At 73.4% G+C, this 57,671-nt stretch carries 40 protein-coding genes and 1 pseudogene; 20 read left to right on the top strand and 21 right to left on the bottom strand.

The window, feature by feature from the left end; genetic code table 11:
- Positions 1 to 160: 160 nt before the first annotated feature.
- On the bottom strand, positions 161 to 1,000 hold the full coding sequence (locus tag ACH4S9_RS33010; RefSeq protein WP_311723256.1) for a helix-turn-helix transcriptional regulator: 840 nt from the start codon (positions 998 to 1,000) through the stop codon (positions 161 to 163).
- 103 nt (positions 1,001 to 1,103) lie between these two features.
- Between ACH4S9_RS33010 and ACH4S9_RS33015 the strand changes: the two genes are divergently transcribed.
- A complete protein-coding gene (locus ACH4S9_RS33015; RefSeq protein WP_385337320.1) occupies positions 1,104 to 1,811 on the top strand; it encodes an SDR family NAD(P)-dependent oxidoreductase in 708 nt (235 codons plus the stop codon).
- A gap of 12 nt (positions 1,812 to 1,823) precedes the next feature.
- Here the strand turns inward: ACH4S9_RS33015 and ACH4S9_RS33020 are convergent, their stop codons facing one another.
- Genes ACH4S9_RS33020 through ACH4S9_RS33040 form a run of 5 tightly spaced genes read right to left on the bottom strand, consistent with a single transcriptional unit; the run spans position 1,824 to position 22,733 of the window.
- Positions 1,824 to 2,585 (bottom strand): alpha/beta hydrolase, encoded by a 762-nt coding sequence (locus tag ACH4S9_RS33020; protein ID WP_311723254.1) that lies wholly within the window; start codon positions 2,583 to 2,585, stop codon positions 1,824 to 1,826.
- Between the two features lie 57 nt (positions 2,586 to 2,642).
- The gene (locus tag ACH4S9_RS33025; protein WP_311723253.1) at positions 2,643 to 3,785 is read right to left on the bottom strand and encodes an alpha/beta fold hydrolase; all 1,143 of its coding nucleotides are present in this window, start codon (positions 3,783 to 3,785) and stop codon (positions 2,643 to 2,645) included.
- Entirely contained in the window at positions 3,782 to 6,106 is a 2,325-nt protein-coding gene (locus ACH4S9_RS33030; protein ID WP_398375238.1) for a thioester reductase domain-containing protein, read from the bottom strand. Before ACH4S9_RS33030 ends, ACH4S9_RS33025 begins: the two co-directional genes overlap by 4 nt.
- A gap of 7 nt (positions 6,107 to 6,113) precedes the next feature.
- Positions 6,114 to 20,999, bottom strand: coding sequence for an SDR family NAD(P)-dependent oxidoreductase (locus tag ACH4S9_RS33035; protein ID WP_398375239.1), 14,886 nt, complete (start codon positions 20,997 to 20,999; stop codon positions 6,114 to 6,116).
- A gap of 3 nt (positions 21,000 to 21,002) precedes the next feature.
- Entirely contained in the window at positions 21,003 to 22,733 is a 1,731-nt protein-coding gene (locus ACH4S9_RS33040) for a fatty acyl-AMP ligase (protein ID WP_398375240.1), read from the bottom strand.
- A 296-nt stretch (positions 22,734 to 23,029) separates the two neighbouring features.
- Here ACH4S9_RS33040 and ACH4S9_RS33045 point away from each other — a divergent pair, with 296 nt between their 5' ends.
- Positions 23,030 to 24,559, top strand: a complete 1,530-nt coding sequence (locus tag ACH4S9_RS33045; RefSeq protein WP_398375241.1) for a glycoside hydrolase family 43 protein — start codon at positions 23,030 to 23,032, stop codon at positions 24,557 to 24,559.
- Between the two features lie 65 nt (positions 24,560 to 24,624).
- On the opposite strand, the gene ACH4S9_RS33050 is transcribed toward ACH4S9_RS33045, so the two are convergent.
- Positions 24,625 to 27,033 (bottom strand): glycoside hydrolase family 44 protein, encoded by a 2,409-nt coding sequence (locus tag ACH4S9_RS33050; protein WP_398375242.1) that lies wholly within the window; start codon positions 27,031 to 27,033, stop codon positions 24,625 to 24,627.
- Between the two features lie 117 nt (positions 27,034 to 27,150).
- Between ACH4S9_RS33050 and ACH4S9_RS33055 the strand changes: the two genes are divergently transcribed.
- Complete coding sequence (locus ACH4S9_RS33055) at positions 27,151 to 28,149, top strand: D-cysteine desulfhydrase family protein (RefSeq protein ID WP_398375244.1); 999 nt, start codon at positions 27,151 to 27,153, stop codon at positions 28,147 to 28,149.
- Between the two features lie 227 nt (positions 28,150 to 28,376).
- Positions 28,377 to 28,982, top strand: coding sequence for a GPP34 family phosphoprotein (locus tag ACH4S9_RS33060; protein WP_385337294.1), 606 nt, complete (start codon positions 28,377 to 28,379; stop codon positions 28,980 to 28,982).
- Between the two features lie 37 nt (positions 28,983 to 29,019).
- On the opposite strand, the gene ACH4S9_RS33065 is transcribed toward ACH4S9_RS33060, so the two are convergent.
- The gene (locus tag ACH4S9_RS33065) at positions 29,020 to 30,039 is read right to left on the bottom strand and encodes an alpha/beta fold hydrolase (RefSeq protein ID WP_398375245.1); all 1,020 of its coding nucleotides are present in this window, start codon (positions 30,037 to 30,039) and stop codon (positions 29,020 to 29,022) included.
- A gap of 113 nt (positions 30,040 to 30,152) precedes the next feature.
- Complete coding sequence (locus ACH4S9_RS33070; RefSeq protein WP_398375247.1) at positions 30,153 to 30,536, bottom strand: tautomerase family protein; 384 nt, start codon at positions 30,534 to 30,536, stop codon at positions 30,153 to 30,155.
- 136 nt (positions 30,537 to 30,672) lie between these two features.
- Here ACH4S9_RS33070 and ACH4S9_RS33075 point away from each other — a divergent pair, with 136 nt between their 5' ends.
- Positions 30,673 to 31,611 carry a fumarylacetoacetate hydrolase family protein gene (locus tag ACH4S9_RS33075; protein WP_398375249.1) on the top strand — a complete coding sequence of 313 codons (939 nt, stop codon included), beginning with the start codon at positions 30,673 to 30,675 and terminating at the stop codon, positions 31,609 to 31,611.
- Here ACH4S9_RS33075 and ACH4S9_RS33080 read toward each other — a convergent pair.
- Positions 31,559 to 32,692, bottom strand: coding sequence for a LacI family DNA-binding transcriptional regulator (locus ACH4S9_RS33080; protein WP_398375251.1), 1,134 nt, complete (start codon positions 32,690 to 32,692; stop codon positions 31,559 to 31,561). The two genes, ACH4S9_RS33075 and ACH4S9_RS33080, sit on opposite strands and share 53 nt — an antisense overlap.
- Positions 32,693 to 32,906: 214 nt before the next feature.
- Here ACH4S9_RS33080 and ACH4S9_RS33085 point away from each other — a divergent pair, with 214 nt between their 5' ends.
- The 5 genes from ACH4S9_RS33085 to ACH4S9_RS33105 all read left to right on the top strand — a co-directional run bounded on the left by ACH4S9_RS33085 (position 32,907) and on the right by ACH4S9_RS33105 (position 37,257).
- Positions 32,907 to 33,689 (top strand): TIM barrel protein, encoded by a 783-nt coding sequence (locus ACH4S9_RS33085; RefSeq protein WP_398375253.1) that lies wholly within the window; start codon positions 32,907 to 32,909, stop codon positions 33,687 to 33,689.
- A 32-nt stretch (positions 33,690 to 33,721) separates the two neighbouring features.
- Positions 33,722 to 34,735, top strand: a complete 1,014-nt coding sequence (locus ACH4S9_RS33090) for a Gfo/Idh/MocA family oxidoreductase (protein ID WP_398375255.1) — start codon at positions 33,722 to 33,724, stop codon at positions 34,733 to 34,735.
- 91 nt (positions 34,736 to 34,826) lie between these two features.
- Positions 34,827 to 35,045: an MbtH family protein gene (locus tag ACH4S9_RS33095; RefSeq protein WP_311723238.1), complete on the top strand. Its 219-nt coding sequence runs from the start codon at positions 34,827 to 34,829 to the stop codon at positions 35,043 to 35,045.
- 122 nt (positions 35,046 to 35,167) lie between these two features.
- Positions 35,168 to 36,178, top strand: coding sequence for an LLM class flavin-dependent oxidoreductase (locus ACH4S9_RS33100; protein ID WP_385337274.1), 1,011 nt, complete (start codon positions 35,168 to 35,170; stop codon positions 36,176 to 36,178).
- A gap of 158 nt (positions 36,179 to 36,336) precedes the next feature.
- Positions 36,337 to 37,257: a helix-turn-helix domain-containing protein gene (locus ACH4S9_RS33105; RefSeq protein WP_361192818.1), complete on the top strand. Its 921-nt coding sequence runs from the start codon at positions 36,337 to 36,339 to the stop codon at positions 37,255 to 37,257.
- Here the strand turns inward: ACH4S9_RS33105 and ACH4S9_RS33110 are convergent.
- Positions 37,193 to 38,128: a DUF2690 domain-containing protein gene (locus ACH4S9_RS33110; RefSeq protein ID WP_311723235.1), complete on the bottom strand. Its 936-nt coding sequence runs from the start codon at positions 38,126 to 38,128 to the stop codon at positions 37,193 to 37,195. The genes ACH4S9_RS33105 and ACH4S9_RS33110 overlap by 65 nt on opposite strands.
- Positions 38,129 to 38,256: 128 nt before the next feature.
- On the opposite strand from ACH4S9_RS33110, the gene ACH4S9_RS33115 reads away from it, so the two are divergent.
- A complete protein-coding gene (locus ACH4S9_RS33115) occupies positions 38,257 to 38,769 on the top strand; it encodes a peptidoglycan-binding domain-containing protein (protein WP_311723234.1) in 513 nt (170 codons plus the stop codon).
- Here the strand turns inward: ACH4S9_RS33115 and ACH4S9_RS33120 are convergent.
- Complete coding sequence (locus ACH4S9_RS33120; RefSeq protein WP_398375259.1) at positions 38,741 to 39,682, bottom strand: DUF2690 domain-containing protein; 942 nt, start codon at positions 39,680 to 39,682, stop codon at positions 38,741 to 38,743. The genes ACH4S9_RS33115 and ACH4S9_RS33120 overlap by 29 nt on opposite strands.
- Positions 39,683 to 39,781: 99 nt before the next feature.
- Here ACH4S9_RS33120 and ACH4S9_RS33125 point away from each other — a divergent pair, with 99 nt between their 5' ends.
- Positions 39,782 to 40,720 carry an oxidoreductase gene (locus ACH4S9_RS33125; RefSeq protein WP_398375261.1) on the top strand — a complete coding sequence of 313 codons (939 nt, stop codon included), beginning with the start codon at positions 39,782 to 39,784 and terminating at the stop codon, positions 40,718 to 40,720.
- A gap of 97 nt (positions 40,721 to 40,817) precedes the next feature.
- On the opposite strand, the gene ACH4S9_RS33130 is transcribed toward ACH4S9_RS33125, so the two are convergent.
- From ACH4S9_RS33130 to ACH4S9_RS33140, 3 genes are all read right to left on the bottom strand, one after another.
- On the bottom strand, positions 40,818 to 42,155 hold the full coding sequence (locus ACH4S9_RS33130; RefSeq protein ID WP_311723232.1) for a gluconate:H+ symporter: 1,338 nt from the start codon (positions 42,153 to 42,155) through the stop codon (positions 40,818 to 40,820).
- A gap of 251 nt (positions 42,156 to 42,406) precedes the next feature.
- Positions 42,407 to 43,351 carry a 5-dehydro-4-deoxyglucarate dehydratase gene (locus tag ACH4S9_RS33135; protein WP_398375263.1) on the bottom strand — a complete coding sequence of 315 codons (945 nt, stop codon included), beginning with the start codon at positions 43,349 to 43,351 and terminating at the stop codon, positions 42,407 to 42,409.
- A 108-nt stretch (positions 43,352 to 43,459) separates the two neighbouring features.
- The gene (locus tag ACH4S9_RS33140; protein ID WP_311723230.1) at positions 43,460 to 44,638 is read right to left on the bottom strand and encodes a mandelate racemase/muconate lactonizing enzyme family protein; all 1,179 of its coding nucleotides are present in this window, start codon (positions 44,636 to 44,638) and stop codon (positions 43,460 to 43,462) included.
- A 161-nt stretch (positions 44,639 to 44,799) separates the two neighbouring features.
- Between ACH4S9_RS33140 and ACH4S9_RS33145 the strand changes: the two genes are divergently transcribed.
- Positions 44,800 to 45,675: a LysR substrate-binding domain-containing protein gene (locus tag ACH4S9_RS33145; RefSeq protein ID WP_361192809.1), complete on the top strand. Its 876-nt coding sequence runs from the start codon at positions 44,800 to 44,802 to the stop codon at positions 45,673 to 45,675.
- Between the two features lie 16 nt (positions 45,676 to 45,691).
- Here the strand turns inward: ACH4S9_RS33145 and ACH4S9_RS33150 are convergent, their stop codons facing one another.
- The gene (locus ACH4S9_RS33150; protein ID WP_352127846.1) at positions 45,692 to 46,546 is read right to left on the bottom strand and encodes a LysR family transcriptional regulator; all 855 of its coding nucleotides are present in this window, start codon (positions 46,544 to 46,546) and stop codon (positions 45,692 to 45,694) included.
- A gap of 86 nt (positions 46,547 to 46,632) precedes the next feature.
- Between ACH4S9_RS33150 and ACH4S9_RS33155 the strand changes: the two genes are divergently transcribed.
- Positions 46,633 to 47,538 carry an EamA family transporter gene (locus ACH4S9_RS33155; protein ID WP_361192806.1) on the top strand — a complete coding sequence of 302 codons (906 nt, stop codon included), beginning with the start codon at positions 46,633 to 46,635 and terminating at the stop codon, positions 47,536 to 47,538.
- A gap of 28 nt (positions 47,539 to 47,566) precedes the next feature.
- Here ACH4S9_RS33155 and ACH4S9_RS33160 read toward each other — a convergent pair whose 3' ends face one another.
- Complete coding sequence (locus ACH4S9_RS33160; protein WP_398375266.1) at positions 47,567 to 48,562, bottom strand: LacI family DNA-binding transcriptional regulator; 996 nt, start codon at positions 48,560 to 48,562, stop codon at positions 47,567 to 47,569.
- 111 nt (positions 48,563 to 48,673) lie between these two features.
- On the opposite strand from ACH4S9_RS33160, the gene ACH4S9_RS33165 reads away from it, so the two are divergent.
- Positions 48,674 to 49,828, top strand: coding sequence for a Gfo/Idh/MocA family oxidoreductase (locus ACH4S9_RS33165; protein WP_311723226.1), 1,155 nt, complete (start codon positions 48,674 to 48,676; stop codon positions 49,826 to 49,828).
- Between the two features lie 15 nt (positions 49,829 to 49,843).
- Here the strand turns inward: ACH4S9_RS33165 and ACH4S9_RS33170 are convergent, their stop codons facing one another.
- Positions 49,844 to 51,139 (bottom strand): alpha/beta fold hydrolase, encoded by a 1,296-nt coding sequence (locus ACH4S9_RS33170; RefSeq protein WP_311723225.1) that lies wholly within the window; start codon positions 51,137 to 51,139, stop codon positions 49,844 to 49,846.
- A gap of 36 nt (positions 51,140 to 51,175) precedes the next feature.
- On the opposite strand from ACH4S9_RS33170, the gene ACH4S9_RS33175 reads away from it, so the two are divergent.
- The gene (locus tag ACH4S9_RS33175) at positions 51,176 to 51,757 is read left to right on the top strand and encodes a helix-turn-helix domain-containing protein (protein WP_398375268.1); all 582 of its coding nucleotides are present in this window, start codon (positions 51,176 to 51,178) and stop codon (positions 51,755 to 51,757) included.
- Between the two features lie 33 nt (positions 51,758 to 51,790).
- On the opposite strand, the gene ACH4S9_RS33180 is transcribed toward ACH4S9_RS33175, so the two are convergent.
- On the bottom strand, positions 51,791 to 52,492 hold the full coding sequence (locus tag ACH4S9_RS33180; RefSeq protein WP_311723223.1) for a FadR/GntR family transcriptional regulator: 702 nt from the start codon (positions 52,490 to 52,492) through the stop codon (positions 51,791 to 51,793).
- Positions 52,493 to 52,680: 188 nt separating this feature from the next.
- Here ACH4S9_RS33180 and ACH4S9_RS33185 point away from each other — a divergent pair, with 188 nt between their 5' ends.
- On the top strand, positions 52,681 to 53,967 hold the full coding sequence (locus tag ACH4S9_RS33185) for an SLC13 family permease (RefSeq protein WP_398375270.1): 1,287 nt from the start codon (positions 52,681 to 52,683) through the stop codon (positions 53,965 to 53,967).
- Between the two features lie 26 nt (positions 53,968 to 53,993).
- Positions 53,994 to 54,479, top strand: coding sequence for an HIT family protein (locus ACH4S9_RS33190; protein WP_398375272.1), 486 nt, complete (start codon positions 53,994 to 53,996; stop codon positions 54,477 to 54,479).
- 40 nt (positions 54,480 to 54,519) lie between these two features.
- Here ACH4S9_RS33190 and ACH4S9_RS33195 read toward each other — a convergent pair whose 3' ends face one another.
- Positions 54,520 to 55,320, bottom strand: coding sequence for a carbon-nitrogen hydrolase family protein (locus tag ACH4S9_RS33195; protein WP_311723220.1), 801 nt, complete (start codon positions 55,318 to 55,320; stop codon positions 54,520 to 54,522).
- A gap of 101 nt (positions 55,321 to 55,421) precedes the next feature.
- On the opposite strand from ACH4S9_RS33195, the gene ACH4S9_RS33200 reads away from it, so the two are divergent.
- Positions 55,422 to 55,868: a hypothetical protein gene (locus tag ACH4S9_RS33200; RefSeq protein ID WP_311723219.1), complete on the top strand. Its 447-nt coding sequence runs from the start codon at positions 55,422 to 55,424 to the stop codon at positions 55,866 to 55,868.
- A gap of 151 nt (positions 55,869 to 56,019) precedes the next feature.
- Positions 56,020 to 56,785 (top strand): annotated as a pseudogene (locus ACH4S9_RS33205) (RNA-guided endonuclease InsQ/TnpB family protein); the annotation flags it as partial.
- 42 nt (positions 56,786 to 56,827) lie between these two features.
- Here the strand turns inward: ACH4S9_RS33205 and ACH4S9_RS33210 are convergent.
- Positions 56,828 to 57,583 (bottom strand): NPP1 family protein, encoded by a 756-nt coding sequence (locus ACH4S9_RS33210; RefSeq protein ID WP_311723218.1) that lies wholly within the window; start codon positions 57,581 to 57,583, stop codon positions 56,828 to 56,830.
- Positions 57,584 to 57,671 lie beyond the last annotated feature (88 nt).

A 57,671-nucleotide genomic window follows, 5' to 3' on the forward strand; every position in this document is an offset into this window, starting at 1 on the left:
CCCTCCCGGGTTGTTGTTGGGGGTGGGGGGGGGGGCTTCGTGTTTCTTGGTTGTCCCGGCCCCCCACTCCCTCCAATTTGGGGCCGCGGGGGGTGGGGGGGGGGGGGGGGCCCCGGGGGGGGGGGGCCCCCCCCCGCCGCCGTACCTCCGCCGTGGGCGGCTACCCGACGAGATCCTGGGTGCCGAGCACGGTGAGCAGCGCGAGGCGTTCGGCGTCCTCGGTGCCGGGCTCGGCCGTGTAGACCATGATGCGCAGCTCGCTGCCCGCCACGGTGAGCACGTCGCAGTCCAGCGTCACGGGGCCCACGCGCGGATGATCGATGATCTTGCGTGCGGCCTCGTGGCGGCCGACGGCGCCGGACGCCCACAGCTCGGCGAACCGGTCGCTGTTCGCGCGCAGCTCCGCCACCAGCCGCCCCAGCCGCTGATCGGCCGGGTAGCGGTCCGCAGCCGCGCGCAGGTCGGAGACCAGCGTGGCCTCGAACGCGCGCAGCGACTCCGGAGTGTGCCGGGTCCGGCCGCCCGGGCCGACGAAGTGTCGCCACACGGCGTTGCGCTGGTGGCCGCGCCACCCCGACGGGTCGCCCATCAGCGCCGCGTACGGCGGATTGGCCAGGAGCAGCGTCCCGGACGCGTCGAAGACCGCGACGGGGGTCCCGGTCAGTCGGTCCAGCAGCCGCTGGACGCTCGGCGTGATGAGCGCGGGCATCGTGTCCGGCCCCGGCGGCGCCAGCCCGGCCAGCCGGAACAGATGGGCGCGCTCGGCGCCCGCCAGCCGCAGCGCCCTGGCCAGGGCCTCGACGACCTGCACCGACGGGTTGGACGCGCGGCCCTGCTCGAGGCGGGTGACGTAGTCGACGGAGATCCCGGCCAGCAGCGCCAGCTCCTCGCGGCGCAGCCCCGGCGCCCGCCGATGCCCGCCGGCGGGCAGCCCCGCGGCCTCGGGTGCCACCCGGTCGCGCCAACGGCGCACCGCCTGCCCGAACTCCGCTGTCGCCATGCAGCCCAGTGTGCACCGCCGCGCCGCACATGTGCCTGGTACCGGTAGTCCCAGGAACACGGGACGTCTGGCTGACCGCACCGCCCCGCCGCACCCTGGAGGCATGACGACAACACTCATCACCGGAGCCAACAAGGGGCTCGGTTTCGAAACCGCCCGTCGGCTCGTCGCAGCAGGTCACACCGTCTACATCGGCAGCCGGGACGCCGAGCGCGGGCGCCGGGCCGCCGAGCGGCTGGGCGCGCGGATGGTCCTCCTCGATGTCACCGACGACGCGTCCGTCGCGGCCGCGGCGAAGGCCGTCGAGGCCGACGGCGGACTGGATGTGCTGGTCAACAACGCCGGCGTCGAAGCGCGGGAGCCGGACGGACGGGTGATCGGCGCGGCGGAGGCGACCGCCGACGCGATGCGGTCGGTCTTCGAGACGAACGTGTTCGGCGTGGTGCGCGTGACCCATGCGTTCCTGCCGCTGCTGCGGCGGTCCGCCGCCCCGGTCGTGGTCAACGTCAGCAGCGGCCTTGCCTCGCTGACCCGGGTCACCACCCCGGACACACCGACGTACGCCTACCCGGGCGTCGCCTACCCGACGTCGAAGACCGCGGTCAACATGATCACCGTGCAGTACGCGAAGGCGTTCCCGCAGATGCGGATCAACGCGGTGGAGCCCGGCTACACCGCGACGGACCTGAACCGGCACACCGGCACACAGACCGTCGAGGAGGGCGCCGAGATCATCGTCCGCATGGCACAGGTGGGCCCCGACGGCCCGACCGGAGGCTACTTCGACGCCGAAGGCCCCCTCCCCTGGTAACGGGGCGGGCGGTCACCCCAGGAACGACTCGACGGCCGAGCTGACCGCGGCGGGGCTCTCCAGCGGCAGCTCGTGCCCCGCGTCGAGGATCCGTACCACCGCGTCCGGATAGCCCTTGGCCATCCGCAGCATCTGCGACACCGGCAGCTGGATGTCGTGATAGCCGTGCAACAGCAGGGTGGGCGTCCGGATCTCACCGACCCGGTCGAGCACATCGAAGGCCCGCATCGCGTCGTAGCAGGTCATGACCACCTCGCGCGGCGTGGTCGCGGAGGCGCGGGCGTATCGCCGCACCTCCTCGCGCGGATGGCCGGGGCCGAAGGCCCGCTGGATGTTGGCCGTGACGAAGACACGGAACGGCAGCAGCGTCGAGGCCGCCATCAGCAGACCGCGGCCGCGGCTGTACACCATCCGGCTGATCGAGCTCACCAGCACCATGCGCTCGATCCGCCCCGGGTGGTCCAGCGCCAGCGTCTGGGCGATCATGCCGCCCATGGAGTGGCCGACCGGGACGAAGCGGTCGACCTCCAGCCGGTCGAGCAGGGCGCGCACATCGCCGGCCAGCTCGGCGATGGTGCGCGGTACCCCGTCGCTCTCGCCGTGCCCGCGCAGATCCAGGCGGATCACCCGCCGGTGCGGGGCGAAGTGCGCCATCTGGTGGTCCCAGCGGTGCCGATTCGCCGTCCAGCCGTGGATGAACACCAGCGGCACACCGTCGCGGCGACCCTCGTCGTCGAACGTCAGTCTGGCGCCAACGACTTCGAGCTGCGGCATGGGTCACGACCTCCGGGCTGTGGCGCGTGCGGGTACGGAACGTTCACCACCGGCCGACTACCGGCGCCCGCCCAGGAAGTCGAGGATGTGCCCGAACACATCGAGGGCGGCGCCCCGGCCGATGAACATGTCGAGGTGACCGTAGCCGGGGACCTCGGCGTACGCCACATCCAGCCGCGGCTGCCGGGCGGCGAGCACCTCGTGGCAGAGCTTCTGGGAGTCCAGCCACAGCCCGTTCTCGCTGCCGGAGAGCAGCAGGACGGGGCAGTCGATACGGCCGGCCTGGTCCAGGGCGTTCTCCGGCAGCGCCCGGTAGCGGCCGTCCCCGTGGTGCCAGCGCACCATGCTGCGCGCCAGCTCGATCCGGCGCAGATGCGGCAGGATCCACAGCGGCGCGGGGCCGAGCAGCTCCGCCAGCCGGTTGTGCGTGGTGGCGGACAGATGTTCGTGCACGAACAGCGAGGCGCCCGTGCCCCAGGCCGAGTTGTGCAGAATCTGGCAGGTCGGGTCCGGGCAGCTCGCCTTCCGCGAAGCCAGGGCGAACAGCGGGGTGTACCGCGACCAGAAGCCCACCTTGCGGAAGTCCACGGGAATGTGGTCGACACGTGACTTCAGCAACTCGGCGGCCAGCGTCATCCGCAGGGACGTCCGGCCCGCAAGCTTCGGCGTCAGGAACACCCCGTGCGCCACCACCCCGGCGAGCCCCGGCACCAGGCCCGCCGCCATGCTCATCGACAGCGAGAGCGCGCCGATGCAGTGGGCCACGACGAACAGCGGCCGGTCGCCGATCCGCTGCCGGACCAGCGCCACCGCCTCGGGGATGTCGTACACGGCGACGTCGTCGTAGGTGTAGCGGCGGCCGGTCTCGTTGTAGGGGAGCCGACAGCTGCCCCGCCAGTCCAGCAGCCACGGCTCATAGCCCTCGTCCAGCAGGACCTCGACCAGGTTGCGGGTCTCGGGCAGCAGAAACATGTCGGAGGACGCGGTGTGGCCGTGCAGCAGCAGCACCGCGGGCCGGTGCCCCTGGCCGGGGGATGAGCCGGTGGTCACCCTGGTCAGGCCGAGCAGGGTGCCGTCCTTGACCCGGAAGGGGAACTCCTCGACGGTCGCCCCGTCGAGCCGGGCGTACAGCGGCCGCAGGGTCACCGGGGTTCGCGGGGATCGCGGGGTCTGCGGGGTCCTCGAGGTCAGCGGGGTCATCGGTCGCGCTCCGTCAGTGTCGGGTTCCGGCGAAGGTCGAGCAGGTCCGCCCCCACCCGGGCGAACGGGCCGAGCAGGCCACGGCCCATCTCCCGGCCGAACCAGGCCAGCCAGGTCAGCTTGGCCACCCGCTTCTCCTGGCCGGAGAGGAGCGGATCGACCCGGATGCCGTCGATCTGGTCGCGCACATAGCTGTCGGCGGGCACCACGACCTCGCCCGCCAGGCTCGCGGGCTCGCCCTCGCGGCCGATCTCGACGGTCAGCGCACGCGTCTGCCGCCACACATCGCGCCGCGCGCGGGCGAACTTCCGGCCCTCCAGCCACCACCGCCGGCCGTCCGCGTCACGCAACCGCAGCCGATAGAGCAGCAGTTGATGACGCAGGCCGTGGCGCAGGGGTATCCCCTCCTGCGGGCGGACCCACAGATCGCCCCGCTCCACCACGACCGGATCGGGGTGCAGCAGCGCGCAGGACAGCTCTCCGCGCACATCGACCCGGCGCTCCCGCACCAGCTGGTACATGCTCGCGATCGACAGGGTCAGCGACAGCGTGCACTCGCTGTGCGCGGGCCCGCCGACCGGGCCCAGGGTGCCCTCGATCGTCTCGGGGAACCACAGATACGGCGGGTCCTGACGGTTCGGCAGCCGGCCGAGGCCGTCCCCGGCCAGCCGCTCGAACGTCTTCAGCTGCGCCTGGGTGTCGTACCGGGTCGCGGCCGGCAGACCGTGCGCGGCGACGAACGCGTCGGTGCGCTCGCCGGTGGCCTCGGGCCCCTTCAGCGTCGCCTCGCACAGCTTCAGGGCGGCCGGGCTGCGCAGCACCCTGGTCAGGAAGTCCAGCCCGGGGACCGGCTCCGCCTCCAGCCGGGCCAGGGCGTCGGCCCGCCACTCGTCCCACTCCTGCACCGTCACGTTCATGCCGCCGAACCCCATGTCCCGCACCACGTCGTCCAGGGTGTTCGGGACGCCCGTCAGGTTGTAGTTGTAGCCCCAGGCGGCGGGTTCGCAGATGACGGCCGCCGCCACCCGGCTCACCCAGTCCACCGGGGCGGCGTTGAGGTAGCGGAAGGCGGGCACGGTACGGAACCGGCCGAACGCCGAGATCAGCCCGCTGCTGAGGTCCTGGGCGTTGTACGCGCCCGTCCTGGTGTGTCCGCCGATGCCCCCGGGGCGCATCACGGTGACCACCAGGCCGTGGTCACGGGCGCGCCGCAGCGCGGTCTCGGCCACCCACTTGGACTTGTCGTAGCCCGCGACCAGGCGGTCGATGCGGGCGAGCGGGTCGTCCTCGCCCATGGAGGCGATGCCGACCTGGTTGAACACCGCGATCGACGAGATGTGGTGCAGCGGCTTGGGCCGCCCGGTCGCCGCCAGCTCCGCCAGAGTCAGCGGCCCCGCCACATTGCTCTGCCGCAGCGAGGGGTAGCCGCGCAGAAAGTCCACCGCCGCCGCCACACTGACCACAGAGTCCAACTCCTCGGCCAGCGCGCTCCAGCGGTCCTCCGGCAGGCCGAGGCGCGGTCGGCGGAGGTCGCCCGGCAGGACGGTGACCCGCCTGCGGATCTCCGAGGACCACGGGAGGGAGAAGCCGGCCAGCGCGGTGCCGAGCCGCTGGGTGGCCTCTTCCTCGTCGGCCGCGCGGACCAGGCAGTAGACGTGGGCGTCGCTGTACCGCAGCAGGTCGAGGAGCATATGGCCGCCGAGGAAGCCGGTGGCCCCGGTCAGCAGGATCCGGCGGGGCGCGGCGGGCTCCGGCGGTCCCGTCCACGGCAGGCCGTCGGCGCGGGCCAGGTCGGCCAGGACCAGCTCGAGATCCTCGTCGGCGGCGCCCACGGACGCGGTCCGGGCCGCGGGTACGGCGTTGGCCGCGGGGCCGGGGGCCGTCGGGCTCGGGGCGGAGGCTCCGATGGCCGGCAGATGGCGCTCGGCGAGACGGCGCGGCCGGGCGTCGGCGAACACATCGTCCAGGGCGAGCTCCACGCCCGACTCCCGGGCCAGCGCGGCCACCAGCTCCACCGCGTCGACGGAGGTGCCCCCGGCGTCGAAGAAGTCGGTGTCGGGCCCCATCCGGCCGTCGGGCAGAAAGCGGGCGGCCACGGCGGCGATGGCCTCCGCCAGCCGGTCCACGTCCGCGGCGGTGTTCGTGTCCGCGTTCGCGTTCGCGTCCACGTCGGCGGCCGGCCCGTCGCCGGGCGGCGCGGACGCCGAGACCGGTGCCGATGCGGCCCCGGGCAGGGCCCGGGCCAGCAGGTCGGCCACGCTGAGCCCGCCGCCACCCCGTTCGATCGACTCGCCAACCGGCCGCCGTCCCTCGTCACTCATCTTGCCCTCACTGCTCCCAGGACCGGAACGCCCGCAGGTGCTCCGGCGTCGTCACGACTGCCAGGTATGTGTCGTCCGGCTCACCGCCGCCCAGCGCGGCGAGCAGCCGTCGGACAGGTGCGTTGCGCGGTGTCCGCTCCGCCGTCAGACGTACCGTGGCGCAGCCCAGGGCCTCGGCGCGGTCGGCCAGCCACCCCAGGAGCCGCTCCTCCACCCCGCGGCCCAGCGCACGGCAGCTGAGCATCCAGGCCAGGACGTCGAGCCGGTCGCCGTCCCGGCGGACCGCGAGCAGCCCGATCTGCCCGTAGTCCCCGAACCGGTCGCGGGCCGCGGCCGTCCACACCTCGCCCTGCTGGCGCCACCGCTCCAGATCGCCGCCGTCGGCCGACCGGGCGCGCAGGGTGAACTGGTTGGTGCGGCGTACGAGTTGCTCGGCGCGCTCGGCATCCCGCCCGGACAGCGGCCGGATGTCGACCTCCAGATCCAGCTGGGCGAGAAACTCCTCGAACCCGGCCCGCTCGCGGATCGCGTCACGGGCCCGCTCATGGCGGTAGAACTCGGCGCGCAGCGAGTCCTCCGCCGTGCCCGCGGCCGGGACCAGCGGCCACAGCCGGGCCAGGAAGGGCTCCAGCTCCCCGGCCGCCGGGCAGGTCACGGACAGCACCTCGGGCAGCGCCGACCGCATGGCGGCGATCTCGACCGGGTTGTCGTCGAGGAACAGGAAGCTGTCGAGGCCCAGGTTGAGGGTGCGCGCCGCCGCCTCCAGGCGCTCCGCCTTGCGGCCCCACGTGGCGGAGACCACGCTGAAGTGCTCCGCCCGCAGCAGGCTGTCCGGGCGGTCGAGCACCGCCCGCACCGTGGCCTCGTCGTTGTTGCTGACCAGGACCAACAGCGCCCCGGCGGCCCGCCACTGGAGCAGCCGGCGGGCCAGCAGCGCACGGGGGCCGCCGAGGTCCACGCCGTCCGGGCCGATCTCCCCGGCCACCCCGCTCCACAGCGTCTCGTCGCCGTCCACCGCGATCACCTTCGGCGGCGTGCGGCGCACGGCCCGCACCACCTCGGCCAGGGTGAGGGCCACGGCGGCCTGGAACGGCGGGGTGAACGGCAGGTGCGCCAGCTTGTCGGTGCGGTCGTCGAACCGGTCCTCGACGGCGTGGTGCCGGGTCCAGCCGTCGGGGCGCAGCACCGCGACACCGGGCAGCTCCGCCAGCTCGGCCGCCAGTTCGCGCTCCCACCGCGCCAGGCGCTCGTCGCCGTACGAGGAGGGCAGGAACCCGACGACCAACGGCCTGCGGGTCCGCTCGGACAGGGCCCGCAGCGCGGCCGGGTACTCCGCGCGCAACTCGGCGAGCAGGGCGTCGCCGACCGGCCCGAACCGCTCCAGGTCGACGGCCCTCAGCAGCACCACTCCGAGCGCAGTCGAGGGGTCGGCGAAGACCCCGGAGGGATCCCGCAGGCCCGCCAGGACGTGGTGATACGGCGCCTCCACGACCGTCACACCGCCGCCCGCCTCCGACGGGTCGTCGGCCAGCGCCGTCTCGCACAGCAGCGGCAGGTTGCCGAGGGCGAAGGTGGCCGCGAGGGCGAGGCCCTGTCCGGGCGGTCTTTGAGGATCAGCCCGCGGCGTCAGATGAGGGGGCACCTCCCGGCCGAAGGCTGGGGGAGCATCGCAAGGCGGAGGGTCGCCCTCGTACTGGGCGCTGCGATCGATATGCCGCTGCCGCGGCGTGGCGGGCGACTCCGACAACGCAGCCGGGGGTACCCCCAGCGGTAGCTGGGGGCGCCGTATCCCCCAGCTACCGCTGGGAGGTGCCCCCTGGCGTCGCGGGCCCGAGAAGACCGCCCGGACAGGGCCTGGCGAGGGGCGCGGGGCCGTGGTGCGCGCAGGCGTGGCGGGGGAGTCGGCCGCGGGGCGGGCCTGCGCCGTGGGGTCGTCGGCCACCTCGGCGAGCAGCCGCAGGAAGCCCTCGCCGAGCGCGGCGCAGCTCGCCTCGTCCATGATGTCCAGGTTGTGGTCCAGCCGCAGCCGTCCGGCGTCCGGCGTCATCGTGACCATCAGGTCCAGGTCGGAGTACCCGGTTCCGGCCGGAAGGACCTCCAGGCCTTCCAGGCGCGCCGCCGAGGACCGTACGTAGTTGAAGTACACCTCCACCATCGGCGCGTTCTCCCGGAACAGCCCCTGCGCGGCCAGCGCCGACAGGGCGTCGGAGAACATGGCGCCCTTCGTCAGGACCCGGTCCAGGCGGCCGTCGGTGCGGCGCAGCACCTCGTGGATCGTCTCGCCGGGCGCGGCCTGGGCCGGGACGGGCACCGGCACCCCGAAGAAGCCCACCGCGTCGTACGCGTCGACGTGGACACGGGTGTCCACCGGGACGGCGAGCACGAACCGGTCCCGTTGCCGTTCGCGGGCGAGCAGCACGGTCAGGGTGCCCAGGCAGAAGGCCGCGGGGGTGATCGCGAGCCGGCTCGCCTCCGAGGACACCCGCTCCATGAGCCCGTCGGGGATCGGCAGGGTCACGCTGCCCGCCCGGAAGGAGCGCACCGGCGGGCGCGGCCGCGCGAGCGTCAGATCGAGCCGGGCGCTGCCGGTGAACGCCTCGCGCCAGTCGGCCGCCGCCTCGTCGGCGCGGTCGGTGGGCCGTGCCTCCTGCGCCTGGAGCAGCAGGTCGATGTCGCGGTTGGAGACGGCGTCGCCCAGCGGGGCGCCGGACAGCTCGCGGCCGATCTCGGCCGCCACGAGCAGCAGCGACTGAAGGTCGCTCACCGCGTGGTGCGCGCCGAACACCAGGACCTGGCCCCGGTCGCCGCGGTCGAGCAGCTCGAACCGCCACAGCGGCGCGGCCGCCAGGTCGAACGGCGGCTCCAGCAGCTCCCGCAGCCGCCTGCCCACCGCGGCATCCTCGTCCGCGCCGCCGCCGAGCTCCGACCAGCGCAGCAGGGGCCCCGCGGGCTCCCGCTCGACGCGCAGCCGTGTGCCCTCCCTGGTCCCCGTGAGGATCGCCGTGCGCAGCGCCGCGTGCCGCGCGGCCAGCCGGGCCAGGATGTCGGTCAACCGCCCCCGGGTGGTGGGCGCGGCGAGCCGGACCGCGAGGCCGATGGCCTGTGCGGCACCGGGGGTGTCCCGGCGGGCGCTGCGCAACAGCCGCACCACGTCACGGGTCGCGGGCCGCAGATCGACCTCGGGCACATCGGCCGCGGAATCGGCCACCGGCGGCCCATTCCGGACGGGCCCGGTGGAGGTGTCCCGCTCCGCCAGCGCCGCGCCCAGGTCCCGTGCGAGGCCGCGGATGTCGGCCGCCGAGAACACCGCCGAGGCGGGCAGTTCGACGCCGAGCTCACGGGCGAAGGCGTTGCGCAGCCGGACGATCATCAAGGAGTCGAGCCCCAGCTCCTTCAGGGCCGTCGTGGGGGCGGCGTCCGCGACCCCGCCGCCGGCCACCTCGCCGACCCTGGCCCGTACATAGGCCTCCAGACGGTCCGTCCGCTCCCGCGCCGTCGTGGCCGCGAGCACCCGGGCGACCAGTCCGCCCGCGCCCGGCGCCGCGGCCGGGGCGGGCACCAGGTCGGACAGCAACGGCCGCGACCGTACGGTGTCCGGGTCGAGCGCGAGCGCCTCCCGGTCCAGGGCGAGCGGGGCGAGTTGGCGGCGCGCCGTGGGCAGCAGCCCCTCGAACAGCTCGCCTCCCTCCTGCGGGGAGAGGCCCACCAGGCCCGACCGGCTCACCGACGCGGCCCGGATGTCCGACCCGGCCACCAGGCCGACCTCCGCCCAGGCGCCCCAGTCGAGGCTGAGCGCCGGCCGGCCGGCGCGGGCGAGATGGTGCGCCCAGGCGTCGAGGAAGGCGTTCGCCGCGCAGTACGGGCTCTGTCCGGCCGAGCCGAGCAGGCCCGCAGCCGACGAGAACAGCACCAGACGCTCCGCCTCGGGCACCAGCTCGGTGAGCAGGGCCGTGCCCAGCACCTTGGGGGCGAGGACCCGCAGCACCCGCTCCTCCGTCAGATGGGGCACCGTGGCGTCGTCCAGCACGCCGGCGGTGTGGACGACGCCGGTGAGCGGGCCGAGTTCGCGCCGCAGCCCGTCCAGCGCGGCGGCCAGGCCCGCCCGGTCGGCGACGTCCGCCCGGGCGTGGCGGACCGTCACGCCGCGCCCCCGCAGGTCCTCGATCCAGCGCGCCGCCTCCGCGGTGGGCGCTCCCCGGCTCAACAGCGCCAGCCGGCGCGCACCGCGCCGCACCAGGCGCTCGGCGACGACCCGGCCGAGGCCGCCGAGACCACCGGTGACCAGATACGCGCCGTCGGGGCGGGGCTCGCCGCGCCCGGCGTCGTCCGGACGGGTGCGGACGAGGCGCGGCACCAGGCGGCCCGTGCCGCGCAGCGCGACCAGGCGCTCGCCGTCGGCGTGCCGCAGCTGTGCCCACAGGGCGTCGAGACCGCCGTCCGACGGCAGGTCGATCAGCGTGGTGGCCAGCTCCGGGTACTCCTGGGCCACCGCGAGGCCGAAGCCCCAGCCGAGCGCCTGCTGCGGGTGTGTCACCTCCGCGCTGTCCCCGGCGGCCTGGGCGCCCCGTACGACCAGGAACAGGCGCGGGGCCCGGCCGCGCGGGCGGTCGGCGAGCGCGCGCACCAGGTGCGCGGTGGACAGGCAGCACAGCCGGGCGGCCCGGGCGGCCGCCTCGGCCGACTCGATCAGCGGGGCGTCCAGGGCGGACAGCTGGACCACCCGCTCCGGCGGCCCCTCGGGGAACGCCTCCGCCAGCAGGCGCGCCAGGTGCTGCGGGTTCAGCGGATCGAGCCGGTAGCGCCCGGGCGCCTCCGCCGCGAACGTGTCGCCCCTGCGGGCCACCACGTGCGGCACCGGTCCGAGCAGGCCGCTGAGCGCGGCCCCCACGCCCGACTCGTCCGACAGGATCAGCCAGCCGCCCTGGGCGGGCGCCTCGCGCGCGGCGGGCCTGGGCAGCCACCGCGTCTCGAAGAGCGAGCCGTCGAGCGGAGACAGCGCGGCCAGCCGGAACCCCTCGATGTCCAGGACGAGTTGTTCCTCCGCGTCCCAGACCCGCAGATCCAGGGTGGCGGTGTCCCCGTCCACGGCGCGCAGCGAGCAGGTCGCCCAGGCCGGTGCGGTACGCCGGCCCGTGAACCGCAGCCGCCCGACCCCGGCGGGTACGAACGCCCGGCCCGCGGGGGCGTCGCCCGGCAGGGCGGCCGTCCGGAAGGCGGCGTCGAGGACGGCGGGGTGCAGCAGATGCCCGGCGGCGGGCACCTCGGCCAGCCGGCCGAGCGCCGCGCCGGCCGAGCGATGGCCCTCCTCCAGGCCCCGGAAGGCCGGGCCGTAGTCGATGCCCAGGGCGGCAAGACGGGCGTGGACTTCGGCCATGTCGACTGCCTCGGCGCACAACTCCCGCAGCTCGGCGAGGCCTTCAGGGCCGCCGCCGGGCCCGGGGCACGGCTCGGCCTCGGCGCGGGCAACACGCCCGCGGACGTGCCGCACCCACTCCGGGCGCGGCCCGCGGAGGGCCGTCGAGGCGATGGCGAAGTCCCGGACGCCGTGCTCCTCGGGCCGCAGGACCAGCTGAAGCCGTACGGGCGCCGCCGCCTCCAGCCGCAGCGGCGCCTCGAACTCGACCTCGGACAGCCGCGGCCGTCCGCCCTCGTCGAGCGCCGACGCCGCCGCGAGCGCCATCTCCAGGAACGCGGCGGCGGGCAGCCACACCTCCCCGGCGACCCGGTGGTCGGACAGATAGCCGAACCGGCTGTCCCGCAGGTCGAGGTCGGTCTGGAAAATGTGCCTGTCGGGTTCGTCGCTGGCCTCCACATGCGTGCCGACCAGCGGCGAGGTGCCCGGCCCCGTGGCCGTCGCGGGAGCGGCCGACAGCCAGTGGCGCTCCCGGGCGAAGGCATAGGTGGGCAGGTCGGCGCGGCGGCCCGCCGGGAACAGGGCCGACCAGTCGGGCGTGTGCCCCGCGCCGTACAGCCGCCCCAGCCCGCGCAGCAGCCCGTCCGGGCCCGCTTCGTCGCGGCGCAGCGAGCCGACGCTCACCGCGTCGATCCCGGCCTCGGCGGCCACCGACTCGATCGACGCGCCGAGCGACGGATGCGGGCTCAGCTCCACGAAGTACCGACAGCCGTCGTCCAGCATGTGCCGCACCGTGTCGGCGAACCGGACCGGCTCCCGCAGATTCGCGTACCAGTAGTCGGCGTCCAGGCGGTCACCGGCGACCGGTTCCGCCAGCACCGTCGAGTACAGCGGGGTGGGCGTCCGTACCCCCCGGACACCGGCCAGCGCACCGAGCAGCTCCTCGCGCAGCGGCTCCATCAGCGGGCTGTGGGAGGCGAACGCCGCCGACAGCCGGCGCGCGGGCACCCCCTCCTCGTCGAGCCGCCGTTGCAGCCCGGCCAGCGCGTCGAGCTCGCCGGAGACTGTGGTGGACCGCCCGCTGTTGACCGCCGCCACGAACAGCCGGTCCGGATACGGGGCGAGCAGCCGTTCGACCTCCGCGCGCGGCAGCTCCACGGACAGCAGCCCGCCCCGGCCCGCCAGCGGCACCACGGCACGGGCCCGCCGGGTCACCACGGCCGCGGCGTCGTCGAGGGCGAGGGCTCCCGCGCCGTACGCGGCGGCGAGCTCGCCCAGGCTGTGGCCGACCACCGCGTCGGGGACGACCCCCAGGGAGCGCCAGGCGGCGGCCAGCGCGGAGTTGAACGCGAACAGCACCGGCTGGAGGACATCCGTCCCCTCCATACCGGGCGCGCCCGCCTCGCCGCGCAGCACCGCGCCCACCGACCAGCCGGTGTGGCGGGCGATCGCCTCGTCGCAGCGGGTCAGCTCCTCCCGGAACGCCTCGGAGCCCGCCATCAGCTCGACGCCCATGCCCGGCCACTGCCCGCCGTGCCCGGGGAAGACGAACGCCACCTTGCCCGCGGGCGCGGCCCCGGGCGGCGACAGCGACACGCCGGGCCGCGCCTCCCCCCTCGCCACGGCGTCGAGACCGGCCAGCAGCTCGGCCCGGTCGTCGGCCTCCACCGCCGCGCGCCGCTCGAAGTGGCTACGGTGGCGGGCCAGCGTATAGCCGATGTCCGGCAGGGCGGATCCGTCGGCGGGGAGGGCGGCCAGGTGTCCGGCGAGCCGGGCGGCCTGGCCGCGCAGGGCGGTGTCGCCGCGCGCGGACACCACGAACAGCCGCCGCCCCGGGGCCGCTTCGGCCCCCTCGGGCAGGGCCTGAACCGGGGGCTGAGGTGGGGCCTCCTCCACGACCACGTGGACGTTGGTGCCGCTGATCCCGAACGCGCTGACCCCCGCCCGCCGCGGCCGCGCGCCCGACGGCCAGGCCACCGGCTCCCGCAACAGCCGCAGCCCGCTGCTGTCCCAGTCCACATGGCGGCTGGGCCGGGCGGTGTGCAGGGTGCGCGGCAGCGTCGCGTGGCGCAGCGAGAGCACCACCTTGATCAGACCGGCGATGCCCGAAGCCGCCTGTAGATGGCCGAGGTTCGACTTCAGCGAGCCCAGATACAGCGGACGGCCCTGTGGCCGGGAGACGCCGAACACCTCCGACAGGGCGCCCGCCTCGATCGGGTCGCCCAGCGTGGTGCCGGTGCCGTGCGCCTCCACGTAGTCGATGTCCGCGGGCGCGAGGCCGGACAGCTCCAGGGCCCGGCGGACGACCCGCTCCTGGGCCGGGCCGTTCGGCGCCGCGAGCCCCTGACTGCGGCCGTCCTGGTTGACCGCGGTGCCCCGCAGCACGGCGAGCACCTCGTCGCCGTCGCGAAGCGCGTCGCCCAGCCGCTTGAGCACGACCATCCCCGCGCCCTCGGCCCAGACCGCGCCGTCGGCCTCGTCGGAGAACGACCGGCAGCGGCCGGTCGGGGACAGTCCCCGCAACCGGCTGAACTCCACGAACGTCTGCGGTGTCACCATCAGCGTCACGCCGCCGGTCAGCGCCAGGTCGCACTCGCCGGAGCGCAGCGCCTGGGCGGCCAGGTGCACCGCGGCGAGCGAGGAGGAACACGCGGTGTCCACGGTCAGGGCCGGGCCCTGCAACCCCAGGGCGTAGGCCAGCCGGCCCGAGGCCACACTGAGCGCGGAGCCGGTGCCGACATAGCCGTCCAGCTGGTCGAGCCGGGAGCCGGCCAGATAGTCGCTGCCGAACATGCCCACGTACACACCGGTGGTGCTGCCCGCGAGTTCGGCCGGCACGATCCCGGCGCGCTCCAGCGCCTCCCACGCCGTCTCCAGCAGCAGCCGCTGCTGCGGATCCATCGCGGCGGCCTCGCGCGGGGTGATCTCGAAGAACCCCGCGTCGAAGGCGTCGATGTCCCGGAGGAACCCGCCCTCCCTGGCGTAGGTCTTGCCCGGAGCATCGGGGTCGGGGTCGTACAGCGACCCGACGTCCCATCGGTCCGCCGGAAACGGCCCGACCGCGTCGCGGCCGTCGGCGAGCAGCTCCCACAGCGCCTCGGGGTCGGCCACGCCGCCCGGCAGCCGGCAGGCCATGGACACCACGGCCACCGGTTCGTCGGCTCCGCCACGCGCCCGCGGGGCGCCGGTCGCGGGCCGCCTGGCGGCCCGCTCGCCCGACGCGACCACGGTGTCCAGCAGATGTGCCGCGAGCCGGGCCGTCGTCGGGTGGTCGAACAGCACGGTGGCCGTCAGCCGGGCGCCGAGCCGGGCCCCGATCCGGTTGCGCAGCTCGACGGCCATGAGCGAGTCCAGGCCCAGCTCGCGCAGCGGCCGGCCGGGGCGGATGGCGTCCGGCGAGCGCAGCCCCAGGACCCGGGACGCCTCCTCGCGGACCAGGGACAGCACTCGCTCGGCGCGCTCGGCCTCCGGGAGCCGGGCGAGCCGGTCCGCCAAGGCGGCGCCGTCACGGCCGGCCCGTGGCGCGGGCAGCAGCGTGCGCCACAGCGCGGCCGGGCCGCCGTCACGGGCGAAGGTGTCACGCAGCCGCGACCGGTCCAGGGCCCAGGCGACCAGATGCGGGGCCCGGCGCGACAGTGAAAGCTCGACCAGCTCACAGGCCTGATCGGGGGTCAGTGCGCGGTAGCCGGACCGGGCCAGGCGCTCCAGATCGGCGTGTTCGGCGGCGAGCCCGCCCCCCGACCAGGCCCCGAAGGACACCGATACGCCGGGCAGGCCCAATGCCCTCCGGTGGTGGGCCAGTTGGTCGAGGTAGACGTTGGCGGCCGCGTAATTGCTCTGCCCGGCGTTCCCCACCACCCCGGCGGCCGAGGACACCAGCAGGAACAGGGCGAGCGGTGTGCCGGTGGTGAGCCGGTGGAGGTTGGCCGCCCCCGCCACCTTGGGGCGCAGCACCTCCGCGAGCCGCTCGGGCGTCTGCTCGGCGAGCACCCCGTCGGCCAGCGTGCCCGCGCAGTGCACGACGCCGCGCAGCGGCAGCTCGCCACCGACGCGGCCGAGCAGCTCGGCGAGGGCCGCCTCGTCCGCCACGTCGCACGCAACCACCTCGACCTCGGCGCCGAGCGCGGACAGCTCCGCGGTGACCTCGCCGCGGCGCGGGTCGGCGGGGCCCCGACGGGATGTCAGCAGCAGCCGCGGGACGCCGCTCTCGGCCAGCCACCGCGCGATACGCCCACCCACCGCGCCAAGACCGCCGGTGACCAGCACCGTGCCGTCGGTGGGCACCACCGTGGCGCGGCCGCCCAGCTCCAGGACGACCGGGCCGTCCCGGCCCGCGGCCCGCCGGCGCGCGGCCTCGCGCGCCGCGGTGATGGGCAGCACCTGGGGCGGCGGCGGGCGGAGGCGGCCGGAGCCGATCAGCGCCACGACCGCGCGCAGGGCCTCGCCGAGCCGTTCGCGAAGGCCGTCGTCGGAAGGGCCGTTGTCGGAGGGGTCGTTGTCGAAGGGGGCGTTGTCGGACGAGCCGAGGACGACCACCCTGCCGCCCGGCGCGGCCCCGGGGTGCCTTTCGCCCTCCGCCGCCACCAGCAGCACGTCCGACGGCTCTGCGGCGTCCCGGACGAGCCGGGCCCCGAGCGCCTCCGCGAGCCGGGCCGCGGCCGCACCCGGCGCCCCCGTGTCGGGCGCGACGCGCACCCGCTCGCCCGGCTGGACGTCGGCGAGGTCGCGCAGGGCGTGATGGGCGGTGGCGTACGCGAGGGGGAGGGACGCCGCGACGGTGAACGGCAGCTCGTCCGGGATCACCGCGACCATCCGCGCCTCGGCCACCACCTGGGAGCCCAGCGCCGTATCGGCCAGGGCGAGGACCCGCCCGCCCGGCGACAGCCCGTCGACTCCCGCGCCGACCTCCGTGATCACGCCGGCGCACTCGGCCAGCGCGCCCCGGGCGCCGGGCACCGCGCCCGCCCGCACCTCGATCCGCACCCGGCCGGGCGGCAGCTCCGGCCGGGGCACGGCGCGCAGCTCCAGGTCCGACCGGTCGCCGGGAGGCGCCGCATCCGGGGGTCCGGCCAGCTCGTAGCAGTCGTCGGCCGGGACCTTGAGGTCGTCACCGGCGCGGGCGCGTACGAGCCGCGGTGCGAGCAACCTGCCGCCGCGGACCGCGATTTCCGGCTCGGGGTCCACCAGGGCGGCGGTCAGGGCGGGCCAGGGGCCGGGTCCTTCGAGGTCGACCAGGCTCAGCCCGAGTTCCGGGTGTTCGGTGCGCGCGCCGCGGGCCAGGCCCCACAGCACGGACTGGGCGAGGCCCGGCACCGTGTCGTCGCCGTCGGCCGCGACCGCGCCGTGCGTCACCCAGACGACCCGTGACGGCGCCCGGTCGCGCGGCAGGGCGAGGAGGGCCCGCAGCTCGGCGAGTCCGGCGGCCGCCAACTCCTCGGCATGCAGGGCTGGTTCGGATTCCGAACCGGGAAGCGGCCAGAACCTGACCAACGTGCCGTTGGACTCCGGCACGGTGTCCACCGCAGTGGCCGTACGCACCCCGGTTCCCGCCGGGCCGAGACTCCTCAGGGCCGCCGCCACCCGCTCGTCCGAAGGGTCGCCGAGCAGGGTCCAGCTGTCGCCCGGTGGCGGTGTGCCGTCCGTCGGCCCGGTCTCGGCGGCCACGGCCGTCCACGCCACCTCGTACAGATGCCGGGCGGTCTCGGAGGCGACCCGCAGATCCGCCGGGTCGGCGGCGCGCAGCCGCACGCCCTCCAGGCGCCCCGCCGGAAGGCCGTCGGGGTCCCACAGCGTCACATCCAGCGTGACATCCGTCCCCGCGCCACCGGTGCGCCGCACGGACGCGGTGAGGTCGTCCGCACCGCCCGGAGGCAGGGCACACCGGTCGACGGCGACCGGCAGCAGCACGCGGCCGGAGGTGTCGAACGCGGCGGCCACGTGCAACGCGGCGTCCAGCAGGGCGGGATGGACCGGATACGGGTCCGCCACGTCGCGGGCCCGTGGCGGCAGCGAGAGCCGGGCCAGCACCTCGCCGTCGCCGACGCGCACCGCCGACCGGACACCCTGGAACGCCGGACCGTAGCCGAGGCCCGCCTCGGCCAGCCGCGCATACGTGTCCGGTCCCCAGCACGGCTCCGACGCGTCCTCCGGCCACACCGGCGGCGGGCCGACGGCGCCGGTGGCGGGCTCACCGGCCGACGCGGTGGCGTGCAGCGTCCACTCCGAGGACCCGGTCTCCCGCCCGCGCGGCCGGCTGTGCACCAGGACCTCGGGCACGGCCCGCGCGTCCGCCGCGACGACCTCGACGGACACCTCCACCGTGCCGGCGGCGGGCAGCGTCAGGGGCGCGAGCAGCAGCAGGTCGGCGACGTCGTCCTGCCGGTCGGGGCGGGCCGCCGCGAGCGCCGCCCGGCACAGCTCCGCCACGGTCGTCCCCGAGACCACCACCTGCCCGAACACCGCGTGGTCGGGCAGCCACTCGGCCGTGGCGCGGGACCACTCGCCCCGGAACGTCCAGCGCGTCGCGTCCGGTGACCGCAGCTGGACCCCGAGCAGCGGATGCCCGGCGCGGGGGAGCAGGCCCGAGGCTCCGGCCGAGGTCTCGGGCTCGGTCCAGTGCCGCTGCCGGTCCCACGCGTACGTCGGCAGCTCGGCCCACGCTCCGTCGGCGACCAGGCGCGACCAGTTGATGTCCCGCCCGTGGACGTGCAGTTCGGCCGCCGCCCGGTCCAGACAGCCGGGCCCGTCCTCGTCGCGCCGCAGGGAACCGACGGCGACCAGCTCGTGGCCGGTGTCCTCGGCGACCGTCCGCAGGGCGGTGATCAGCGACGGATGCGGGCTGAGTTCGACGAAGTAGCGGTATCCGTCGGCCGCCATGCGCTCCACGGTGGCGGCGAAGCGCACCGGCTCGCGCAGATTGCGGTACCAGTAGTCGGCCTCCAGCTCCTCGCCGACCGGCTCGCCGAACACCGTCGAATACCACGCGACGGACGCCGGATACGTGACGATGCCGTCGAGGTCCCCCAGGATCGCCTCGCGCACGGGCTCGACCCGCGGGCTGTGCGACGCGTAGTCGACGTCCAGCCGCCGGGTGAACACCCGCTCCCGCTCGAGGCCGGCCAGCAGGGACTCCAGCGGCGCCACCTCCCCGGCCACCACCGTCGACCTGCCGCTGTTGACGGCCGCCACGGACACCGCCCCGCCCAGCTCCGCGAGGCGGGCCTCGACCTCCGCGGACGGCAGGGCCACCACGGCCATGGCACCGCTCCCCACCACGCCCGTCAGGGCCTGGCTGCGCAGCGCCACCACGGCCGCCGCGTCGTGCAGACCGAGCGCCCCGGCGACACAGGCCGCGGCGACCTCGCCCTGGCTGTGCCCCACCACGGCGTCCGGCCGCACCCCGCGGGCCCGCCACACCGCCGCGAGGGCCACCATGACGGCGAACAGCACCGGCTGGACGACGTCGACCCGCTCCAGGGGCGGCGCGTCCGCGTCGCCGCGCAGCACGGCCGCGACCGACCAGCCGGTGTGCGGGAGCAGGGCCGCGTCGCAGCGGTCGAGCTCGTCCGCGAACAGCGGGGAGCCGACCAGCAGATCACGGGCCATCCCGGCCCACTGCGCTCCCTGGCCCGGAAACACGAAGGCCAGCTTCCCCGGCGGCAGCGGCTCCGACGGCCCCACGACCAGTTCCTCTCCTGGCCGCCCGGCGGCCAGCCCGCGCAGCCCGCTCAGCAACTCGTCGCGGTGGCGCGCCACGACCACGGCGCGCCGCTCGAAGTGCGTACGGCGATGCGCCAGCGTCGCGGCGACGGCCCGCAGAGGCGGGGCCGCTTCGGCGGTCAGGGCGTCCAGGAGCCGGCCGGCCTGTCCGCGCAGGGCGGGCAGGGCGTGGGCCGACAGCGGGAACAGCGTCGCCTCCGGCCGTTCGTCACCGGCGGACCGCGGCGGCGGTGCCAGGTCTTCCGGCGCCTCCTCGATCACCACATGCGCGTTGGTGCCGCTGATCCCGAACGCGCTCACCCCGGCGCGGCGCACCCGCTCGCCGCGCGGCCACGCGCGCGCCCGGCCGTACACCTCCAGGCCGCCGCCCGCCCAGTCGACCCGCTCGGTCGGCGTGTCGGCGTGCAGCGACGCCGGAAGCCGCTCGTGCCGCAGCGCCAGCACCGTCTTGATGACCCCGCCGATCCCCGCCGCGGCCTGCGCGTGGCCGATGTTCGACTTCAGGGACCCCACGCCCAGCGGCCGGCCGGCGGGGCGGCCCGGCCCGAAGACGGCGGTGAGGGCGCGGCCCTCGATGGGGTCGCCGAGCAGGGTGCCGGTGCCGTGCGCCTCCACATAGTCCACGTCGTGCGGTTCGAGGCAGGCGGCATCCAGCGCGGCGCGTACGACCCGCTCCTGCGCCGGGCCGCTGGGGGCGCTCAGGCCCTGGCTGCGGCCGTCCTGGTTGATCGCCGAGCCCTTGACGACCGCGAGCACCCGGTCGCCGTCCCGCCGCGCGTCGGCCAGCCGCTTGAGCACCACCAGGCCGCAGCCCTCGGCCCACACCACGCCGTCCGCGTCGGCCGAGAACGGCCGGCACCGCCCGGTGGGCGACAGCCCGCGGAGCCTGCTGAACTCGACGTGGCCGCGCGGGGTGACCATCAGCGTGACGCCCCCGGCCAGGGCCAGGTCGCACTCGCCACCCGCCAGGGCGCGCGCGGCCAGGTGCAGGGCGACCAGCGAGGAGGAGCAGGCGGTGTCGACCGTCACGGCCGGGCCCCGCAGATCCAGCGCGTAGGCGAGCCGGCCGGAGGCGACGCTCGCCGCCGCGCCCGTGCCGACGTGCCCGTCCAGCTGCCCAAGACCGGCCGAGGCCAGATACCCGCTGTCGTACAGGCCGAGATAGACGCCGGTGGAGCTGCCGCCCAGCTCTTTGGGGACCATCCCGGCCCGCTCGACCGCCTCCCAGCAGGTCTGGAGCAGCAGCCGCTGCTGGGGGTCCGTCGCGGCCGCCTCGCGTGGCGCGATCCCGAAGAACGCGGCGTCGAAGCGGTCGATGTCGGTGAGGAACCCGCCCCGCAGGGTGTACGCCTTGCCGGTGGCGTCCGGATCCGGGTCGTACAGCCCCCGGGTGTCCCAACGGCCCGCCGGGACCTCGCGGATGGCGTCCTCGCCCGCGTCCAGGAGCCGCCAGAGGCCCTCCGGGTCGTCCGCGCCCCCGGGAAAGCGGCAGGCCATCGAGATGATCGCGATGTCGTCCGGCGCCCCCGGCACCCGGGGCGGCCGGGCCCCGGACGCGGGGCTCTTGCCGCCGGACAGCGCTTCGGTGATAGAGGAGATCGTGGGGTGGTCGTAGAGCAGGGAGGGGTCCAGCTCACGGCCGATCCGCTCGGACAGGCCCACGGTCAGCGCCACCAGATCGCGCGAGCCCAGGCCGAATTCGGCGATCGGCCGGTCGGCCTCGACCCGCAGCGGGTCGAGCCCGGTGCGGTCGGCGACGGCCTGTGCCAGCCACGCCTGGACGGCCTCGGGGGAGGCGGCGGTGAAGTTCCTCGCGGACATGGGCTATCCCGTGGTGCCGTTGGAGGAGCCGACCACGGAGAGCGTCCCTTCGAGATATGCCGCCCGGGAGGCGCGGCGCTGGATCTTGCCGCTGGACGTCTTGGGGATGGTGCCGGGGCTGACCAGGACGACATCCCGCACCGACAGGCCGTGGGCCTCGCCGATGGTGCTGCGGATCAGGGCGGTGATCCTGTCGAACTCGGGCGCGGCCTCCGGCGCCGCCTCCGCGACGACGACCGGCTGCTCGCCCAGCGCCCCGTCCTCGACGGAGAACGCGGCGGTGCAGCCGGGCCGGAGCGCGGGGTGGCACAGCTCGGCCGAGAGCTCCAGGTCCTGGGGGTAGTGGTTGCGTCCGTCGATCACCAGCAGGTCCTTGAGCCGGCCGGTGACGAACAGCTCCCCGTCCCGCAGGAATCCCAGGTCGCCCGTCCTGAGGAAACCGCTCCTGCCGTCCTTCAGGGACGCCCGGAACACCTCGCGGGTCGCCAGGGCGTTGCGCCAGTAGCCCCGGGCGACGCTCGCGCCGGCGATCCAGATCTCGCCGACCTCGCCTTCGGGGCACTCCTCCTGGCGATCACCGTCGACGATCACCACGGTCATGCCGGGACCGGGCCGGCCGCAGCTCACCAGCTCCGCGTCCGCGGGCTCGGGCCGCGCCCCGGGGCCGGCCCTGCCGATCAGCGTCGGCGGCGCGTCCACGGCGCTGCCGCTCACCATCAGCGTCGCCTCCGCGAGCCCGTAGCAGGGCAGGAAGGCCGCACGCCGGAAGCCGGCCGGGGCGAAGGTGTCGGAGAACCGCCGCAGCGTGGCGGCCCGCACGGGCTCGGCGCCGTTGAACGCCACCCGCCACGGGCGCAGGTCGAGGCCGTCCAGGAGCTCGGGCGTGGCGTGCCGCAGACACAGCTCGTACGCGAAGTTGGGCGCCCCGCTGGTGTGCGGGCGGAACCGGGAGATGGCGCTCAGCCAGCGCTCGGGCCGCTGGAGGAAGTGCAGCGGGGAGAAGAGGGTGGATGTCCCGCCCAGGTAGAGGGTGTTGAGCACGGGAGCGATGAGTCCCATGTCGTGGTACACCGGCAGCCAGCTGACGAAGAGATCCCCGTCATGTTCCGCGAGCGCGTCGGGGGAGTGCCCGAATCCGTGTGTGAGCACCCGCTGGTTGTCCATCAGGTTGCCGTGCGTCACGGTCACGCCGCGCGGAGCCGAGGTCGAGCCGGACGTGTACTGGAGAAACGCGACCGAATCCGGGCCGATGTCGGGTGCGCGCCAGGTGTTCTCCGCATCCTCGGGTATGTCGTCGGTGACGACGCGGGCGATGTCGGCCAGCTGGGGAAGGTGTTCCTCCATGCCGTCCAGGGCCGCCATGACCTGCCGGCCGCCCAGGATCACCTTGACGTCCGCGTCGGCGATCAGGCGCTTCATCCGGGTCAGGGCCCGGTGGTTCTGCGACCGCCCCTGCGGGGGCACGCCCGGCACCGCGATGACCCCCGCCGCGAGGCATCCCAGGTAGCCGCAGATGAACTCGACGCCGGGCGGATACAGCAGCAGCGCCCGGGAGCCCGCGAGGCCGCGCTCCTGAAGCAGGCCGCCGATGGCCCGGGAGCGCCGGCCCAGCCGCCCGTACGACAGTTCCTGGATCTCTCCGTCACAGTCCCCGGTGGCCAGGTAGCGATAGGCGATGCGGTCGGGCTGCCGCTCCTCCTGAGTGAGCATCACGTTGACCAGCGAGTCAGACATGCGGCTCAGAGTAGGGCCGGGAGACCGGGACAAAAGGGGGCAGTCCCACGGAGTGGACGCGGGTCCGAGGACGGAGGACCGGAACCCGGGCGGGCGCCGGGGTTCCGGTGGACGTCATCTGTGTGTCCTGATCCGCATAAACGTGATCCAGTTGGTCGGCTTGACGATGAGCTCGCCGGTGGCCTTGTCGCGGGTGACCATCTGACGGAAGGGCTCGGCGACCTTGTCCGGGCGGATGACGCGTCAATGCCGCGTGGCCACCCATCCGCTCTCGACCTCCCGAAGGAGCGCTTCGCATGCGGATGTACAACAACCCGGTGATCGGCGGCTTTCACCCCGACCCCAGCGTGTGCCGAGTGGGCGAGGACTACTACCTGGTGTGCTCGAGCTTCGAGTACTTCCCGGGCGTGCCCCTCTTCCACAGCCGGGACCTGGTGCACTGGCGGCAGGTCGGCAACGTCCTGGACCGGCCGGGACAGCTGGAGCTGCCGGACGGGACACCGGCCTCCGGCGGGATCTACGCGCCGACCATCCGCCACCACGACGGCCGCTTCTACATGATCACCACCAATGTCGGCGGCCGCGGACACTTCCTCGTCACCGGCGAGCGGCCGGAGGGGCCGTGGTCGGACCCGGTCTGGATCGATCTGCCGGGCATCGACCCCGACCTCGCCTGGGACGAGGACGGTTCGTGCTGGTGCGCCGTCTCCGGCGTCCAAGTGGCCCGTATCGACCCGGCGTCCGGCACCGTGCTGGAGGGGCCCTGGCCGGTGTGGTCCGGGACGGGCCTCCAGCACCCCGAGGCCCGTCACCTGTACCGCGTCGGCGACTGGTGGTACCTCATGCTCGCCGAGGGCGGCACCGAGCGCGGCCACTCCGTCTCGATCGCCCGCGCCCGCTCGCCGCGCGGCCCCTACGAGGCCGCCCCGGCCAACCCGATCCTCTCCCACCGCAGCACCGACCTGCCGATCCAGAGCACCGGCCACGCCGACCTGGTGTCCGCGCCCGACGGCACCTGGTGGATGCTGCTGCTCGCCACCCGCCCCCGTGGCTTCTTCCCGGCCTACCATGTCCTGGGCCGGGAGACGTTTCTGACGCCCGTGCGATGGGTGGACGGCTGGCCCGAGGCCGGGCCCGTACGGGAACGCCACCCCGCCCCGGCCGCCTGGCGGCCGCTCGACCCCGAGCCGCCCCGGGACGACTTCGACGGCCCGGCGCTCGCGCCCCGCTGGATCTCCCCGCGCGGCCGCCCCGCCGGCTCCTGGTCCCTGCGCGACCGGCCGGGGTGGCTGACGCTCACCGCGACGGGGGCCACCCTCGACCGCCCGGGCCACACCTTCATCGGGCGCCGCCAGCAGCACCCGGACTGCCGGGTGACGGCGCGCCTGGACCCCGGCCGGGCCCGCGCCGGACTCTCGGTGCGCCTGGACGAGGCGCACCACTACGACCTGGAGGTCGGCGGGGGAGAGGTGAGCGTGATCGCCCGGATCGGCCCGCTGCGCCAGTGCGTGGCGCGGCACCCGGTGGCGCCGGGCCCGCTCACCCTGGCCGTCGAGGTCCGCACCGGCGACATACCGGCCCCCTCCGTCACCTCCGCCGGGGACGCGGCGGGCGAACCGCTCGGTGTGCGTCCGGGCGGACCGGACGCGATCGCCTTCTGGCTCGACGGGCCCGAACCCGTGCGGCTGGCCGAACTCGACGGTCGCTATCTGTCGACCGAGGTGTGCGGCGGTTTCACCGGGCGGGTGATCGGCATGTATGTCACCGAAGACAGCGCCGCCTTCGACTGGTTCGACTACCGGCCGACCGCCGCCGACCCCCACTGACGCGGTGCCCGGGGGCCCGCGGACGGGTGTCCACGGGCCCCGGAACACGGCTCACCGGGGGTGGTTCAGGGGGTCGTGTGTCCGCGCACGGCGTGTCCGCGCACGGCGTTCGCGCCGGGCGCGTGCCCGGTCGGGGCCGTGATATGCGCGGCGGCCGCGGTGCCGGGAACGGTGCAGGACTTGCCGTTCAGGGTGTAGTCGCGCGGCGCCGGGTTGGTGCCCGTGTAGGTGCCGTTGAAGCCGATGGTGGTGGAGGCGCCGGTGGCCAGCGCGGCGTTCCAGCCGGCGTCCTTGACGGTGACCTGGGTGCCGCTCTGGCTCCAGGCGCCGTTCCAGCCCTGGGCGACCTTCTGGCCGCCGGTGAAGGAGAAGCCCAGCTGCCAGCCGTTCAGGGCGGGGCCCTTGTTGGTGATCGTGACGGTCGAGGTGAAGCCGGAGCCCCAGTCGTTGCTCACCCGGTAGTCGACCGTGCAGGTGGCGGCCGGGGCGGTGGCGGTGGTCAGCCGCACCGGGGCCGACGGCGGCGAGCTGCGGCCCGCGGTGTCCTTCGCCACCACGCGGAAGGTATAGGCGGTGGCCGGGGACAGCCCGGTGACGGTGGCGCTCGTGGCGGGGGCGTCGACCGTGGCGACCGGGGCGGCGCCGGCGGGGTCGCCGGAGTACACCTGGTAGGTCGCCACCGGGGACGAACCGGCGGTGGACGCGGCCCACGACAGTGTGGCCCGGTCCGAGCCGACCGCGCCGGCGGTCGGGGTGCCGGGGGCGGTGGGCGGACGCGCCTCGGACGAACCGGCGGGCAGGACGTACTCGGTGATGGAGTACGCGGGGAAGGTGGCGGTGAACCCGCCGTCGGTCAGCGGCTGGTCGGCCAGGTGCTTGATCGAGGTGACGTCGTCCTGGCCGTAGCGGTAGACCTGCGCGGAGCCGGCCGGCCCGGTGCGGCCGGTCACGGACACCGGGGCGGTCAGGTCCCCGGTGGTCTTGTTGACGACCATCACGGTGAGCGCGTGGTCGCTGTCGCGCTCGGCCGCGTACACCGAGAGCTTCTCCTGGTCGGCGCTGGCCGCCCGGACCGCGGTGTCGCCGAACGAGCCGCCGTTGCCGTCGTAGTTCCGGAACATGCGGAAGGCGTAGGCACCGGGGTCGGTGGACTTGGGCGGGGACCACAAGGTGGCCAGGTCAAGGTCCTCCCGGCCGAAGATGCCGAGCACATCGGCCTGCGCGAGGGCGCCGTCGATGTGGTCGAGCGCGCCCCAGTTGTACTCGGTGATGGCGAGCTTGGTGCCCGGGTAGTTCTCGTCGACGAGGGAGCGCATGCGCGGGATGTACTGGACGGGCTGGTTGATCCAGCTCTCGTCCACGTACGTGGGGTCCCACAGCTGTCGCGTGGAGCGCAGCCGCAGCTCCTGGGTGGCCGGGTCGTCGTTGCCGCTCGACACCCCGGACTGCTGCGGATAGATGTGGTTGTCGAAGTAGTCCAGGATGCGGCGGCCGTGGCTCTGCTCGTAGGCCTTCATCTGCTGGAGGTACCAGGGGGCGAACTGCTGCCCGCCGTGGGCCGCCCGGTCCGGGGGGTTGGACCAGCAGTCGCCGCCCTTTTCGTTGCAGGTCTTCTGGTCGAGGCCGGAGTAGATCAGGGAGTTCAGGCCCCAGCCGACCGGACCGAGGGTCTGCGCGCCGGGGTCGGCGTCCTTGATCGCGGCGGCGGTGGCATACGTGCTGTCACGCATCTCGTCATAGCCCGTGCCGGCCGGGTGCACATCCCGGTGGGTGGTGAACCACAGGTCGGGCTCGTTGTCGAGGTTGTAGAAGCGCACCCCGCCGGCGTCCGCGGACCCGTAGGCGCGGTTCAGGTACTCCACCCAGCCCTTGGTGAACTCCGGGCCGGCGGCGACGCTGGTGTCGGCGGGGTCGTTTCCGGTGACGTTGGTGTCGTCGGTCTTCACACCGTTGCCGCAGTCCGGGCGCCACTGGGCGTCGCTGCCCTTCTGGGGCCCGTACTTGGAGATGCTGAAGCCGCAGGCGGCGTTGCGGGCCGCCGTCGTCGAGCCGATCATCGGCACGGTCAGGATGGTGTCGGTGCCGGTGCGGCGATTCTGCTCGACGAACTTGTCGGCCTCCGAGCCGTCCGGCAGCTGGGCGGTGCCGTTCTCGTAGTACAGATTCTCGAAGTACCAGTCGGAGCCCGCGTTGTAGGCGTCGAGCTTGTAGTTGTAGCGGGTGGTGGCGTTTCCGCCCCATCGCCGTACCGGCAGTCGCAGCTCCTTGGCCAGCGCCTCCTCGGCGAAGTTGATCCCGTAGATGTGCGGGTCGATGGCGTGGCGCCCGGTGGTGGCGTCGACCGTGAGCGCGGGGCCTTCCGCGGCGGCGGGCCGCGCCCCTTCGCCCGGTAAGGCGCTCGCCGGGACGGGGTCGGCCAGACCGGCACCGGCCACCAGCAGTACCGCGGCCACCAGCGCGGTTCTCGGAGTCATGCGCATGATCTCCTTCTGAACGGGATAATGGGAGCGCTCCCACGGCTTTCACATGGTCAGTGAGGTCCGGGGTACTGTCAACCGTCTGGACCGAAGAGCGCAGCGAAGGCGGTAGCCATGCCCGAAGAGCAACCGGAAACCGTGCGGGCCCGCCTGATGAGCCGTCCCACTCCGCTGGAGGCCGCGCCCCGGCTGGCCCGGGCGATCGGACTGGCCCCTGACGACCTGTGGATCAAGCGCGACGACCTGACCGGCCTCGGCGGCGGGGGCAACAAGGTCCGCAAGCTGGAGTGGACGGCGGGCGCGGCCCGCGCCGAAGGCGCCACCACGCTGGTGACCAGCGGAGCCGCGCAGAGCAACCACGCCCGGCTGACGGCCGCGGCCGGCGCCCGGCTTGGCATGGACGTGGTGCTGGTGCTGGCCGGCGCGCCGAGCGCCGGGATGACCGGCAACATCGTGCTCGACGGCCTGTTCGGCGCCCGTGTCGTCTGGGCCGGAGAGGTGAGCGAGGCGGAGCTGGCGGCCGCCGTGGCGTCGGTGGCCGAGGACCTGCGCGCGAAGGGGGCCCGCCCCGCGGTCATCCCCTTCGGCGGCTCCAGCGTGCTGGGCGCCCGCGGCTACGCCGAGGCGGGGCGGGAACTCCTGGAGCAGGCCCCCGACCTGTCCACCGTCGTCGTGGCGCTCGGCTCGGGCGGCACCATGGCCGGGCTCGTCCACGCCCTGGGAGCCGAGCGGGTCCTGGGAGTGCACTGCGGCGCCGTGGCCGACCCCGAACAGACCGTCAGCGCGCTGGTCGGCGGCCTGTCCGACGGCGGGACGGCCGACCGCCGGGCGGCTGACGGGCTGCGCCTGCGCCTGGACCAGGTCGGGGCCGGTTACTCCGCGCTCACCGACCCGGTCATGGCCGCCATGACCACCGCCGCCCGCACCGAGGGCATCGTCCTCGACCCTGTCTACACCGGCCGCGCCCTGGCCGGTCTCATCGCGGCCGTCCACGACGGCCACGTGCGCCCCGGCCAACGCACGGTGTTTCTGCACACCGGTGGCCTGCCCGGACTCTTCGGACATCCCGAGGCCCTGCGGCGCGCCCGGTCAGCCGTGACCGACACCGGATGACGCACCGTCCGTGCCCAGACGGGCGGTTACCGCCGGGCGCGTAGCACACCGCCCCGGGACGGACATCCATACCGGTGGAAACCGCCGCGCTCCGGTCGGACCACCCGTGGCCGAGCCGCGCTACAGTCGGCCGGGTACGGGGAACTCCTTCGCCGGACACCGACACCGTTCACGGGGCGGCTGCTCAGCGACGTATGGCCACCGATGCCTCTGACGTGGAGCCACTCATGACCACACCGCGGGACCTGTTGATCGTCGCCCTGGACACGGTGCCCGACCGCCCGGTGGAGCGCGGGGACCTGTCGCTCGCGCTCGCGGGAGCCGAGATGATCGACCTCCTCGATGCCGAGGCCCTCACCCTCGACGGCGACCGCGTCGTGCCCGGCCTGCGCCCGACGATGGCCGACCGTCTGCTGGACGAGGCGGCGTCGTCGCTCGACCGGGAGGCGCCGTACGAGTTGGTCGACGACTGGCTGTGGCGCAGGGGCCGTGACCTGTCCACGGCCTATATGGCCTCGCTGGAGCAGGACGGGGAGGTCACCCGGCGGCACCACCGCTGGGCGCCCTTCGGGGCCGGCCGGGCCGCCCTGGCCGACTCGCCCGCCCGCCGCCGCGCGACGGACCGCTGGGCATCGGGCGAGCCCGTGCTCGCCACCCTCGCGGCGGCCGTCGGCATCCGCGAGGAGCCGACGGGGGACGCGGCGGAGGTGGCCGACGAAGCGGTGGTGACCGTGCTGGCCGCGGTCAGTGACGCCGTGATGGAGCTGGAAGCCGTACGCCAGCGGCGAGCCATCGAGCAGGCGGCCTTCGACAACATCTGGCGGGGCGACTAGGTCGTGTCCGGCGCGGTGGCCGGGTGTTCCCCGACGGTCAGCGGCGGGGGAGTCTGTCGGCCTCGAGGACGGCCTCGGCGAAGGCTTCCGGCGCCTCCTGGGGCACGTTGTGGCCGATGCCCTTGAGGGTCCTGTGCGCGTACGGGCCCGAGAACTTGTCCCGGTACATCGCGCCGTCCCCGGCGGGGGTGAAGGGGTCGCGCTCCCCGTCGAGGGTGACCGTGGGCACTCCGATGACGGGGCGTCGGGCCAGCCGCTCCTCCAGGCCGTCGTAGCGCGGATCGCCCGTCGCCAGGCCCAGCCTCCAGCGGTAGTTGTGGATCACGATGGCGGCGTAGTCCGGATTCCCGAACGCGGCGGCGGTCCGGTCGAACGTGGCATCGTCGAAGCCCCACATCGGCGAGTTGAACGTCCAGACGAGCCGCGCCAGGTCGCGCCGGTACTCCTCTTGCTCGAGGCCGAGCCGCCCTCGCTCCGTGGCGAAGTAGTACTGATACCACCAGGCCCATTCGGCCTTCGGCGGCAGCGGCTGCTTGTTGTCGTCCCGGTTGGCGATCAGATAGCCGGTGACGGAGACCAGGGCCTTGCAGCGGTCCGGCCAGAGCGCCGCGATGATGTCGGCCGTCCGTGACCCCCAGTCGAATCCGGCGAGGACCGCCTTCTCGATCCTGAGCGCGTCCATCAGGGCGATGATGTCGAGAGCGATCACCGACTGCTGGGCATTGCGGAAGGACCGGCTCGAGAGGAAGCGCGTCGTCCCATGGCCGCGCAGATACGGGACGATCACCCGGTAGCCCCGCGCCGCCAGCAGCGGAGCGACGTCGACATAGCTGTGGATGTCGTACGGCCAGCCGTGCAGCAGGATGACTGCCGGGCCATGGGCGGGGCCGACTTCGGCGTAGCCGACGTTCAGCACACCGGCCTTGATCTGTTCGAGCGAGTCGAAGGATGTTTGGGGCCGTGCGAGCGCCGACGACGCCGGGGTGGCCCGGCCGGCGATCGACGCGCCGATTGCGCCCGCGCCCGCGATCCTGCCGAAGCTCCGCCTGTTGAACATCCGAGTCCCCTCCGCCGTCATCCCGCTGCCACAGGGCGTGACGCAGCGTGCCGTGAGCAGGACTCTGGCACGGGCGTGCGTCACCGGTCAAGCCGGTGACGCACGATGCCGCGTCAGGTGTCGTACTGCGCCACCCCGTGGCCGAACGACCAGTCGATCGACTCGTTTTCGGTCAGGACGATGAACACGTTCCGCGGCTCGGTCCCCGCGTACGCGTGCGCGAGTTCGGCGATCCGCCGGTAGAGCGCCCGTTTCTGTGCGGGCGGGCGCCCGGAGCGCATGGTGATCGCGATGTACACGATGCCGTCGTCGCGCTGTATGCCGAGGTAGTCGTCGTAGCGCAGGGCGCTGCTGGCGCCGTCGTGGCCGGTCAGGACCTGGAACCGGTCGTCGGGCGGGAAGCCGATGGTCTCGACCATGGCGTCGTGCACGGCGCGGCCGAGCGCGTCGAGCCGATCGCCGTCGGCTCCCAGGGCGTCGATGCGGACGAATGGCATATCGGCGGTGCTCCTCCCGTGGCGGTGATGATCGTACATACTAGTAGGTACAGAAGAAGGTGATGCGGGTCGGGCGGTCGCATTCCGCTTCCGTGGGTAGGACGATCACACTGTCGCCACAGGAAGAGGACGCCATATGACGCGCATCGTGCGCTTCGCCGACGACACCGAGACCGTCCGGACCGGAGTCTCCGACGACACCGGCGCGATCCGGGCCTTCGCCGGAGCGCCGCTCGTCGCCGAGCTGCTGCGGCCGCCCGCGGCCGAGTTGCGTGCCCTGGTCGAGGAGACCGCCGCCGGCCCGGTCGCCGTCGACGAGCGGGACGTCCTGCTGCTGCCGCCGCTCGACGGGCTGATGGAGCTGTGGGCCGCGGGGGTGACCTACGAACGCTCCCGCGAAGCCAGGGTGGAGGAGAGCACCGAGCAGTCGGTCTACGAGCGGATCTACGACGCCGAGCGCCCGGAGCTGTTCTTCAAGTCGCAGCCCTGGCGGGTGGTGACCGACGGCGAGCCGATCGCCGTACGGGACGACTCCGAGCTGAACGTCCCCGAGCCCGAGCTGGCGCTGGTCCTCAACCGGCACGGTGAGACCGTCGGCTACCTGGTCGCCGACGACGTCAGCTCACGGTCCATCGAGGGCGAGAACCCGCTCTACCTTCCCCAGGCCAAGATCTACGCCGGAAGCGCCGCGGTGTCCTCGGGCATCGTGCCCGCCTGGGAGGTGGCGGCGCCCGACGCGCTGGACATCGCCATGGTGGTGTGGCGCGACGGCGAGGCGGTCTACCGGGGCGCCACCTCCACCGCCGCGTTCCACCGCACCCCGCGGGGGCTGGTGGACCACCTGTGGCGCTCCCAGCCCTTCCCCGACGGCGCCGTGCTGTCCACCGGCACCGGCATCGTGCCCGCGCTCGACTTCACGCTGAGCGCCGGGGACGTGGTGGAGATATCCATCGACGGCGTCGGCACGCTGCGCAACCCGGTACGGGTCGATCAGGCCGAACTGGACTGGCTGGTGGAGGCGATCAGCCACCCGCTGACGCGCCGTGCGCACCGGAGCCACCGCTCCCCGGGCTGATTCCGCCGGGGACCCGGCCGGGCCCGGCCGTGGTGCCCCGGATGACGAGGCGGGGGGCGACGACGGCTTCCGCGCGGAGCGTGCCGTCGCCCCGGGCGTCCTCGGTGGTGTTCTCCCTCGAGGTGCTCGCGCCCTCCAGGCGCGCGATGGCCCGGCCGACGGCGAGTTCGGCGAGGCGCGGGATGTCCTGGCCGACGGTGGTGAGGTTGATGTGGGCCAGGCGGGCCAGATGGGTGTCGTCGAAGCCGATGACGGAGATCTCGTCGGGGACGGACACCCGGGCCCGGAGGAGGATGTCGAGGACGCCGGTGGCGGAGCGGTCGTTGAAGGCGAGGACGGCGGTGGGTCGGGGGTCGGCGGCCAGGAGTTCGCGGGCGGCCGTGGCGCCGTCCTCCTCGGTCAGGCCGCCGGGCAGGACCCGGACGCGGTCGGCGAGGCCGTGCCGCTGCATGGCGGTGCGGTAGCCGCGGCGCCGGTCCGCGGCGCCCGGCGCCCGGCCGCCGTCGATATGGGCGATGTCGCGGTGGCCGAGCGCCACCAGGTGGTCCACGGCCTGCCGGGCACCCTCGTCGTCCGCGGTCCGTACGACCTCCATGCCCGGGGTGGACCCGCGCAGCCGACGGGCCACGGAGACCACCGGCAGCTGCGCGGCGAGCTCCGCCAGCCGCGCGGCCGGCGCCTGCGGGCCGAGCAGGATCAGGGCCTCGCAGCGGTCGGCGAGCAGGGTTTCGGTGGCGCGCTGCTCGCTGCGTCCGGCGGCCACAGCGCTCAGCGCGATCTGGTACCCGGCCGGCTCGGCCACCGCGTAGATGCTCTCCAACAGGTCGGAATGGAAGGGATGTTGGAGGCCGAACTGCACCCCGAGGAGATGGGACCGGTGGCTGCGCAGCAGCCGCGCCCGGGCGTCCGGCCGGTAGCCGATCTCGCGCGCGGCTTCGAGCACCCGCTCGCGGGTGGCGGCACCGGCGCCCTTCGCGTCGCGCATCACGATGGAGACCAGCGCCGTCGACACGCCCGCCCGCGCCGCGACATCGGCGAGGGTGGGGCGCTTCCCGTGAGGGCTGGCCGGCGTCGGTGGCACCTGAGATCTCCCTGGTGTCGCGGTCGAGGTCGGGTCGGCCGAGGTTTCGGCCCCCGGCCGTCGATCGTAGCCCAGGGGAGTGGCTGCCGACCCCCGCGACGCCTATAACGTTCTAGCGATTTTACCGCGGACACCTCTTGACACGCCCGCCCGGCGGCTGGCGTACTGCTGCCCCATGGCTAGAACGTTCTAGCTCGAGAGAGGGTGAGCGGCGATGTACACATTGGCGGTCTGCGCCGAGATGGTCTTCCGGGATCTGCCGATCCAGGAGCGGGCGCGACGCATCCATGACGCCGGTTTCCAGGTTGAGATCTGGGACTGGACGCGACACGACCTGGCCGCCCTCGAGCGCACGGGGGCGGTGTTCTCCTCGATGACCGGCTACCTCCGCGGCAGCCTGACGGACGAGGACGGGGCGGCCGAACTCCTGCGCACCGCCGAGGAGTCGGTGAAGACCGCCGGGCGGCTCGGCTGTCCCCGGCTGAATCTGCACGGCACCGGCCTGGACGGCGAAGGCCTGCCGGTGGCGCCGGTGGCGGGCGAGGCCACCGGGGAGATGTGGATCGCCGCCCACCGCACCCTCACCCGCCTCGCCGAGCTGGGCGAGCGCACCGGTGTCACCTTCACCCTGGAAAACCTCAACACCGCCGTCGACCACCCCGGTGTGCCGTTCGCGAAGGCCGCCGACACCCTGGCCCTGGTCGCCGCCGTGGACCGACCCGGGCTGCGCATGAACCTGGACCTCTACCACGCGCAGATCGGCGAGGGAAACCTGATCGAGCTGGTCCGCCGGGCCCATGGCCTGGGCCTGATCGGCGAGATTCAGGTGGCCGACGTACCCGGCCGCCGCGAACCCGGCACCGGGGAGATCAACTACCCGGCCGTGGCACGCACCCTCGCGGCCCTCGGGTACGACGGCACGGTCGCCATGGAGGCATGGGCCTCCGACGACAGCGAACTCGCCCTGGAGCGCTTCCGCTCCGCCTTCACCCTCTGACCACACCCCCTACGGACGTACGGAGCACCCGCATGACCACGCGACACCCCCTCCCCGTCGGTCTCATCGGCGCCGGTCGGATGGGATCGTTCCACGCCGAGACCCTCGCCCACCGCCTTCCCGGTGTCCGGCTCGCCGCCGTCGCCGACCCGGCCCCGGGCGCCGCGCGGCGCCTCGGTGACCGGCTCGGCTGCGCCACGGCCCACACCGAGATCGGGGAGCTGCTCGCCGACCCCGGGGTCGAGGCGGTGGTCATCGCCACCCCGGCCCGCACCCACGCCGACCTCGTCGAGGCCGCGGCCCGGGCGGGCAAGGCCGTCTACTGCGAGAAGCCCATGGCCGTCAGCCTCGCCGAGGCCGACCGCGCCATCACGGCCGCCGCCGACGCGGGCGTGCTCCTCCAGGTCGGCTTCAACCGCCGCTACGACACGGGCTTCCGCGCCGCCCACGACAAGATCGTCGCGGGTGACATCGGCACTCCGCAGCTGCTGCGCTCGCTCACCCGGGACCCCAAGCTGGCCGACCCCGCGCCCATCCCACCGTGGACGATCTTCCTGGAGACCCTCATCCACGACTTCGACACCCTGCGCTTCCTCAACCCCGGCGCCGAACCGGTCGAGGTCTTCGCCATGGCCGACGCGTTGCTGCGCCCCGACTTCAAGGACCGCGGCCTGCTCGACACCGCCGTCGTCACCATCCGCTTCGACAACGGCGCGCTCGCCACCGCCGAGGCCAACTTCCAGGCCGTATACGGCTATGACGTCCGCGGCGAGGTCTTCGGCTCGGCCTCCATGCTCACCATGGGCGACATCCGCCGCAGCCACCTGACCGCCTACGGCCCGGACGGCATCGCGGCCGACTGCGTCACCTACGACCAGGACCTCTTCCGCGACGCCTATGTGGCCGAGCTCGCCGACTTCACAGACCGGGTGCGCAGTGGCGGTACTCCCTCCGTCACCGGCGAGGACGCACGCGCCGCCCTGTCCATCGCCCTCGCCGCCATCCGCTCGGTCACGACGGGCGGACCGGTCCGCGTGGACGAATGACCGCTCCGTGATTTTTCCCGGACGCCCGATCATCAAGGCGTGCGCCGGGTACGTTGCCAAGTGCACCGACGGACGACGGAAAGGCACACCCATGACCAACCCGTTCGAAGACCCGGACGGCACTTACCTCGTGCTGGTCAATGACGAGGGCCAGCATTCCTTGTGGCCGGAATTCATTGAGGTACCCGCCGGCTGGACCGTCGCCAAGTCGGCGGACACCCGGGACGCCTGCCTGGCGTACATAGAGGAGAACTGGACGGACATGCGTCCGGCCAGTCTGGTGAAGGCCATGGCCGACGCGAACAGCTGAGTCGGCGCAACTCGACCTCGCCGTATCCCGGGGCGCTCTCGGCGGGGAGCGCCCCGGGATCGTCTCGGCGCCGGGCCTCGGCGTGGCGGGAATGCCGGGGCCGGCCAGGCGTTGAACCTCATGTGAGCTCATTGATCGCCTCGACCCGGTTCTCGATCCTCGACCGCTCGCGGATCCGGGAGGGACACGGTGGTCCGCAGGCGCTGCGCGACACCGTGCGCCTGGCTCAGGAGGCGGAGCGGCTCGGCTACCACCGGATCTGGGTCGCCGAACATCACGGCGTGCCCGGCGTCGCGGGCTCGGCGCCGACCGTGCTGGCCGCCGCGATCGCCGCCGCCACGCACAGGATCCGGGTCGGCACGGGCGGGGTGATGCTGCCCAACCACCAACCGCTCGTGGTCGCCGAGCAGTTCGGCGTGCTGGAGTCCCTCTTCCCCGGGCGGATCGACATGGGCCTGGGCCGCTCGGTCGGCTTCACCGACGGCGTGCGCAGGGCGCTGGGCCGGGACAAGGACGACGCCGACGACTTCGCGGGGCAGCTGGCCGAGCTCCTCGGCTGGTTCGAGGGCACCTCGCCGACCCGCGTCCACGCCCGCCCCGCCGAGGGGCTGCGCGTCCCGCCGTATGTCCTGGCCACCGGCGAGGGCGCGGCGATCGCCGCCGAGGCCGGGCTTCCGCTGGTGATCGGCGACCTCAGGGGCCGCGAGAAGCTGCTGCGCGCGATCGACCACTACCGCGCCGCTTTCCGCGCCTCCGCGTGGGCCGACGAGCCGTTTGTCGTCGCCGCGGGCACGGTCGCCGTCGCCGAGACCCCCGAGCTGGCCCGTCGGCTGCTGGTCCCCGAGGCGTGGGCCATCGCGTACTCGAGCACCCACGGCACGTTCCCGCCGCTCGTCCCGGCGGAGGAGATCGAGCGGCGGACCATGAGTCCGAAGGAGCGGGACCGCTACGAGTCGGCCCTGCGCGGCCATATCCACGGCACCGAGGAGCAGGTGGCCGAGGAACTGGAGACGGTCATCAAGGAGACCGGCGCCCAGGAGATCATGGTCACAACCAGCACCTACGACCGGGACGCCCTGATCGCCTCCCATCGCGGGCTGGCCCGGATCGCGGGGCTCGCCGACGGCCGGTGACCGCGTCCCGCGGGATTGTCGTGGTGTCCCGCATCCCCGCAGGTCAGGGCGGTGGACGTCCCTCTTTCAGCTCAGCTCTCCGGCAACGGTGGCCACTGCCGGGACCCGGCCCCAAGCTCGGTCGGAGCGAGGGGACGGGACGGAAGGACAGCACCACGATGCAGGGCACCACGCACGACACGCGGTCAGGGGCGGCACCCGCGATCGGCCGGCTCCTGTCGGGCGAGCGAACCGAGCTGGACCTCGGCCCGGCGCGCCTGCTGGTGCTGCGCCCGCCCGGGCCGCCCGCGCGGCCCGGCGTACGGTGGAGCGCCGCGGCGCCGGGCACGGCGCAGACGTGGCAGGTGGTACTGGCCTCGGGTGGGCCGCTCACGCTGAGCGGTGGCCACGACGCGGTCCGCCTGGCCCCGGGGGAGCTGGCCCTGTGGGCCCCGCCGGACACCGCGCCGGCCATGACGGTACGGGGGACGCCGTCGGCGCGGGCCGTGGCGGTGTGCCTCCCGTGCCGGACGGTGCCGGCCCCGGCCCGGGTGGCGTGCTCCCTGACGGCCCGCCCCCTGCCGTCGTCGGGCGGAGCGGGGGCGCTGTTGTCCGACCTCATCGAGGGCCTCGCCACCCAGGCGGCGCTGGTCGAGGCGCGGCAGGCGCTGTGGCTGGGGTCGGCGGTGGTCGATCTGACGGTCGCCCTGCTCAGCGGCGTGGCCGACCTGGGGGACCCCGCACGGTCGCGGTCACGCCAGGCCACCCTGCTGGACGAGATCAAGACCTATGTCGACCTGCGGCTGGCGAACCCGGAGTTGGCGCCGCTCGGCATCGCCAGGGCGCATCACATCTCCCTGCGCTATGTGCACCATCTCTTCCAGCAGGACAAGCAGACCGTCCGGGGCTATATCCGGGAGCGGCGGCTGGAGCACTGCCGGGCCGATCTGCTCAGCCCCGGTCTCGCCACTGAGAGCGTCGGCCGGATCATGGGGCGCTGGGGGTTCCGGGACGCGGCGGTGTTCGGGCGGGCGTTCAAGCGTGCGTACGGACTGTCCCCGGCGGAGTATCGGAGGCGGGGGGCTCGGGCGCCTCGGTGAGGTGTGCCGAACCGCCCGGCTTGGTGCAGTCGTGTGCTCCCGAGGTGAGGACGGTGCACGCTCTGGCCTCCGACGGAGTGGCGGACGCGACCATGGGGCTGTAGATATCAGTGTCGTAGTGCACCTTGTCCTGGTACGAGGCGTGTTCGGCCGCCACCACCTTCGCGATGTCACCGGGGTGTCCCCAACTGATGCGGGACCACGCCGCCTTGCAGGAGTCGCTGTACCGCAGCTCCACATACACGCCGTGGAACCTGGTCAGGGCCGAGGTCCAGGCGTCCCCCGCGCACCCCATCTCCTTCGGGTCCTTGCCCGCGCAGCTCTCCTGGAAGCAGTGGGTGTACAACTCCCCGGCCGCTGAGTGGGAGGGGGAGGCCGAGCGCGGCCGGGCTTCGTCGTCCGGTCCCCACCACCACACGGCGGCGGCGCCCAGAGCCAGGACGGCCAATATCGATGCCGCGGTCAGGAGTGTCCTCCTGGCCGGTGCGCGCCCGACAGGCGGCGTGGCCTCGGGCGGCGTGGCCTCGGGTGACATGGCCTCGGGCGGGGTGGCGACCGTGGACGCGGGGGAGTCCGCCGGCGCGCGGCGTCCCGGCGCCTCGCGGCCGCTCCAGGCGCGCTCGGCCAGCTCCCACAGCGCGGCCAGCCGGGCCGAATCGGCGTCCACGGCGCGGCCCAGGGACTCCACCGCCTGCCGCGGGGGCAGGGCCTTGCCGTTGAGATAGCGCTCCCAGGAGGACTTGCTGTGCAGGGTGCGTTCCGCGAGCGCGGCCAGGCTCAGCCCGCTGCGGTCCTTGTACCGGCGCAGCTGCTCCACGAGGTTGCGGACATCCGGATCCAGGGTGTCCGGCAGGGACTTCCAGTCGGCCATGGTTATATCCCAGCCCCGATCCTCGGCTGATGCATACTCCTTTGCGTCACTCTGGCTTCAAGCAGGTCGGACAGGAGCTGATTTCCGCCAACTGTCAGGCCCGCATGCCGTTTGGGGGAGGAACGAGCATGGCGCGCGGGAGCGTCGCGTTACGGACGATCACAGTGCTCGCGATGTCGGCGGTGCTGACGCTGGGCGCGGCTCCCGGCCGCGCGTCGCCCCCGCCGTCGTATGTGGACGGGGGAGGGGCGCTCGCCGACGACTGGCGGGACGAACCGCAGCTCGCCCGGGGACGGGTGGAGCGCAGCGACCTGGTGGGCATGTGGCAGGCGGTGCTGTGGGCGGACGGCTATCTGCCCCGGTCCGGGGTCAGCTGCGCCTACGACGCGGCGACCGCCGAGGCGACCCGTGTGTGGCAGAGCAACCACGGGCTCGACGCGGACGGCATCGTGGGCCGGGCGACCTTCGGTTTCGCCGGCCGGCGCCTCACCCGGATCCCGCCGTGGACGGTGTACCAGGGCGAGGAGCGGAACCTGCCGCTGCGCCGGGCGAGCGGCGGCGCGTACGAGGTGTACGACGGTGGCCGATTCCGTGCGCTGCGGAGGGACGCGGTCACCCTCGTCCAGTGCCGTCGCCGCTGACGGCGCCGACGGGGCCGATCCAGCTGTCGTGCTCGGTCACGCCGAGCTGCTGCCCCGCCACCACCACGCAGGCACGCGCCTTGTGCTGGTCGGCCGCCACCATGGCGGTGTGCGCCGCGCCCCGGGCGGCGGTCTGCGTCGTAGCCCCCGCGGCGGCCGCCAGCAGTTGTCCGGTGCCGTCCGCCGGATCCACCTCCGCCCACACGGCCCGGCACACCGGGCTGTACCGCAGGCGCAGGGTCCGGCCGTGAGCGCTCAGCGCGTGGACGGTGACGCTGTCGCGGTCGCATCCGTCCCGGTACGGATCCCGGCCCTGGCACGAGCGGGCCGCGCAGTGCGTACCCGTGGGGCCCGTCCCCTGGGAGCGCAGCTCCCACGGCCAGGCGGGTGAGCCCTCGGGCGCTCCCGGCGGTGCGCTCCGCGGGCGGACACCATCGCCCCAGGGACGTATGACGAGTAACGCGAGGAACGCGGCCAGCAGCCCGCACACCGCCACCACGGCGCCGACGGCCGTCCTGCGGGAGGGGCGCCGCGGCCGGGCGGGGGTCGAGGGCCCGCGATCGGACCCCTGCGCCCCCTCCGGCTCTCGGGGCTCACCCGCGGTCCGCACAGTCTGCGCGCTCTGCTCTGTCTGCGCGCCCTGCCCCGCCGTCCAGGCGTCCGAGGCGGACTCCCACAGCACCCGCAGCAGCCCCCGGTCCGCCCGGGTGAGCCGGCCGAGCGCGTCGACGGCCTCCCACGGCGGCAGCGCCCGCCCGTTGAGATAGCGGTGCCAGGACGAGCTGCTGTACGCGGTCTTGGCCGCGAGCGAGGTCAGGCTCAGCCTCGAGCGGTCCTTGTGCAGCCTCAGCTCTTCGGCCAGCCGGCGCGCCTGGGGCGGAAGATCACCAGGCAGCGGTCGCCATCGGGCCATGACACCCCTTCCGCCGCCACCCGTCGCCCGCCCGCTATACTAGTGACCAGTTACTGAGCCTTCTCATCGCGGATTCAATCTGCTGAGGAGGCTTTTTTCATGCCCAACGACAACACAACACCAGCGAACATGACCCAGGGGAAACCCACCGCCGCGGTCGCGGGTACCTGGAACCTCGGCGATCTGACCGTCAACCGCCTCGGATTCGGGACGATGCGACTGACGGGCAGCGCCGCCTTCGGCTTCGGCGCCCCGAGCGACCGCGAACGGTCCATCGGCGTGCTGCGGCGCGCGATCGAACTCGGTGTCAACCACATCGACACCGCGGCGTTCTACTTCTCGTCGCTGCGGTCCGCCAACGAACTCATCAACCGCGCGCTGGCGCCCTACCCGGAGGACCTCGTCATCGCCACCAAGGTCTGGGCGGGCCGGGACCCGTCGGGCGCGTGGTGGTGGGCCACACCGGAGCAGTTGCGCGGCCAGGTCGAGGAGAATCTGCGTCAACTGGGCCGTGACCACCTGGATGTGGTGAATCTACGGGTCCCGCCGAGCCGCAGATCCGGCTCCGTCGCCGAACACTTCGGCGCCCTGGCCGACCTCCGCACCGCCGGGCTCGTACGCCACCTGGGCATATCCAATGCCACGCGCGAGCATCTGGCCGAGGCCCGGGCGATCGCGCCGGTGGTCTGTGTGCAGAACGCCTACGGCGTCGGAGCGCCGGCCGACGAGCGGGATCTCCTGCGGGCCTGTGGCGAGCAGGGCATCGCCTATGTGCCGTTCTACGCGATCGCCGGAGCGGGGCGCGAGGCCGGGGCGGGCGCGACCGACGGTGAAGCGGTGCTCGCGGTCGCCCGTGCGCACGGGGTGACACCCGCGCAGGTCCGGCTGGCGTGGACGCTGCGCCAGGGGCCGCATGTGCTGGCGATCCCCGGCACCGGGAACCCGGACCACCTCGTGGAGAACGTGGCCGCGGCGGAGTTGCGGCTCTCGGACGACGAGGTGTCCGCCCTGGACGCCGAGGAGGTGTCCGGCGGCTGAGGACGCCGCGCCACAGCGCGCCCGCTCCGCCGCCGGAGGGATTCGGCGTCGGAGCGGGCGCGTTGTGGCTGAACTCGAGGGTGGCCGGCCGCGCCGGCTATACCCCGAAGGCGTCGAGGCAGGCTTCGACGGCGAGGACGCCACCGAGACCGAGGACCGCGAGGGTGGTGGTGTAGGTGGTGCGTGCCTTGATGGCGTCGATGACGGAGAGGTTGAAGTACTCCTTGAACATCCAGAAGCCGGGGTCGTTGACGTGGCTGAAGGCGATGGAACCGCAGGAGACGGCGAGCACCATCATCTCGGGGTGGACTCCACTGCCCGCGACCAGCGGCTCCACCACACCGGCGGCGGTGACGACCGCGACGGTCGCCGATCCGAGGGCGATCCGGAGGATGACGGCGATCAGCCACGCAAGGATGATCGGCGAGATGTTCCAGCCCTCGGTGACGTCCTTGATGTAGTCGGAGATCCCGCCCTCGACGAGGACGCCCTTGAAGGCACCGCCCGCGCCGATGACCAGGAGGATCATGGCCATCGCCTGGGCCGCGGAGTTGCAGGACGCGCTGACCTCGGAGAGCGACCGGCCGATGCGCGGGCCGAACGCCCAGACGGCCAGGAGCAGCGTCAGCAGCAGGGCGACCGGCGCGGAGCCGATGAAGGTGATGAAGGGCCGGGCCGGGTTGGACTCGGACACCGCCATGTCGTACACCGCGGCGAACGCGATCAGCACCACCGGGACCAGGGCCACCGAGAGGGACCAGCCCATGCTGGGCATCTCTTCCTCGGTGAAGGTGCGCTCGGAGACCAGGCCCTTGGGCATGGTGGGGTTCATCTTCCTGACGAACGGGAGGCGCGGCCACACCAGCGCGATGAGCGCTCCGAAGGGGATGGCGAAAAACAGGCCGTAGAACAGCGTCAGTCCGACGGAGGCGTGGAAGGTGGCGGCGACGGCGGTGGGGCCCGGGTGGGGCGGCAGGAAGCTGTGCATGGTGGACAGGGCGATCGACATCGGGAGCCCGACCCACAGCAGGTTCTTTCCGGTGACCCGGACGATGGTGAACGCCACGGGCACGATGATCACGAACGCGACCTCGTAGAACATCGTCACGCCCAGGAGCATGGCCGTGACCACCATGGCCACCTGGACCCGGCGCAGGCCGAAGGTGTCGATGAGTTTTCCGGATATTCGCTGGGCGGCGCCGGAGTCTCCCATGACGCGGCCGAGCATGGCGCCGAGCCCGACGACGATCAGGGTGTCGCCGATCTGCCCTCCGACACCCTCGCCGAGGACGTCCGGGATCTTCTCCATCGGGACGCCTCGGACCAGCGCCACGGCGACGGCCACGAGGAGGAGGGAGATGAAGCCGTTCAGCTTCACCTTGGTCATCAGGAAGAGCAGCGCCAGGACGCTGATTCCGACTACGACAAGAGGCATGGGTCAGTTCCCCTTTGAACTGCACTCAGGAAGTGGCATCCGGTCCGTTGGACGGGTTGGAACACGTGCGGACCGGGCGGAGGGAGATGTGGGGGATGGCCCGGTCATGGCCGACGGCCACGCCGGTCGGGCCCTCGTCGCAGGCTGCGGCGGGAGGCTGGGCCGGGCGGCGCGTGCGGCCGCCCGGGTCCCATGGGTGTGTCAGATCGTTATCGGCCGGTGTTCAGTGGCCGGTGTTCAGTGGCCGGTGTTCAGTGGTCGGCCACGAGGCTCAGCCCGTGTGCCAGGAGCTTCTCCAGGTCGGCCAGGTCTTCGGGGCCGGGGTCGACGAGCGGGGCGCGCACCGGGCCGACCGGCTTGCCGCGCAGCCGGGCGGCGGCCTTCACCAGGGACACGGCATAGCCGGGCACCCGGTCGCGCAGCTCGACCAGCGGGACGAAGAACTCGCGCAGCAACTGGTCCATGCGCTCGTCGTCGCCGTCCTGAAACGCGGTGAAGAACGCGTTCGCGATCTCGGGCGCGAAGGCGTGGACGGCGGAGGAGTACGGGGACACGCCGACGGTGGCGTATGCGCGGGCCTGCACCTCGGCGGTGGCGGCCCCGTTGAAGAACAGGAGGTCGTCGGGCGCGGCGAGGGTGAGCCGCTGGAGCCGGTCCAGGTCGCTGTGGCCGTCCTTCAGACCGATGACGGTGGGGATCTCCGCGATCCGGCGCAGGCCGTCGATGGTGAACGCCACCTGGTCGCGCTGGTAGGCGATGAGGGGCAGCCGGGTCCCGGCGGCGATCCGGCGCACCTGCTCCACCAGGCCGTCCTGAGGGGCCTTGAGCAGATAGTGGGGGAGCACCAGGGCGGCGTCCGCGCCGGCCTCCTCCGCGATCCGGGCGAAGCGCAGCGCCTGCGCGTAGCCGTAGCCGATGCCCGCGACCACCGGCATGCGTCCGGCTGCCACGTCCACCGCGGTGGTGATCACCTGGCGGTACTCGTCCTCGTCGAGGGCGGTGAACTCTCCGGTGCCGCACGCGGGGAACACCGCGCCGGGTTCGGTGTCCAGCTGAGCGGTCAGATACTCGCGATAGGCGGCCAGGTCCAGGCTGCCGTCCTCACCGAAGCTGGTGAGCGGGAAGGACAGCACGCCGCGCGCCATGCCGTGACGCAGCCGCTGCGCGACTTCCTGGGCCGCCGTGTTCAGAGTCATGAACTCGTCTCCACATACATGCATTTGGTCTAGATATGAGAATGGAGGTTAGGGTGGCCCATCCAACAGGTCAATGGGTGGGCGACCCGATTTCCTCGAGGCGTACGTTCAGGGGCGCGAGCCGAGCTCGCACTCCGCCTGTGTCCAGGCCCGGGCCTGCTCGCTGAGGGTGATACCGAGTCCCGGCCGGGAGGACACATGCATACGGCCGTCGCTGATGTGCAGGCGCTCGTTGAAGAGCGGCTCCAGCCAGTCGAAGTGCTCCACCCACGGCTCGTACGGGTAGGCGGCGGCGAGGTGGAGGTGGATCTCCATCGCGAAATGCGGGGCGAGCTGGAGGTGCTGGTGTTCGGCGAGGGCGGCCAGTTTCAGGAACTGGGTGATGCCGCCGATGCGCGGGGCGTCGGGCTGGATGATGTCCGCGGCCTCGTTGCGGATCAGCTCCCAGTGTTCGGCCACGCTGGCCAGCATCTCCCCGGTGGCCACCGGGGTGTCCAGCGAGGCCGCGAGGGCGGCGTGGCCACGGGCGTCATAGGCGTCGAGGGGCTCCTCGATCCAGATCAGCCCGAACTCCTCGAGGGCGCGCCCCATGCGCTGGGCGGTGGGACGGTCCCACTGCTGGTTGGCGTCGACCATGAGCGGCACCTCGTCGCCCAGGTGTTCGCGCACGGCGGTCACCCGGCCCAGGTCCACCTTGCCGTCGGGGTGGCCGACCTTGATCTTGATGCCGCCGATGCCCGACGCCAGCGAGGCGGAGGCGTTCTCCAGCAGCTGCTCGGTGGGCGTGTGCAGAAAGCCGCCGGAGGTGTTGTAGCAGCGGACCGAGTCGCGGTGAGCGCCCAGCAGCTTGGCCAGGGGCAGCCCGGCCCGCTTGGCCTTCAGATCCCACAGGGCGATGTCGAAGGCCGCCACGGCCTGGGTGGACAGTCCGCTGCGTCCGACGGAGGCGCCCGCCCACACCAGCTTCGTCCAGAGCTTGGCGATGTCGCTGGGGTCCTCGCCGAGCAGCGTCGGGGCGATCTCCTTGGCGTGCGCGAACTGGCCGGGGCCGCCGGCCCGCTTGGAGTAGCTGAAACCGATGCCCTGATGGCCCCCCTCGGTGGCGAGCTCGACGAAGAGGAAGGCCACCTCGGTCATCGGCTTCTGCCGCCCGGTGAAGACCTTCGCGTCGCTGATGGGAGTGGCCAGCGGAAGGGTGACCGAGGACAGCTTGATCCAGGAGATCCTGTCGAGGGTCGCCTCGCCTGCCTGCTGCGCGGCAAGTGCCGTCGTTTCCGGTTTGCTCATTACTTAGCGTTCCCTGTGAGTGCGAGCGGGGCGACCGGCCCCTGAGGTGGCCCGGTCGCGGTGTCGCGGGCGTGTCTCGCTCAGCCGCCCCTTGACGCTAAGTGGTGGATTGATCTCCGTCTAACTTAAAATTTGTATGCGCTGATACAGGGAGAGCATCATTGTTCACTCTCGCTCAACTCGCCAGTTTCGTGGCGGTCGCCGAGGAACTGCACTTCACCCGGGCCGCCGAGCGGCTCAAGATGACCCAACCACCGCTGAGCCGCCAGATCCAGCTGCTCGAGAACGATCTGCGGGTCCAGCTCCTGGACCGCACCAACCGCTCGGTGCGGCTCACCCCCGCGGGGCGCGCCTTCCTGACCGAGGCCCGCCGCATTCTGCGCCAGTCCGAGTACGCGGCGCTCGCCGTCCGGCAGGTGTCGACCGGCGAGGCGGGGACCATCGCCATCGGTTTCACCGCGGCCAGCGCCTACTCCACACTCGGCACGCTGCTGGAGACCGCCCGTACGGCCATGCCCCGCGCGGAGATCGTGCTGCACGAGATGGTCACCCGCGACCAGCTGGAGGCCCTCGCCCAGAACCGGCTGGACCTCGGGCTCGGCCGGCCCTCGGTCACCGGCCCGGACCTGCGGTCCCGCCCGGCCGTGCGTGAGCGGCTGCTCGCGGCGCTGCCCAGCGACCACGCCCTGGCGGCGCGCGAGGGACCGCTTCAGGTGGCGGACTTCGACGGACAGCCGTTCCTGATGTACTCACCCACGGAGGCCCGCTACTTCCACGAGCTGCTGATCAGCATCTTCAGCGCGGCGCATGTGGCCCCCGTCTTCTCCCAGTACCTGAGCCAGGTCCACAGCATCCTGGCCCTGGTCAATTGCAGCCTGGGGGTGTCCCTGGTGCCCGAGGCCGCCGCGCGGCTGCGCTACGCCGACGTCGTCTTCAAGCCGGTCGAGCTGGACACCCCCAACCCCGTGGAGCTCAACCTCGTCTGGCGCGAGACCAACGACAACCCGGTCCTGCACGCCCTGCTCCGCCACCTGTGAGCGCCGCCGACGGAGTTCATCCCGTCCGGTAGAGCGCCGTGAGCAGCTCGATCGCCGACTGGGCGGCGGGGTGCGGATCGTCCCGCCACCAGGCGAGCCGCACCGCGATCGGCTCGGCGTCGCGCACCGGGCGGTAGGCCACGCCGGGCCGCGGGTACTGGTTCGCGGTGGACTCCGCCGTGATGCCCACACAGCGGCCGGTGGAGATCAGGGTCAGCCAGTCGTCGACGTCATGCGTCTCCTGGGTCGCCGGACGCGAGCCGGACGGCCACAGCTCCGTGGTGGTGGTGCCGGTCCGCCGGTCGATCAGCAGCGTGCGCCCGCTGATGTCGGCGAGCCTGAGCGAGCGGCGCCGGGCCAGCGGATCGTCGGCGGCCAGGGCGCACAGACGCGGCTCAAGACCCACGATGGCGGAGTCGAAGCGGCGGTCGTCCAGCGGTCTGCGCACCACGGCCAGATCGCAGACACCCTCCGCCAGCCCCGCGGTGGCGGAGTTGACGCGGACCAGCTGAAGCTCCGTCTCGGGCCGCGCCTGGGCCCAGCGGCGCTGAAAGGCCAGCGTGTGGCGGCCCACCGCCGACCAGGCGTAGCCGATCCGCAGCCGCCGGTGGCCGGAGGTCGCCTCCCGGACCAGGCCGTCCACCTCCCCGAGCACCCGCCGGGCGTGCGCCACCACGCGCAGACCGGTCCCCGTCGGCGTCACCTCGCGGGAGGTCCGCAGCAGCAGCCGCGCGCCGAGAGCGCGCTCGAGCGAGGCCAGCGTGCGGGACACCGCCGCCTGGGAGACGCCGAGCGCGATGGCGGCATCCGTGAAACTGCCCTCGTCGACGATCGCCACGAGGCAGCGCAACTGCCGCAGCTCCACATCCATGGCCCGAGCCTTATCCATGACTCAAGCGTATAGATCCCGCCGTCGATGCATTTTGCGCAAGAGCCTGGCCGCCGCAGGATCGGGGCATGCGAGCAGCCTCCGCACACCGGCCCGCGCCGGTCGTCTCCGCGCCGAAGCCCGAGGGAGCGCGCCTGGCAGGCGTGGCCACCATGGTGGGCAGCGGCCTGTCCAACCAGATCGGCGCCGCCACCGGGTCCCTCGCCTTCCCCGTCCTCGGGCCCCTCGGCGTCGTCGCGGTACGCCAGTACGTGGCCGCCGTCGTCCTGATCGCCGTAGCCCGGCCCCGGCCGCGGACCTTCACCTGGCGGCAGTGGTGGCCGGTGCTGCTGCTTGCCCTGGTGTTCGGGACCATGAACCTGTCCCTGTACAGCGCCATCGACCGGATCGGCCTGGGGCTTGCGGTGACCCTGGAGTTCCTCGGCCCGCTCACCATCGCCCTGGCCGCCTCGCGCCGCCGCGCGGACGCGTGCTGGGCGGTCGTGGCCGCGGCGGGCGTCGTCACCCTGATGCGCCCGCGGCCCTCCGCCGACTACCTCGGGATGGGCCTGGCCGTGCTGGCCGCCGTCTGCTGGGCGTCCTACATCCTGCTCAACCGCACCGTCGGCCGACGCATCCCCGGCGCGCAGGGGTCGGCGGCCGCCGCCGGACTCTCCGCCCTGATGTTCCTGCCCGTCGGCATCGTCCTCGCCGTCCGGCAGCCGCCGACCGCGGCGGCCGTCGGCTGCGCCGTCGCCGCCGGGGTCCTCTCCTCGGCCGTGCCGTATCTCGCGGACCTGTTCACCCTGCGCCGGGTGCCTGCCCAGGCCTTCGGGCTCTTCATGAGCGTCAACCCCGTGCTCGCCGCCCTGGTCGGGTGGATCGTCCTCGGGCAGCGCCTGGGGTGGATCGAGTGGGCCGGCATCGGGGCCGTCGTCGTCGCCAACGCGCTCAGCATCATGGGCCGGGCAAAGGCGGAGCCGACGGGCCGGTAGCCGGACGGGCCGCTGGTCCACCGGCCCGCTACGGCCGCGCCGTCGTACCGCGGACTTCCAGGGCCGGGGTGGTGAGGACCACCTCGGCGGGGCGGGAGGGGTCGGCGATCCGGTCGAGCAGACACCGCGCGGCGCGGCGGCCCACGTCGTGGCTGGCGTTGTCCACGGTGGTGAGCCACAGATGGCGCAGGCCCGAGAGATATGTGTTGTCGTAGCCGACGAGGGAGAGGTCGCGGGGCACCTGGAGGCCGAGCTCCTCGGCGGCCGACAGGGCGCCGACACCGGCTATGTCGTTGAACGCGAAGACGGCGGTGGGCCGCTCCCGGGCGCTGAGCAGCCGGACCGTGGCCCGGTAGCCGCCCTCCTCGGTCAGGTCGCCCTGCTCCACGGTCGCCGTCCCGGCCAGCCCGCGCTCGCGCATCACCGCCTCGAAGCCGCGGCGGCGCAGCTCGCCGACCGCCCCCGGCCCCGCGATATGGGCGATGCGCCGGTGGCCGAGGCCGATGAGGTGTTCGGTGGCGAGGCGGGCGCCGTGCTCGTCGTCGCCCGCGACGATGTCCACCCCGGGCAGCACCGGCTCGCGGGCGCCCGCCACCACGGTCGGCACGCTCCCGGCCGCGGTGGCCAGCGCCTCGGCGGCCGGGAGCGTGCCGACGGCGATCAGACCGTCGACCCGCAGATCCGTGAAGGTACGGGTGAGGTCCTCGCCGAGCCGCCGGTTGAGGTGTCCGTCGGCCAGCAGCATGCGCAGACCGGAGTCGTGCAGCCGGGAGTTGAGGCCCTCGAGCAGCTCCACGAACCAGGGGTTGCGCATGTCGTTGAGCAGGACCCCGACGGTGCGGGTGCGCCGCTCACTGAGGCTGCGCGCGGCGGCGTTGGGCCGATAGCCCAGCTCCTCGACGGCGGCGAGGACGGCCTGCCGCTTCTCCGGGCGCACGTGGTCGGAGCCCCGCAGCACCAGGGAGACCAGCGACTTCGACACTCCGGCGCGTTCGGCGACATCGCGGATCGTCGGTGGTCTCATGGCCTGGACCGTTCCATAGCGCGTGTCGGGTTGTCAAAGGGATTGACAGGTGCGGAGATGGTCTTCAGTGTGGGCCGGGAACATTTTGGAACGGTCCAAAGAGGGGCAGTCATGGTGAGTACGCTCGGCGTCGCCGTCGTGGGGTTCGGCTGGATGGGACGGGTGCACACCCAGGCGTACGCCCGGGTGCCGCACCACTTTCCCCAGCTGCCCGTACGGCCCGAACTGGTCGCCGTCGCCGACGAGGTGCCCGGCCGCGCCGAGGAGGCCGCCGAGCGGTACGGCTTCGCCACCGCGGCCCGGGACTGGCGGGAGATCGCCGCCGACCCCCGGGTCCGGGCCGTGAGCATCGCCGCCCCGAACTTCCTGCACCGCGAGATCGGCACCGCCATGGCCGAGGCGGGCAAGCACATCTGGATCGAGAAGCCGGTCGGCCTGACCGCCGAGGACGCCCGCGCGGTCGCGGACGCCGTGGCCGAGGCCGGTGTCCAGGGCGCCGTCGGCTTCAACTACCGCAACGCGCCCGCCGTCGCCGCCGCCCGCGAGCTGATCGCCGCAGGGGAGATCGGCGCCGTCACCCATGTCCGCATCCGGCTGTTCAGCGACTATGCCGCCCACCCCGAGGGGGCCCTGACCTGGCGCTACGAGCGCGAGCGCGGCGGCAGCGGAGTGCTGGGCGACCTCGCCTCGCACGGCGTGGACCTGGCCCGGTTTCTGCTCGGCGAGATCGAGTCGCTGGCCGCCGACACCGCCGTCTTCGTGCCCCAGCGGGCCCGCCCCACCGGGGCCACCGCCGGCCACACCCGCTCCGCCGGTGGCGAGCTGGGCCCGGTGGAGAACGAGGACTACGTGTCCTGTCTGCTGCGCTTCGCCTCCGGCGCGCGGGGCGTGCTGGAGGCGAGCCGGGTCTCGGTCGGCGAGCAGAACAACTACGGCTTCGAGATCCACGGCACCAAGGGCGCGGTCCTCTGGGACTTCCGTCGCATGGGCGAACTCGGCGTCAGCCGTGGCGACGCCTACCAGGACCAGCCCGTCAGCACCCTGTACGTCGGCCCCGGACACGGCGAGTACGCCGCCTTCCAGCCCGGCTCGGCCAACAGCATGGGCTATGACGACCTCAAGGTCATCGAGGCGTACCACTTCCTGCGCTCCATCGCCGAGGGCACGCCGCACGGCGCCACCCTGGACGACGCCGTGCGCAGCGCCGCCGCGCTGGACGCCATGGCCCGGTCCGCCGAGCGGAGCACCTGGGTGAGCCCGGCCTAAGGCCCTGTCCGACGCTCACGCGGGCGGCGACAGCCACTCGGCGATATCGGCGACGACGGCCGGGTCGACGTGGTGCGCGGATTCGTATTCGGCGGGCGTGGACGGCCCCGAGCCCGGGAAGAACAGGTGGTTGTCGGCCTCGTACACGCGCGTCGTCACATCCGGGCGGTGGGCGAGCCCCGCCCGCCACCGCGCGAGATCGTCCGCGACGGTCACCTGGTAGTCGCGGCCGCCCTGGAGCACGAGCATCGGTGTGCCCAGGGCCGCAGCGGCCGCGACCGGGTCGTAGCCGCGCAGGTCCAGCCAGTACGCGGCCGACAGGCCGAGCGGCAGCGACTCCGCGGGTGTCGAGTGCGACAGGCCGGGGCTGTCCACCACCGCGGCCTGTCGCGTCAGCGCCTCGACGGCGGCGTCCGCGGCGGGCCCGGGGGCCAGCGAGGCGAGATGGCGCGCCACGCGGACGGCGGCCCGGTGCATCGGCTCGGCGTCGCCGGCCAGCAGCACCAGACCGGCGACCGAGGGCTCGGCCGCCGCCACCCGCGGGGCCACCTTGCCGCCCATGCTGTGGCCGACCACGAAGATCCGCCCGGGATCCACGGCCGGCCGGTCCTGGAGCGTCCGGACGGCGGCGACCGCGTGCGGCACATACTCGTCGGCCATCGTGAAGTCGTGGTCGTCCGCCACCCGCCCGGGGTGGGCGTACGTCACCTTGTCGAAGCGCAGCACCGCCACGCCACGGCTCGCCAACCCCCACGCGAGATCCTTGAGCGGCTTGTTCGGCCCGGCGCTCCCGTCGCGGTCGAACGGCCCTCCGCCGCCGAGCAGCACCACGCCGGGCCACGGGCCGTCCCCGCGCGGCAGACTCAGCGTGCCGGACACGGCGAGCGGAGCGTGGCCGAGCGTCACGGCGCTCTCCTCGAACCGCTCCGGAGCGGCGTACGGAGGCGGCGTCCACGGCGCGGTGGCCGCGGGCGCGAACCGCAGACCGTTCAGGCTGCCGGTGTCGTCGACCGACATGACGACGGTGAGGCCCCCGCGTTCGCAGGACACCGGGACACTCACCCTGACCCGTCCCGCCCCGGGCGGCTCGGCCACCGGTTCCCCGATGGCGGTGACCGCGCCGTGCTTGCCCAACTCCACGCTCCAGGCGAGCCGCAGCGCCTCGGCGGACACGGCCGCGCGCAGCGTTGGCGCGAACCGCTGCGCGATCTCGTCGAAGCACCCCTCGCGCGCCATCTCCACGACCGCGACAGCGGTCTTCGCCGGATCGGTCTCCGTCGCCATCCCCGCCTCCCCTTCCTGTGTTCTCATTTTTGCGAAAGGTAGCAGATATGAGATCGTGGGGCGATGGACACGTTGGAGCTGCTGGCACACCCGGTACGGCTGCGGATCGTGCACGCGCTGGGCGGGGGACGACTGCTGTCGACGGCCCAGTTGTCGGCCCGGATCCCCGATGTCTCGAAGGCCACGGTCTACCGGCACATCGAGCTGCTCGCGGCCGGGGGGCTCCTGGAAGTCGCCGAGGAACGGCGGGTGCGCGGCGCGGTCGAGCGCCGGTACCGGCTGCGCCAGGAACGGGCGGTGATCGACGCCGAGATGACGGAGTCGCTGTCGCTCGACGACTACCGGCGCGGCTTCGCCGCGGCGATGGCCACCCTGGCCGCCGAGTTCGACGCCTATCTCGACCGGGAGGGGGCCGACCCGGCGGCCGACCTGGTCGGCTATCGGCAGCACGCGGTGTGGCTCAGCCGGGACGAACTCCACGAGATGATCGGCGAGCTGCGGGGTGCGATCGCGCCCCGGCTGGCCAACACACCCACGGGCGATCGCGCCCGCTATCTGCTCAGCCCGATCCTCTTCCCGGCCGAGGAGCCGTCCGCGGACCCCGACCCCGACCCCGACCCCGACCCCGCCACCGACGGCGGGTGAACTGCCGCGGCCCGTCCACGGCTGCGGCCGGGCTCAGTCGTCCGGATTCCAGGACAGGAGGCGGACCTGCGCGACGGTCCGCAGATGGCGCCGCATGGCCGTGGCGGCGGCGCGGGGGTTGCCCGCGACGATCGCGTCCTGGATGCGCTGATGCTGGGCCAGGGAGCGGCGTGGGCGGCCGGGTTGGCGCAGCGACTCCTCGCGGCTCTCGCCGATCTGGTCCGCGATGGACCGCATGAACTCGGCCAGCAGCGGGCTGTGGGCGGCGGCCGTCACGGCCTCATGGAACCGCCGGTCGCCCTCGGTGCCATGGCGGTCGGACTCGATCTCGTCCTCCATCCAGTCCAGGGCGGACTCCATGGCGGCGAGATCCTCGTCCGTGCGGCGCTCGGCGGCGAGTTCGGCGATCTTGGTCTCCAGCGCCTCGCGGGCGTCGAGCACATCGGGGAGGCGGCGCCGCCGCTCGACCAGCCGCTCCACCGGCTCGGCGTCGAGCCCGTCCCTGAGCAGGTAGGTGCCACCGCCCTGGCGGACCTCCACCAGGCCCTGCACCTCGAGTACGACAACGGCCTGCTTGACGGAGGCCCGGCTGATCCCGAGCCGCCGGGCCAACTCCCGCTCCGGTGGCAGCCGGTCGCCCGCGCGCAGGCCGCCCTCGGCGGCGTAGGCGCGCAGCCGCTCCAGCACCTGCTGGTAGAGACGCTGGCGAGCCATCGGGCGCAGTGCGTCGGTCATACGGACACTCCCTCGGCGTCGAGACGCCTACTGTCCCGGTGACCAGCGGTTCAGTGGCCGGGCGGCACACTGGCCCACTGGCTCACCGGACAAGTGGCTGAGCCAATCTGCTTCCTCAGTATTGACTATGACGCACCGTGGGGCCCACCGTGTTTCCGCCACTGGCCACTCGGCGACGGGAGCTCTCATTGTCCCCCGAACTCATCTCGATCATCGTGCTGGTGGCGGTCTTCGTGCTGGCCACCACGCGCTCCGTCAATATGGGCGCGCTGTCCTTCGCAGCGGCGTTCGGTGTGGGAGAGCTGGTCGCCGACCTTGACGCTGACGGCATCTTCGCGGGCTTCCCCGGAGACCTCTTCGTGGTCCTCGTGGGCGTGACATATCTGTTCGCCCTCGCCCGGGCCAACGGCACCACGGAGTGGCTGGTCCACGCCGCGGTCCGACTCGTGCGCGGGCGGGTGGCGCTGATCCCCTGGGTGATGTTCGCGATCACCGGTGTCCTCACCGCGATCGGCGCGGTGAGCCCGGCCGCGGTCGCCATCGTCGCCCCCATCGCGCTGAGCTTCGCCGCGCGTTACGGCATCAGCCCACTGCTGATGGGGGCCATGGTGGTGCACGGCGCCCAGGGCGGCGGCTTCTCACCGATCAGCATCTACGGCTCGATCGTGAACGGGATCGTGGAACGGGAGAAGCTGCCCGGCAACGAGATCACGCTCTTCCTGGCCAGCCTGGTGGTCAACCTGGTCATCGCCGCCGTCGTCTTCGTCGTCTGCGGGGGCCTGACGCTGCCACGCCACGCGACCGCGACCGCGACAACGGCGCCCCGGCCGGCCGACGACCCGGCCGACGACCCGGCCGTCGAGGGGGCGGCGAGCGGCCTGACCCCCGACCGGGTGGCGACCCTCCTCGCCCTGGTCGCCCTCGTCGTCGCCGTGCTCGTCTTCGACCTCGACGCGGGCCTCGCCGCGATCACCCTCGCGGCGCTGCTGAGCCTGTTCTGGCCCAAGGACGGCAAGAAGGCGGCCAACGAGATCTCGTGGCCGACGGTGCTGCTGATCTGCGGCGTGCTCACCTATGTCGGCGTGCTCCAGGAGATGGGCACCATCGACTACGCGGGCCGGGCCGTCAGCGACATCGGCGTCCCCCTCCTCGCGGCCCTCCTGCTCTGCTACATCGGCGCCGTCATCTCCGCCTTCGCCTCCTCCGTCGGCATCATGGGCGCGCTGATCCCCCTCGCCGTCCCCTTCCTCGCCAAGGGCGACATCGGCGCGGTCGGCATGGTGGCCGCCCTCTCGGTCTCGGCCACCGTGGTCGACGTCAGCCCCTTCTCCACCAACGGCGCCCTGGTGCTCGCGGCCGCCCCCGACGTCGACCGCGACCGCTTCTTCCGCCAACTGATGGTGTACGGGGGCGTGGTGGTGGCGACGGTCCCGGCCGTGGCCTGGCTGGCCATGGTGGTACCGGGCCTGGGCTGACCCGCCCCGAGCCGAGGAGTGCGACCATGACGAAGCCGCAGAGAGCGACCGAGACGCCTGAGGAGCGCCCTGTGGACTGCTTCGTGTGCCGGAAGCATCGCGATGTCACGCTGATGCCGGGAGGGCCGGTGCACGAGGACGAGTTGGTGGTGGTCTCGCATGTGTCACCGCGGGCTCCGGGGCAGTCGGCAGAGGTCTATCTGGGACACCTCCTCGTGGAGCCGCGTCGGCACGCGGCCGGCCTCGCCGACCTCACCGACGAGGAGGCCGAGCGCATGGGGCGCTGGAATGCCAGGTCCGCGCGGGCGCTGCGGGAGGTCGCCGACGCCGAGCATGTGTACGCGGCCGTGATCGGTGACCGGGTGTCCCATCTGCACCTGCATCTCCTGCCGCGCTACCCCGGCACGCCCCGGGAATACTGGTGGACGCGCGTCGACGAGTGGCCACAGGCGCCACGGGGCGGTGAGGCGGCCGCCGCGCAGCTCGTACGACGCCTGAGGTCCCGCTGGTGAGGGGCCGCAGGTGCGTTGCCGCGGCCCGGACATCACGCGGTCATGCGCCGCCCAGCCTGCGGTTGGCCAGGACGGACACCGTGCGCCGGACGGACGTGACCTCGTCGGGGTCCACGTCCCCCACCAGGAGCGCGGGGGCCGCGTCCAGCCGTTGCCGCACGGTGCCGTCGGGGCCGACGAGGGCGCTGTGGCCGATGCCGGTGGGGGCGGAGGACGTGGGCGCGTGGCCGGTGGCGGCGGGGTCGGCCTGGCCGACGGCGGCCAGCCATAGGGTGGCGTCCAGGGCCCGGGCGCGGATCAGCAGTTCCCACTGCTCGCGCTTGCCCGGTCCGGCGCCCCATGAGGCGGGGAGCAGCGAGAGCTGCGCGCCGGCGTCGGCGTGGGCCCGGAACAGTTCGGGGAAGCGCACGTCGTAGCAGGTGGCCAGGCCGATCCGGACGCCGTCGAGGTCGAAGGTGACGACTCGCGAACCCGGGGCCACGGTCCTGGACTCGGTGAAGCCGAAGGCGTCGTACAGATGGATCTTGTCGTAGGAGGTCTCGACCCCGGGGCCGGTGGCCAGCAGGGTGTTGGTCACCCGGCCGTCGGGCGCCGGGGTGAACATGCCGGCCACGACCACCAGGCCGGAGTCCTTGGCGATCTGCCGGACCCCGGTGGCCCACGGCCCGTCCAGCGGCTCGGCTAGTGGCGTCAGAGGGGTGCCGAAGCAGGCCATCGTGGCTTCGGGGAACACCACGAGACGGGCCCCGGCCTCCGCCGCGCGGCCCGTCTGCTCGCGCAGGACGGCCAGGTTCCGCTCGGGATCCGGGCCGGTGGTGAGCTGGCTCAGTGCGATGCGCATGGTGGCTGGGCCTCTCTGTCGGGCGGGTGAGCGGGGCGTGCATACACCTCGTGACCAGGGTTACCCGACGGTTACCCGCTTTCCGGCGAAGGGAGAAGGCCATGTACGCCCCGATGAGACTCCACCACATCGCTCCCCGGCTCACGACCGGGGTGCTCATCCTGCACTCGGGCCTGGGTAAGCGCCACGCCGACGAGCAGACCGAGCAGGGGCTCCATGGCATGGCGGCCGGGGCGTACCCCTGGTTCCGCGGGATGTCACCGCATCGGTTCACCCGGCTGCTGTCCTGTGCCGAGGTGGCTCTGGGCGCGGCGCTCCTGTCGCCCCTGGTGCCCACCGCCGTCGCCGGGGCCGGGCTCACCGCCTTCGCCACCGCCCTGGTCGGGCTGTATCTGCGCACCCCCGGCACGCACCAGAAGGGCAGCCCCCTGCCCACCCCGGAAGGGCTTCCGATGGCGAAGGACTTCTGGCTGCTCGGCATCGGTCTGGGGTTTCTCTGCGACCGCCAGGCGTGGACGCGGCCCTGCCTGGCGGTGTGCCGGAAGTGATCCGCCGAAGTGATCCGCCGGTGATCTTCCGTGGCAGCCGGCCGGCGGGTCAGGGGGTGTACGAGGCGTCGCGTGCGGTGCGTACGACGGCCTCGCTGTCACCCACGCGTCCACCGTGGCGGCCGCCTGCCGGACGAGTCCGGCCTTGGTGGCGACGCTCAGGCGTCTGGACAAGGCGTTCCAGGCATTCTTCCGCCGCATCAAGGCTGGCCGGGCCCCCGGATACCCGCGCTTCAAAGGTGTCGGGCACTTCGACACGGTGGTCTTCCCGAAGGACGGCGACGGCTGCCGCTGGGACTCCACGCCACACGAGACTCACACCCGCGTACGTCTCCAAGGCGTCGGGCATATCCGGGTGCACCAGCACCGACCGGTCAAGGGCCGCGTCAAGACGGTCGGCGTCAAGCGGGAAGGCCGCTGCTGGTACGTCATCCTCGCCTGCGACCAGGTGTCCGCCGAGTCGCTTCCCGCTACCGGGTCGATCGTCGGCATCGATGTGGGTACGGTGCACTTCTTCACCGACTCCAGCGGCAACCACAAGGAGAACCCGCGCTTCCTGGAGACAATGAAGCACCGGGCTGCCGCCCGAAAGATCGCGAAGATCCACGCGAAGATCCGGCGGCAGCGCCTCGACCACAACCACAAGGCCGCGAACGAACTGATCCGCGACCACGACGTGATCGGCCACGAACGGCTGAACGCAGTAGGCATGACGAAGGCGCCCGCGCCCAACCCCGAACACGGACAAGGCTGACAGCGCCGGTCGCCGAGTGATTCCGGTGGACGCCCGCAACACCTCTCGCCCATGCCCCGAATGCGGGCACGTCAGCGCGGAGAACCGTACCACCCAAGCGAAGTTCGAGTGCACCGTGTGCGGGTTCGTTGCGAACGCCGACCACGTGGGAGCGCTGAACGTGCCGGGGGCGGTGCGGCGGCCCGTGCCGCCCCCGGCCCGCCCGTCAGGCGTTGGGGTCGAACGGAATCCCGGACGGCTTGGCCTTCGCGAGATGGGCGTTGAAGTTGCCGTCCTTGAGGCCGAAGGTGGCGCTGCCGAAGTCGGCCTGGCTCAGCTTGTCCCGGATCCCCGCGGGGTAGCCGTTCCAGCCGACCAGGGTGGGGAACTGCCAGGTGTGGTAGTGGTTCTCCGGCGGCTCGTCATTGGAGTTCGCGGCGCGGAAGGCGTGGGTGCTCAGGCCGTCCTTGTGGTAGACGACCTTCGGGTGCGTTCCGTCCCAGCGGATCTGGTCGCGGGTGTGGACGTTGAAGTTGCCGTGGGCGGAGGTGGAGACGTACTGCGCCTGGTTGTTCTGCACCCACACCACGACGTGTTCCCAGTCGTGGCGGTGCCCGCCGATGGTCGCCTGGTCCTTCTCGAAGTAGAGGCCGTAAATGATCGCGCACCAGCCATTGTTGCACTTGTAGCGCGCGTAGCCGTTGGTGTTGTCGAGGTCGGACTGGTCGTGGCACTGTCCGTTGGGGTTCCCGGACGGGTTGAGGCCGCCGTTGAGGGTCCCGTCAGGGCCGATGGCGGGGGTCGGGTAGCAGCCGTCCGTGTCGTAGTCGAAGGCCGGCTGGAACGTCTGCTCCATGCCGTCCGCGTTGCCGGGCAGCGCCTTCGGGGGGTCGGCGAGCGCGGTGCCGGGGAAGGCGATGACCAGCGCGACGGCGCTGCCGAGGATGAGCGGGACCTTGCGGATGCGCGACCTTCTCTTCACTGCGTCCTCCTGAAGGACCGGGGGGGTGTGGGGCAGGCCGTTCAGTGTTGGCATGCACCAGTCAGCATCCTGCCACGCGACGGAGTCG

This window comes from Streptomyces sp. NPDC021225 (assembly GCF_044332865.1).
GTDB lineage: Bacteria > Actinomycetota > Actinomycetes > Streptomycetales > Streptomycetaceae > Streptomyces.

Coding starts and splice junctions, on each gene's coding strand:
- ACH4S9_RS33130 (WP_311723232.1), bottom strand. CDS start 42,155: ATGCCTCTTGTCGTAGTCGGAATCAGCGTCCTGGCGCTGCTCTTCCTG.
- ACH4S9_RS33105 (WP_361192818.1), top strand. CDS start 36,337: ATGCAGGGCACCACGCACGACACGCGGTCAGGGGCGGCACCCGCGATC.
- ACH4S9_RS33040 (WP_398375240.1), bottom strand. CDS start 22,733: ATGTCTGACTCGCTGGTCAACGTGATGCTCACTCAGGAGGAGCGGCAG.
- ACH4S9_RS33120 (WP_398375259.1), bottom strand. CDS start 39,682: ATGGCCCGATGGCGACCGCTGCCTGGTGATCTTCCGCCCCAGGCGCGC.
- ACH4S9_RS33200 (WP_311723219.1), top strand. CDS start 55,422: ATGTACGCCCCGATGAGACTCCACCACATCGCTCCCCGGCTCACGACC.
- ACH4S9_RS33050 (WP_398375242.1), bottom strand. CDS start 27,033: ATGACTCCGAGAACCGCGCTGGTGGCCGCGGTACTGCTGGTGGCCGGT.
- ACH4S9_RS33160 (WP_398375266.1), bottom strand. CDS start 48,562: ATGAGACCACCGACGATCCGCGATGTCGCCGAACGCGCCGGAGTGTCG.
- ACH4S9_RS33045 (WP_398375241.1), top strand. CDS start 23,030: ATGCGGATGTACAACAACCCGGTGATCGGCGGCTTTCACCCCGACCCC.
- ACH4S9_RS33165 (WP_311723226.1), top strand. CDS start 48,674: ATGGTGAGTACGCTCGGCGTCGCCGTCGTGGGGTTCGGCTGGATGGGA.
- ACH4S9_RS33035 (WP_398375239.1), bottom strand. CDS start 20,999: ATGTCCGCGAGGAACTTCACCGCCGCCTCCCCCGAGGCCGTCCAGGCG.
- ACH4S9_RS33065 (WP_398375245.1), bottom strand. CDS start 30,039: ATGTTCAACAGGCGGAGCTTCGGCAGGATCGCGGGCGCGGGCGCAATC.
- ACH4S9_RS33015 (WP_385337320.1), top strand. CDS start 1,104: ATGACGACAACACTCATCACCGGAGCCAACAAGGGGCTCGGTTTCGAA.
- ACH4S9_RS33115 (WP_311723234.1), top strand. CDS start 38,257: ATGGCGCGCGGGAGCGTCGCGTTACGGACGATCACAGTGCTCGCGATG.
- ACH4S9_RS33170 (WP_311723225.1), bottom strand. CDS start 51,139: ATGAGAACACAGGAAGGGGAGGCGGGGATGGCGACGGAGACCGATCCG.
- ACH4S9_RS33195 (WP_311723220.1), bottom strand. CDS start 55,320: ATGCGCATCGCACTGAGCCAGCTCACCACCGGCCCGGATCCCGAGCGG.
- ACH4S9_RS33030 (WP_398375238.1), bottom strand. CDS start 6,106: ATGAGTGACGAGGGACGGCGGCCGGTTGGCGAGTCGATCGAACGGGGT.
- ACH4S9_RS33190 (WP_398375272.1), top strand. CDS start 53,994: ATGACGAAGCCGCAGAGAGCGACCGAGACGCCTGAGGAGCGCCCTGTG.
- ACH4S9_RS33085 (WP_398375253.1), top strand. CDS start 32,907: ATGTACACATTGGCGGTCTGCGCCGAGATGGTCTTCCGGGATCTGCCG.
- ACH4S9_RS33025 (WP_311723253.1), bottom strand. CDS start 3,785: ATGACCCCGCTGACCTCGAGGACCCCGCAGACCCCGCGATCCCCGCGA.
- ACH4S9_RS33180 (WP_311723223.1), bottom strand. CDS start 52,492: ATGACCGACGCACTGCGCCCGATGGCTCGCCAGCGTCTCTACCAGCAG.
- ACH4S9_RS33175 (WP_398375268.1), top strand. CDS start 51,176: ATGGACACGTTGGAGCTGCTGGCACACCCGGTACGGCTGCGGATCGTG.
- ACH4S9_RS33070 (WP_398375247.1), bottom strand. CDS start 30,536: ATGCCATTCGTCCGCATCGACGCCCTGGGAGCCGACGGCGATCGGCTC.
- ACH4S9_RS33090 (WP_398375255.1), top strand. CDS start 33,722: ATGACCACGCGACACCCCCTCCCCGTCGGTCTCATCGGCGCCGGTCGG.
- ACH4S9_RS33060 (WP_385337294.1), top strand. CDS start 28,377: ATGACCACACCGCGGGACCTGTTGATCGTCGCCCTGGACACGGTGCCC.
- ACH4S9_RS33125 (WP_398375261.1), top strand. CDS start 39,782: ATGCCCAACGACAACACAACACCAGCGAACATGACCCAGGGGAAACCC.
- ACH4S9_RS33075 (WP_398375249.1), top strand. CDS start 30,673: ATGACGCGCATCGTGCGCTTCGCCGACGACACCGAGACCGTCCGGACC.
- ACH4S9_RS33135 (WP_398375263.1), bottom strand. CDS start 43,351: ATGACTCTGAACACGGCGGCCCAGGAAGTCGCGCAGCGGCTGCGTCAC.
- ACH4S9_RS33020 (WP_311723254.1), bottom strand. CDS start 2,585: ATGCCGCAGCTCGAAGTCGTTGGCGCCAGACTGACGTTCGACGACGAG.
- ACH4S9_RS33010 (WP_311723256.1), bottom strand. CDS start 1,000: ATGGCGACAGCGGAGTTCGGGCAGGCGGTGCGCCGTTGGCGCGACCGG.
- ACH4S9_RS33155 (WP_361192806.1), top strand. CDS start 46,633: ATGCGAGCAGCCTCCGCACACCGGCCCGCGCCGGTCGTCTCCGCGCCG.
- ACH4S9_RS33140 (WP_311723230.1), bottom strand. CDS start 44,638: ATGAGCAAACCGGAAACGACGGCACTTGCCGCGCAGCAGGCAGGCGAG.
- ACH4S9_RS33110 (WP_311723235.1), bottom strand. CDS start 38,128: ATGGCCGACTGGAAGTCCCTGCCGGACACCCTGGATCCGGATGTCCGC.
- ACH4S9_RS33095 (WP_311723238.1), top strand. CDS start 34,827: ATGACCAACCCGTTCGAAGACCCGGACGGCACTTACCTCGTGCTGGTC.
- ACH4S9_RS33055 (WP_398375244.1), top strand. CDS start 27,151: ATGCCCGAAGAGCAACCGGAAACCGTGCGGGCCCGCCTGATGAGCCGT.
- ACH4S9_RS33150 (WP_352127846.1), bottom strand. CDS start 46,546: ATGGATGTGGAGCTGCGGCAGTTGCGCTGCCTCGTGGCGATCGTCGAC.